The 57,671-nt window shown below is 77.3% G+C and carries 46 protein-coding genes, 1 tRNA gene and 1 riboswitch (2 of these 48 running past the window's edge); of the genes, 24 read left to right on the forward strand and 23 right to left on the reverse strand.

All coding sequences use genetic code 11. The features are described from left to right. Window positions 1-310: the final stretch of an ABC transporter ATP-binding protein gene (locus AC2TDM_RS16245; protein ID WP_090032738.1), read on the forward strand. 1,580 nt of this gene lie to the left of the window's left edge; 310 of the gene's 1,890 nt are visible here — the last part of the coding sequence; its start codon lies beyond the left edge, outside the window; it ends in the stop codon at window positions 308-310. Between the two features lie 3 nt (window positions 311-313). Here AC2TDM_RS16245 and AC2TDM_RS16250 read toward each other — a convergent pair whose 3' ends face one another. From AC2TDM_RS16250 to AC2TDM_RS16260, 3 genes are all read right to left on the reverse strand, one after another. Further along, entirely contained in the window at window positions 314-658 is a 345-nt protein-coding gene (locus AC2TDM_RS16250; protein ID WP_484635314.1) for a hypothetical protein, read from the reverse strand. A gap of 345 nt (window positions 659-1,003) precedes the next feature. Further along, window positions 1,004-1,495 carry a hypothetical protein gene (locus AC2TDM_RS16255; protein WP_484635315.1) on the reverse strand — a complete coding sequence of 164 codons (492 nt, stop codon included), beginning with the start codon at window positions 1,493-1,495 and terminating at the stop codon, window positions 1,004-1,006. Continuing rightward, window positions 1,492-2,082: an NUDIX domain-containing protein gene (locus AC2TDM_RS16260; RefSeq protein ID WP_090032554.1), complete on the reverse strand. Its 591-nt coding sequence runs from the start codon at window positions 2,080-2,082 to the stop codon at window positions 1,492-1,494. The genes AC2TDM_RS16255 and AC2TDM_RS16260 overlap by 4 nt, the downstream gene beginning before the upstream one ends. A 91-nt stretch (window positions 2,083-2,173) precedes the next feature. Next, window positions 2,174-2,237, forward strand: a riboswitch (guanidine-III (ykkC-III) riboswitch). 10 nt (window positions 2,238-2,247) lie between these two features. Here AC2TDM_RS16260 and AC2TDM_RS16265 point away from each other — a divergent pair. Further along, entirely contained in the window at window positions 2,248-2,562 is a 315-nt protein-coding gene (locus tag AC2TDM_RS16265) for a DMT family transporter (RefSeq protein ID WP_090032556.1), read from the forward strand. 55 nt (window positions 2,563-2,617) lie between these two features. On the opposite strand, the gene AC2TDM_RS16270 is transcribed toward AC2TDM_RS16265, so the two are convergent. Continuing rightward, window positions 2,618-3,418 (reverse strand): SDR family NAD(P)-dependent oxidoreductase, encoded by an 801-nt coding sequence (locus AC2TDM_RS16270; RefSeq protein ID WP_090032558.1) that lies wholly within the window; start codon window positions 3,416-3,418, stop codon window positions 2,618-2,620. 78 nt (window positions 3,419-3,496) lie between these two features. Continuing rightward, on the reverse strand, window positions 3,497-4,081 hold the full coding sequence (locus tag AC2TDM_RS16275; protein WP_484635316.1) for a hypothetical protein: 585 nt from the start codon (window positions 4,079-4,081) through the stop codon (window positions 3,497-3,499). A 129-nt stretch (window positions 4,082-4,210) separates the two neighbouring features. Here AC2TDM_RS16275 and AC2TDM_RS16280 point away from each other — a divergent pair, with 129 nt between their 5' ends. Further along, window positions 4,211-7,363: a hypothetical protein gene (locus AC2TDM_RS16280; RefSeq protein ID WP_484635317.1), complete on the forward strand. Its 3,153-nt coding sequence runs from the start codon at window positions 4,211-4,213 to the stop codon at window positions 7,361-7,363. Between the two features lie 48 nt (window positions 7,364-7,411). Here AC2TDM_RS16280 and AC2TDM_RS16285 read toward each other — a convergent pair whose 3' ends face one another. From AC2TDM_RS16285 to dcd, 3 genes are all read right to left on the reverse strand, one after another. Then, on the reverse strand, window positions 7,412-7,807 hold the full coding sequence (locus AC2TDM_RS16285) for a VOC family protein (RefSeq protein ID WP_484635318.1): 396 nt from the start codon (window positions 7,805-7,807) through the stop codon (window positions 7,412-7,414). Between the two features lie 111 nt (window positions 7,808-7,918). After that, on the reverse strand, window positions 7,919-9,076 hold the full coding sequence (locus AC2TDM_RS16290; protein ID WP_484635319.1) for a hypothetical protein: 1,158 nt from the start codon (window positions 9,074-9,076) through the stop codon (window positions 7,919-7,921). A 14-nt stretch (window positions 9,077-9,090) separates the two neighbouring features. Beyond that, on the reverse strand, window positions 9,091-9,666 hold the full coding sequence (gene dcd / locus AC2TDM_RS16295) for a dCTP deaminase (RefSeq protein ID WP_090032564.1): 576 nt from the start codon (window positions 9,664-9,666) through the stop codon (window positions 9,091-9,093). 74 nt (window positions 9,667-9,740) lie between these two features. Here dcd and AC2TDM_RS16300 point away from each other — a divergent pair, with 74 nt between their 5' ends. After that, on the forward strand, window positions 9,741-9,941 hold the full coding sequence (locus tag AC2TDM_RS16300; RefSeq protein WP_484635320.1) for a hypothetical protein: 201 nt from the start codon (window positions 9,741-9,743) through the stop codon (window positions 9,939-9,941). Between the two features lie 72 nt (window positions 9,942-10,013). Here AC2TDM_RS16300 and AC2TDM_RS16305 read toward each other — a convergent pair whose 3' ends face one another. The 3 genes from AC2TDM_RS16305 to AC2TDM_RS16315 are packed head-to-tail and all read right to left on the reverse strand — an operon-like array spanning window position 10,014 to window position 13,152. Further along, window positions 10,014-11,087: an Rv2578c family radical SAM protein gene (locus tag AC2TDM_RS16305; RefSeq protein WP_484635321.1), complete on the reverse strand. Its 1,074-nt coding sequence runs from the start codon at window positions 11,085-11,087 to the stop codon at window positions 10,014-10,016. Between the two features lie 44 nt (window positions 11,088-11,131). Then, window positions 11,132-12,424 carry a D-arabinono-1,4-lactone oxidase gene (locus AC2TDM_RS16310; RefSeq protein WP_484635322.1) on the reverse strand — a complete coding sequence of 431 codons (1,293 nt, stop codon included), beginning with the start codon at window positions 12,422-12,424 and terminating at the stop codon, window positions 11,132-11,134. Next, window positions 12,421-13,152 carry an endo alpha-1,4 polygalactosaminidase gene (locus AC2TDM_RS16315; protein ID WP_484635323.1) on the reverse strand — a complete coding sequence of 244 codons (732 nt, stop codon included), beginning with the start codon at window positions 13,150-13,152 and terminating at the stop codon, window positions 12,421-12,423. The genes AC2TDM_RS16310 and AC2TDM_RS16315 overlap by 4 nt, the downstream gene beginning before the upstream one ends. A 123-nt stretch (window positions 13,153-13,275) precedes the next feature. Here AC2TDM_RS16315 and AC2TDM_RS16320 point away from each other — a divergent pair. Beyond that, window positions 13,276-13,346: transfer RNA gene (locus AC2TDM_RS16320), tRNA-Gly, on the forward strand. Window positions 13,347-13,414: 68 nt separating this feature from the next. Here AC2TDM_RS16320 and AC2TDM_RS16325 read toward each other — a convergent pair. Then, window positions 13,415-14,902 (reverse strand): excalibur calcium-binding domain-containing protein, encoded by a 1,488-nt coding sequence (locus AC2TDM_RS16325; RefSeq protein WP_484635324.1) that lies wholly within the window; start codon window positions 14,900-14,902, stop codon window positions 13,415-13,417. A gap of 556 nt (window positions 14,903-15,458) precedes the next feature. Between AC2TDM_RS16325 and AC2TDM_RS16330 the strand changes: the two genes are divergently transcribed. The 5 genes from AC2TDM_RS16330 to AC2TDM_RS16350 all read left to right on the forward strand — a co-directional run bounded on the left by AC2TDM_RS16330 (window position 15,459) and on the right by AC2TDM_RS16350 (window position 22,680). Further along, window positions 15,459-16,121, forward strand: a complete 663-nt coding sequence (locus AC2TDM_RS16330; protein WP_484635325.1) for an SPFH domain-containing protein — start codon at window positions 15,459-15,461, stop codon at window positions 16,119-16,121. A gap of 99 nt (window positions 16,122-16,220) precedes the next feature. Further along, on the forward strand, window positions 16,221-19,025 hold the full coding sequence (locus tag AC2TDM_RS16335) for a diguanylate cyclase domain-containing protein (RefSeq protein WP_484635326.1): 2,805 nt from the start codon (window positions 16,221-16,223) through the stop codon (window positions 19,023-19,025). A 12-nt stretch (window positions 19,026-19,037) separates the two neighbouring features. Further along, window positions 19,038-19,574 carry a GNAT family N-acetyltransferase gene (locus tag AC2TDM_RS16340; RefSeq protein WP_484635327.1) on the forward strand — a complete coding sequence of 179 codons (537 nt, stop codon included), beginning with the start codon at window positions 19,038-19,040 and terminating at the stop codon, window positions 19,572-19,574. A 683-nt stretch (window positions 19,575-20,257) separates the two neighbouring features. Then, window positions 20,258-21,799, forward strand: coding sequence for an HNH endonuclease signature motif containing protein (locus tag AC2TDM_RS16345; protein WP_484635328.1), 1,542 nt, complete (start codon window positions 20,258-20,260; stop codon window positions 21,797-21,799). A gap of 188 nt (window positions 21,800-21,987) precedes the next feature. Beyond that, window positions 21,988-22,680, forward strand: a complete 693-nt coding sequence (locus AC2TDM_RS16350; protein ID WP_484635329.1) for a biliverdin-producing heme oxygenase — start codon at window positions 21,988-21,990, stop codon at window positions 22,678-22,680. An 88-nt stretch (window positions 22,681-22,768) separates the two neighbouring features. Here AC2TDM_RS16350 and AC2TDM_RS16355 read toward each other — a convergent pair whose 3' ends face one another. Further along, the gene (locus AC2TDM_RS16355) at window positions 22,769-25,006 is read right to left on the reverse strand and encodes a SpoIIE family protein phosphatase (protein WP_484635330.1); all 2,238 of its coding nucleotides are present in this window, start codon (window positions 25,004-25,006) and stop codon (window positions 22,769-22,771) included. 197 nt (window positions 25,007-25,203) lie between these two features. Here AC2TDM_RS16355 and AC2TDM_RS16360 point away from each other — a divergent pair, with 197 nt between their 5' ends. The 3 genes from AC2TDM_RS16360 to AC2TDM_RS16370 all read left to right on the forward strand — a co-directional run bounded on the left by AC2TDM_RS16360 (window position 25,204) and on the right by AC2TDM_RS16370 (window position 29,695). Then, window positions 25,204-27,942, forward strand: coding sequence for a diguanylate cyclase domain-containing protein (locus tag AC2TDM_RS16360; RefSeq protein WP_484635331.1), 2,739 nt, complete (start codon window positions 25,204-25,206; stop codon window positions 27,940-27,942). Between the two features lie 119 nt (window positions 27,943-28,061). Next, window positions 28,062-28,775 carry a fasciclin domain-containing protein gene (locus AC2TDM_RS16365; protein WP_090032587.1) on the forward strand — a complete coding sequence of 238 codons (714 nt, stop codon included), beginning with the start codon at window positions 28,062-28,064 and terminating at the stop codon, window positions 28,773-28,775. Between the two features lie 263 nt (window positions 28,776-29,038). Further along, window positions 29,039-29,695 carry a flavodoxin family protein gene (locus tag AC2TDM_RS16370; protein ID WP_484635332.1) on the forward strand — a complete coding sequence of 219 codons (657 nt, stop codon included), beginning with the start codon at window positions 29,039-29,041 and terminating at the stop codon, window positions 29,693-29,695. 84 nt (window positions 29,696-29,779) lie between these two features. Here the strand turns inward: AC2TDM_RS16370 and AC2TDM_RS16375 are convergent, their stop codons facing one another. After that, on the reverse strand, window positions 29,780-30,712 hold the full coding sequence (locus AC2TDM_RS16375) for an anti-sigma factor (RefSeq protein WP_139224396.1): 933 nt from the start codon (window positions 30,710-30,712) through the stop codon (window positions 29,780-29,782). Then, window positions 30,709-31,284 (reverse strand): ECF RNA polymerase sigma factor SigK, encoded by a 576-nt coding sequence (gene sigK / locus AC2TDM_RS16380; protein WP_484635333.1) that lies wholly within the window; start codon window positions 31,282-31,284, stop codon window positions 30,709-30,711. The genes AC2TDM_RS16375 and sigK overlap by 4 nt, the downstream gene beginning before the upstream one ends. A 360-nt stretch (window positions 31,285-31,644) precedes the next feature. Here sigK and AC2TDM_RS16385 point away from each other — a divergent pair, with 360 nt between their 5' ends. From AC2TDM_RS16385 to AC2TDM_RS16410, 6 genes are all read left to right on the forward strand, one after another. Beyond that, the gene (locus AC2TDM_RS16385; RefSeq protein ID WP_484635334.1) at window positions 31,645-34,482 is read left to right on the forward strand and encodes a circularly permuted type 2 ATP-grasp protein; all 2,838 of its coding nucleotides are present in this window, start codon (window positions 31,645-31,647) and stop codon (window positions 34,480-34,482) included. Beyond that, complete coding sequence (locus AC2TDM_RS16390) at window positions 34,479-35,384, forward strand: transglutaminase family protein (protein WP_090032590.1); 906 nt, start codon at window positions 34,479-34,481, stop codon at window positions 35,382-35,384. The genes AC2TDM_RS16385 and AC2TDM_RS16390 overlap by 4 nt, the downstream gene beginning before the upstream one ends. 139 nt (window positions 35,385-35,523) lie before the next feature. After that, the gene (locus tag AC2TDM_RS16395; RefSeq protein ID WP_484635335.1) at window positions 35,524-37,116 is read left to right on the forward strand and encodes a diguanylate cyclase domain-containing protein; all 1,593 of its coding nucleotides are present in this window, start codon (window positions 35,524-35,526) and stop codon (window positions 37,114-37,116) included. Window positions 37,117-37,197: 81 nt separating this feature from the next. After that, window positions 37,198-39,039, forward strand: coding sequence for a putative bifunctional diguanylate cyclase/phosphodiesterase (locus AC2TDM_RS16400; RefSeq protein ID WP_484635336.1), 1,842 nt, complete (start codon window positions 37,198-37,200; stop codon window positions 39,037-39,039). Beyond that, window positions 39,036-40,979: a putative bifunctional diguanylate cyclase/phosphodiesterase gene (locus AC2TDM_RS16405; protein WP_139224398.1), complete on the forward strand. Its 1,944-nt coding sequence runs from the start codon at window positions 39,036-39,038 to the stop codon at window positions 40,977-40,979. The genes AC2TDM_RS16400 and AC2TDM_RS16405 overlap by 4 nt, the downstream gene beginning before the upstream one ends. Before the next feature lie 114 nt (window positions 40,980-41,093). Beyond that, window positions 41,094-42,221 (forward strand): GGDEF domain-containing protein, encoded by a 1,128-nt coding sequence (locus tag AC2TDM_RS16410; protein WP_484635337.1) that lies wholly within the window; start codon window positions 41,094-41,096, stop codon window positions 42,219-42,221. Window positions 42,222-42,224: 3 nt separating this feature from the next. Here the strand turns inward: AC2TDM_RS16410 and AC2TDM_RS16415 are convergent, their stop codons facing one another. From AC2TDM_RS16415 to AC2TDM_RS16435, 5 genes are all read right to left on the reverse strand, one after another. Further along, window positions 42,225-42,764, reverse strand: a complete 540-nt coding sequence (locus AC2TDM_RS16415) for a DinB family protein (RefSeq protein WP_090032599.1) — start codon at window positions 42,762-42,764, stop codon at window positions 42,225-42,227. A gap of 43 nt (window positions 42,765-42,807) precedes the next feature. Beyond that, the gene (locus tag AC2TDM_RS16420) at window positions 42,808-43,917 is read right to left on the reverse strand and encodes a poly(ethylene terephthalate) hydrolase family protein (protein ID WP_484635338.1); all 1,110 of its coding nucleotides are present in this window, start codon (window positions 43,915-43,917) and stop codon (window positions 42,808-42,810) included. 180 nt (window positions 43,918-44,097) lie between these two features. Further along, on the reverse strand, window positions 44,098-44,505 hold the full coding sequence (locus tag AC2TDM_RS16425; protein ID WP_484635339.1) for a DUF779 domain-containing protein: 408 nt from the start codon (window positions 44,503-44,505) through the stop codon (window positions 44,098-44,100). Window positions 44,506-44,588: 83 nt separating this feature from the next. Further along, entirely contained in the window at window positions 44,589-46,112 is a 1,524-nt protein-coding gene (gene exaC / locus AC2TDM_RS16430; protein ID WP_484635340.1) for an acetaldehyde dehydrogenase ExaC, read from the reverse strand. Window positions 46,113-46,210: 98 nt separating this feature from the next. Then, window positions 46,211-47,704, reverse strand: coding sequence for a GAF domain-containing protein (locus tag AC2TDM_RS16435; RefSeq protein ID WP_484635341.1), 1,494 nt, complete (start codon window positions 47,702-47,704; stop codon window positions 46,211-46,213). 126 nt (window positions 47,705-47,830) lie between these two features. Between AC2TDM_RS16435 and AC2TDM_RS16440 the strand changes: the two genes are divergently transcribed. Both AC2TDM_RS16440 and AC2TDM_RS16445 read left to right on the forward strand, forming a co-directional pair. Further along, window positions 47,831-48,442: a TetR/AcrR family transcriptional regulator gene (locus AC2TDM_RS16440; protein WP_484635342.1), complete on the forward strand. Its 612-nt coding sequence runs from the start codon at window positions 47,831-47,833 to the stop codon at window positions 48,440-48,442. An 83-nt stretch (window positions 48,443-48,525) separates the two neighbouring features. Next, window positions 48,526-49,734 (forward strand): class I SAM-dependent methyltransferase, encoded by a 1,209-nt coding sequence (locus AC2TDM_RS16445; protein ID WP_484635343.1) that lies wholly within the window; start codon window positions 48,526-48,528, stop codon window positions 49,732-49,734. Here the strand turns inward: AC2TDM_RS16445 and AC2TDM_RS16450 are convergent. Further along, window positions 49,719-50,903: a DUF4214 domain-containing protein gene (locus AC2TDM_RS16450; protein ID WP_484635344.1), complete on the reverse strand. Its 1,185-nt coding sequence runs from the start codon at window positions 50,901-50,903 to the stop codon at window positions 49,719-49,721. The genes AC2TDM_RS16445 and AC2TDM_RS16450 overlap by 16 nt on opposite strands. A gap of 153 nt (window positions 50,904-51,056) precedes the next feature. Here AC2TDM_RS16450 and AC2TDM_RS16455 point away from each other — a divergent pair, with 153 nt between their 5' ends. Both AC2TDM_RS16455 and AC2TDM_RS16460 read left to right on the forward strand, forming a co-directional pair. Further along, on the forward strand, window positions 51,057-52,124 hold the full coding sequence (locus AC2TDM_RS16455; RefSeq protein WP_484635345.1) for a hypothetical protein: 1,068 nt from the start codon (window positions 51,057-51,059) through the stop codon (window positions 52,122-52,124). A gap of 104 nt (window positions 52,125-52,228) precedes the next feature. Continuing rightward, a complete protein-coding gene (locus AC2TDM_RS16460) occupies window positions 52,229-53,149 on the forward strand; it encodes a glycosyltransferase family 2 protein (protein WP_090032609.1) in 921 nt (306 codons plus the stop codon). 18 nt (window positions 53,150-53,167) lie between these two features. Here AC2TDM_RS16460 and AC2TDM_RS16465 read toward each other — a convergent pair whose 3' ends face one another. Further along, the gene (locus AC2TDM_RS16465) at window positions 53,168-54,097 is read right to left on the reverse strand and encodes a glycosyltransferase family 2 protein (protein WP_090032611.1); all 930 of its coding nucleotides are present in this window, start codon (window positions 54,095-54,097) and stop codon (window positions 53,168-53,170) included. An 88-nt stretch (window positions 54,098-54,185) separates the two neighbouring features. On the opposite strand from AC2TDM_RS16465, the gene AC2TDM_RS16470 reads away from it, so the two are divergent. Next, window positions 54,186-56,189 (forward strand): NHL domain-containing thioredoxin family protein, encoded by a 2,004-nt coding sequence (locus AC2TDM_RS16470; protein ID WP_484635346.1) that lies wholly within the window; start codon window positions 54,186-54,188, stop codon window positions 56,187-56,189. Between the two features lie 17 nt (window positions 56,190-56,206). Here AC2TDM_RS16470 and AC2TDM_RS16475 read toward each other — a convergent pair whose 3' ends face one another. Continuing rightward, window positions 56,207-57,671, reverse strand: partial view of a GGDEF domain-containing protein gene (locus AC2TDM_RS16475; protein ID WP_484635347.1) — the 3' portion only. 11 nt of this gene lie beyond the right edge of the window; the window shows 1,465 of its 1,476 coding nt (coding positions 12-1,476); its start codon lies beyond the right edge, outside the window; its stop codon occupies window positions 56,207-56,209.

The following is a 57,671-nucleotide window of genomic DNA, read 5'->3' on the forward strand; positions in this document are numbered from 1 at the left end:
CGAGCGCCAGCGGCTGGCCATCGCGCGGCTGCTGCTCAAGGCGCCGGACGTCGTCGTGCTCGACGAGGCGACGGCGCACCTCGACTCCGAGTCGGAGGCCGCCGTGCAGGCCGCGCTCGACCAGGCCCTCGCCGGCCGGACCAGCGTCGTCATCGCCCACCGGCTCTCGACCATCCGCCAGGCGGACCTCATCGTCGTCGTCGACCGCGGGCGCGTCGTGCAGCAGGGCACGCACGCCGAGCTGCTGGCCGCGGGCGGCCTCTACGCCGAGCTCTACCGCACCCAGTTCGCCCCCGCCGCGGCCGCCTGACGGCTACCCGTCACCGTCCGGACGCCAGCCGCGGCCCGGGTCGCGGTCGTCGCGCCGCCACGTGCGTGGCGCGCCCTGCTCGACGAGGGCCGCCCGCAGCCACAGCGTCGCGTCGGGGTCCCACCCGCCGAGGAAGGTCCGCGTGCCGGGCCGGCCGGGCACGGGCAGCGCACGGCCGGAGGTCTCGAGCCAGGCGAGCACGGTCAGGTGCACGCCGTCGGCGCCGTCCGCGAGCGCGTCGACGTCCGGGACGACCCAGCGGTCGTCGGCGCGGGATCGACCCGCCCCGGCCTCGCCGGGCAGCCCGCCGGTCGCCATCGACCAGAGGTACCCGCGCGACGAGGTCACCTCGAGCGGGTGCGCAGCCGTCAGCGCCGCCCAGCCGGCGGCCGACCGGACCTCGACGACGCGCGCCTCCGGGTCGACGACGGCCGCACCGACGTGCAGCGCCTCGTCGCCCGGGTGGTCCTCGACGAGGTCCAGCGCCCAAGGGACGCCGTCGGGCCCGTCGCCGGCGGTCGCCAGCGCCCCGTCCGCCGCCGTCGGGCGGCACCACCACGCCCCCGAGACCGGGGCCGGCGGCCGCCCCGCCGCCGCGCTCTCGGCGGCCCGCAGGTCCGCGCACCACCGGGCGACGACCTCGCGCGGGTCGGCGCGGTCGCGCAGGGAAGGCTGCGGCGGCGGCTCGTCGGCCTATCCGTGCTGCACCAGCCGCTGCGCACCGCGCTGCACCGGCGCATCCCAGGACGCGGCGGCGGGGTGGGCCAGCACCGCCGCGAGCGCCGGGGCCAGCGCATCGCGGACCGCGGGCTGCGCGAGCAGGCGGTCGAGCCCTTCAGGAGGCTGCCAGGAGCGGGCCGTGTCGACGACGGCGGCGAGCGTGGGCCGGGGGTCCGGCCCGCTGGCGAGCGCCTCGACCTCGACGCGGGCCAGTGCCGCGACGACGCCCGCCGGCCCCGGCGGCAGGCCCGCGGGGCGCAGGTCGTCGAGCGAGGGCACGCCGCCGCCGGACGCGCCGCGAACGGCGACCAGGGTCACGGTCGACCCGTCGTCGAGCGCCGTCGCCGGTGCGAGGGCCGCGAGCCGGAGGTCCTCGCCGCCGGGCGCGGTGGCGGCCGCCTCGAACGCCAACCGCCGCCCCCGCGGCCCGGCGAGCAGCCGGGCGACGAGGTCCTCGCCGCTCACCGGAACCGCCCGAGGTGGATCCCGGCGATCGCGAGCGCCGCGATGGTCTCGCCGTCGCGAATCGTCCCGTCGGCGACCAGGGCCAGCACCTGCGCGAACGGCACGCGTCGGACGGTGCTGATCCCCTCGGAGGCCTGCTCGGCGGCCGTCCCGGCGGCGCCGGCGGCCGGCAGCGGCTCGACGCCCTGCGCCAGCACGACGTGCTCCGGCGCGCGGGCGACGCCGTTGAGCGCCTCCATCCCGCCGAGCCGCGTCCACTCCCGCGCCGTCAGCCCGGTCTCCTCCGCGAGCTCGCGCCGCGCGGCGACGAGCGGGTCCTCGCCGTCGGTGCCGCCGCCGGGCAGCTCCACCGACCCCGGGCCGGTGGTGTACCGGTCCACGGTGACCAGCACGACGCGGTCCTCGTCGTCGAGCGCCACGACGAACACCGACGGCCGCCGCACCTCCACGACCCCGTACAGGCCGGCGCCGCCGTCCGGGCGGCGCACGCGATCCTCGCGGACGACGAGCCACGGGTTCTCGTAGGCGACACGGCTGTCGAGGGTCCCCCAGCCACCCGTGGACCCGCGCTCCTCGTCGTCCGCCATGGCCCGACCGTAGCGAGGGCCTCCGACAGGGGTGGAGAGGCACCTCACCACCTCCCGGCTGGACCCCCCGCACCGGCGTTGCGACCATGGCAGAGGCCCCGACGGTGGGGCGCCGGACGAGGGAGCCGTACCCGGAGCGCGACAAGACGGCCGGCGGAGGTCGTCATGTCGTGGGTCGTGCTCGTGCTGTCCGGGGTGCTCGAGGCCGTGTGGGCCACCGCCCTGGGCCGGTCGGAGGGGTTCAGCCGCCTCGGGCCGTCGGTGGTGTTCGGCGTTGCGCTCGTGCTGAGCATGGGCGGGCTCGCGTACGCGTTGCGGGAGATCCCGGTCGGCACGGGCTACGCGGTGTGGGTCGGCATCGGCGCGGTGCTCACCGTCGCGTGGGCGATGGCGACCGGCGCCGAGCCCGTGTCCGTGGTGCGCGTGCTCCTGCTGGCGGGGATCGTCGGCTGCGTCGTCGGCCTCAAGCTCGTGCACTGAGCCGGACGAGCGGGCCGGACGAGCGGGCCGGCGAGCGGGCCGGCGCACCCGCGCGTCAGATGGTCTGCACCGACCCGGCGTCGACGCGGTAGTTCGAGCCGTTGACGAACGACGCACGCTCGCTGACGAGGAAGCCGATGACGGCGGCGACCTCCTCGGGTCGGCCGCGGCGGCCGAGCTCCATGCCCGGCCGCTCCTCGGCGAGGAACGAGCGAATCGCCTCGTCGACCGAGGTGCCGTTCTCGTCCGCGCGCTCGTCCATCATCGCGTCCGTCATCGGCGTCTCGATGAACGCCGGCGAGACGGCGTTGACCAGCACGCCCTCCGACGCGTACGTCTTCGACAGGCCCTTGACCAGCGCGAGGACGCCCGCCTTCGCGACGCAGTACGGCAGCTCGTCGGGGTAGGGCTGCACCGCGTCCTCGGAGGCGACGAGCACGACCCGTCCCCAGCCCCGCGCACGCATCCCGTCGATGACGGCCCGCACCGCCCGCACGGCGGCGAACAGGTCCGTCTCGAGCGTCTGCCGCCAGCCGTCCTCGTCGATCTCGTGGAAGAGGCCCTGCGCGCCGGTGATCCCGGCGGCGTGGACCAGCACGTCGACCGCGCCGAACCGCTCGGTCGCCGCGGCGACGACCCGCTCGGCGCTGCCCGCCTCCGTGAGGTCGGCGGCGACGGTGAGCACGCGGTCCGCCGGGGCGTCCAGCGTCGCCGCGGCCTTCTCCAGGCGCTCGGCGTCGACGTCGGTGAGCACCACGCGGGCGCCCTCGTCGAGCAGCAGCGCCGCGGTGTGCAGGCCGATCCCGGAGTCGGCGCCGGTCACCAGCGCCACGCGTCCGTCGATGCCCAGGTCCATGCGAGGTCCTCTCTCCAGCGGGGGTTGCGGAGGGTGGTGTGGGTCGTGCACACCCGGACGATGCCGGGCGAGGTGCGCTCAGGGCCGGCGGTACGCCAGCTCGACGACGGGCGTGCGGCCGGCCGGCCGGCGTGCGGGGGCGGAGCCGGTGAGCGGTGCCGTGGGGCGCGGGGCGTACCGGTCGTCGTGCGCGGCGTTCCGGGGCGAGGACACGACGAGCGTCTTGGCGGTGTCGAGGACGACGAGGTCCTCGACCAGCGCGGCCCGCACGTCGGGCTGGAGCCACTCGCAGGAGGAGTCGGCGGCCCACTGCCGCCACGTGGCACCGGCGACGGAGCCGACGTACCCGCCCACCGCACCGCCCAGGAGGGCGACGAGGTGCGCGCCGCCACGGCGGTGCTCGAGGACCGACAGCGCCACGGCGCCGCCGGCGCCCGCGGCCACCCGCGCCGGCAGCATCGGCCACGCGAGCCGGCTGGGCGTCGTGGGCAGCTTGTCCGCCACCGCCTCCCCCACGAGCGCGGCACCCGCGGCGAGGCGCACGAGGGCCGCCCCCCGCCCGCGGCGGCCCTTGACGGCCACCAGTGCGGGGACCGCGAACCCCGTGGACGAACGACCACCGGCCGCGAGGCCCAGCGTCACCGATCGCGTCAGCACACCCATGGGGCGTGTCTACCGGGCACGGGGGGTGGCGGCATCTCGGCGGCGGCTCTCGCCCGGGGTCTCGGCCTCAGGTGGCGCCGGGAGGTGCGGCCCTCGTCGCCCCGGGTCCCGCGGCGGTACCGTCCACCCGTGGGACCAGGGGGCCAGGACCTCCCCGGGTGGCGGCGCGGCCCCCGGTGGGACGCGGTGCGCACCGGCGCGCTGGCCCGGCTGCGCGCGGGCGCGATCGCGGGCGGTGCCCGTCCGGCGCGCGTGCTGGCGGCCGTGCTCGTCGGCGCCACCGCCGTGGCGGCGCTCGTCGCCGACCCCGTCGTGACCCGCGCCGTCACCGAGCGGGCGCCCGCGACGAGCGGGGCCTACGACCTGCTGGTCACGGCGCCGGGGACGGAGGCCGTGCTCGACGGCTACGTCCCGCCGGCCCTGCTGGCCAACCTCCCGGAGCGCCTCGGGCTCGACGACGTCGCCCGCGTCCGGGCCGTCGACGGGGTGGGGGTCGCGGCGCCGCTGGGCGAGGTGTTGCTCGACGTGGCCGACGCGGACCAGGTGTCGTTCGTCGTGCCGGTCGACCGGTCCAACACGACGACCCCGAACCCGCAGGCGTACCGCCTCGAGCTGACGTGGACGACCGACGACGGGCTGGGCGAGCGCGTCGTGGACCACCGGCGGCCGGTGGCCGTGATCGACGACGCGGACCTCCCGCCCGTGGTGGACGACGACGTCGCCGCGCTGCCCGACGGGTGGTCCTGCACGGTCGACCGGCAGGTCTACTCCGCCGACGACCCGGAGTCCGCGCCGTGCCGCACGTACCCGCGCACGGCCGTGCAGGTCTCGGCGCTGGGCACGAGCTCGAGCTTCACGCAGGCGACCGCCGAGGAGGGCCTCATCTCCTTCGCGCTGGGCTTCACGCCGCGCGAGCGGTCGCGCGTGACCCTGGTCGACCCCGCCGCGGAGCGGGCCCTGCTGGGCGAGGCCGGCGCGTTCCTCGACCCGCTGGTCTCGGTGGCCGCCGCGGGGGCGGACGACGTGCCGTCGCTCGCCGCCTGGGCGGCCGAGCAGCCCGCGACCCCCTTCGTCGACGCCCTGCGGGCGATGTGGGAGCGGCAGGAGGCGGCCCGGACCGAGGGGCCGTGGGTGTCCTACGACTCCGAGGAGGAGCCGCCGTGGCCGGAGCCGCCGGTCGCGCCCGTCCTGGTCGCCGCCGGACGGTCCCCGCAGCTGCGGCTCACGGCGGAGGTCACGGCCGGCTTCGGCGAGGTGGGCGTCATCGGCGGACCCGGGATGGAGACGTTCCTGCCGCCGGCCGGGGTGCAGGACGGCGTCGGTGAGCCCGTCGGCACCGCCGTCGTGGACGTCTCCCAGGCCGCCGACCCGCTGCTGTCCCGGGCGCAGCGCGTCGTGTGGCCGGGTGAGCAGGTGCCGAGCACCGACCGGCTGGCTTCTGCGCAGGACACCTGGGGGCTGCCCGCGGTGCTGGCGGCGACGACGACCAGCCCGGTGCCGGCCCTGCGCGAGAGCGACGGCGACCGCGTCCTGCGGCCCGAGGGGTTCGTCGCGCCGGACCGCGACGACTTCTGGGACGGCGGCGTCGGGATCACGACGGCGTCGGACGGCACCCCGGTGGGGCGCGAGGCCGCGTTCCAGGGCGCGGTGGGCACGGGCTTCGCCGCGGCCGACGAGGACGGGTTCTTCGCGGGGACGTTCCTCGCGCCCGTCGCGCGCTACGACCCGGCGGACCTGCCCGGGCTGCTCGACGACGGCACCGGCGGCGCGGCGCCCCTGGGGCTGACGGTGCCGGCACCGGCCCACGTCGCCGACGCCGCGGGGCGGCCGCTGCGGGGAGCGGCGCTGCGCCCGACGCTGTCCGGGGTCGGGCTGGCCGACGCGGGGGCGACCGCGATCGCGGACGTGGCGTGGGGTGAGGCGTGGGGGGCCGACGCGGCGGTCAGCAGCGTGCGGGTGCGGGTGGCACCGGCCGCGGACGTCGACGCGGTGGCCGCCGCGCTGCGCGCGGAGGGCTTCGTGGTGACGGCGGTCGCGGGGTCGGCGACCCGCACGGTGGACGTCGTCGTCGAGCGGTACGCGCGCGGGACGGACGACCCGTCGGGCGCGCAGGCCGTCGGTGCCCTCGGCACCGTCCGGCAGGAGTGGGTGCGCGTCGGGCCGACGCACGTGGTCGCGGCGCCCGTGGTCGGGGCGACGGCGACGCTGCAGCTCGTGGCGGTCGCGGCCCTGCTCCTGCTGCTCGCACCGGCCGCGGCCGGACTCCTGGCGCGACGCCGTGCCGCCGCCGTCGCGGTCGGCGGGGACAGCCTTCCCGCTCCCGCCGACGAGCCCCTCGGCGAGGAGCTCGCGCCGGCAGGCCGTCCTGGTCGGGGCGCGGCCCTCGTGCGGGTGCGCGACGCGTGGCGGGACCGCGTGCGGGAGCGGCGCGCGCGGGCCGAGAGCGGCGTCGTCGACCTGACGGCCTGGGACGGCGACGGGTGGGACGACGACCGCTGGGACGACGACCGCTGGGCCGGCGACGGCTGGGGGCCGGGCGGTCCGGGAGCGGCGGGCTGGGCGACGTCCGACGCCTCGTCGTGGGAGGGGGAGCCGGTCCGCGGGCGTGCCGGCGCCGCAGCCGGGACCGCCCGGACCCGCAGCGGCTGGGCCGCGGTGGAGGACGAGGACGAGGGCGAGGGCGACGGCGACGGGCTGGCCGACGGTGGCGAGCCTTCCCGGGACGCCGGCGTGCCGCCCGTGGTCGCCGCCACCTGGGCCGCCCTGCGTCGGCGGGGCGCGACGTCGCAGGTGCTCGCGCCGCTGCTGGCCGCGCTCGCGGGCGGGGCAGCGACGGTGGTGGCGGCGCGGGCCGTCGTCGCGGCGGACGGGTCACTCGTCGCCGGAGCCGTGCTCGCCGGCGCGCTGCTGCCGCAGCTGGTGCTGGTCGCGGTGGTGCTCGTCGCCGCGGTGGCAGTCCTGCGCCGGGCGGCACGGCGGGTGCCCGTGGTCGCCGGGGCCGTCCTGGGCGCGGCGCTGGTCGGGGTGGGTGCCGCCGCCTGGACGCCCGTGGTCCTCGCCCTGGTGGCCGGGGTGCTGGTCGGCGTGCTCGCCGGGACGACGGTGCGGGCCGCCGCGTCGGACGGGGACGGGCACGAGGTCGGGCACGAGCCCGGTGACCTGTCCGACGACGTCGGGAACGACGGTGGCGCGGGGCAGGCCGACGGCGACGCCGCGGACGCGCCGGGTGACGGGGACCCCCACGACCCCCGCACCGCCGAGCCCGCACCCGCGCGCGGCTGAGCAGCACGACCGCCTGGCAGACCTCCCCCGGGCGCCGCGGCCGGTCCCCTACGCGCCGGCGGAGACCACCCAGATGTGGTTCCCGTCCGGGTCGCGCAGGGAGAACGTGAGCGGCGACCCGGGCACCTGCTGCGGCGCGGGGTCCAGGTCGAGGCCGCCCACGGCGGTCAGCCGGGCGTGCTCGGCGAGGACGTCCGCCACCTCGATGCCGATGGAGGACCCGCCGGGTGCGCCGCCCATGGGCGGGTTCAGCGCCAGGCGCGCGACGGAGCCGGCGGGGGCCACCTCGACCCACCGGCCCTCGCCGTCGGCGCCGAAGCGGGTGTCGCCCCGGAGCTCCCACCCCAGGCGCCGGGTGTAGAAGGCGAGCGCGGCGTCCTGGTCGGCGACGGTGAACATGGCGGTGGTGAGGGAGGCGGTCACGGCCGGTGCGGTGGTGGTCATGGGCGTGCAGACCGGCCCGCCGTCGGGAACTCATCGGGCCGGGCGGCACGTCGTCCGCGTCCGCCGTCCGTCGCGTCGGCCGGGCCGGCACGGGCCCGCGGGCGCGGCCCCTCAGGGCACGGCGACGACGTCCGCGGGGTCGACGACGAAGTCCGCCTCGTCGACGATCTCCCCGCCGACGACGTCGAGCACGGCCAGCGCCAGCGCGCCGACCGCGCCGGTCGCCCGACTGCGCGAGCCGCGGTGCTCGCGGGAGGTCCGCTCGAGGCCCAGCTCGGCGACGTCCGGCGGCTCCCACCGGACCCGGTACGCGACGACCTCGCCCTGCGCCCACGGCAGGTCGCGCACGAGCAGCGGGGGGTCCTCCCGCACGGACACCTCCACCGCGACGACGCCGTCCACGTCGAGGTCCACGACCACGCCGTGACCGGTGGGCGGCGGCGGGTCGGCGAGCACCGCCGCGTCGAGGTCGCGCGCGTCCGCCAGGAGCCGGTGCCGCCGCTCGGCGTCCGTGACGCCGTGCTCCTCCAGCGCGGCCCGCAGCGCGGCGAGGTCGGGCACGGCGGATGCCGCGACGCGCCGCCCGCGGCGGCCCGCCCGCTCGGCGACCGGGGAGGGCGGCGGCGGGCCGGTCGGCGGCTCGACGAGCGGGGCCGTGACCGTCGCGTCGACGAGGCGGCGCAGGTCGTCGGGCTCCACCCAGACGGACGTCAGCACGGTCAGGTCGACGGCGGCGTCCGGGTCGGGGACCAGCACGACTCCGCCGGCGTCCTCCTCCTCCGCGGTCCGGACAGCGCCGGTCAGGCGGCGGGCGGCGTCGACGAGCCAGCGCAGCACGCGCTCCTCCTCGCGTACCGGCGCGGCCGTGGGGAACGCGCGCCGCAGGCCCTCGCGATCCCCGCCGGGGCCCGGCGGCCCGCCGCGCTCGCGCGGGGCGTGCACCACCCACGCCACCGTCATGTCCTCCGGCAGGCCGAGGATGACGCCGGCGGCCGGCTCCAGCCGGTACGGCCCGACGAGACGCGACGACCGCCCCAGCCGCAGCGCCCGCACGGGCAGCGTGCGCGGCCCGACGACGCGCAGCGCCGTGGTCAGCGGCCGCCGCCCCCGCGCGGGCTCCGGCTCGGCGGACCACCCGCTGCCGACGAAGCGGCTGGCCGCGAGCGTCTCGACCTCGTCGATGCCGACGCCGTCCGGAACCGCCAGCAGGTGCCGGGAGCGCACCTCGGGGTCGTCGGCGGGCAGGCGGGGCAGCAGCGACTCGGGCACGGGCAGGACCTGGCTCACACGTCGGTGCGGTGGAAGCCCTGCCAGGAGCGGGACGCCGTGGGCCCGCGCTGGCCCTGGTACCGGGACCCGTACGCGGCGGACCCGTACGGGTTCTCCGCCGCCGACGAGAGCCGGAAGAAGCAGAGCTGACCGATCTTCATGCCCGGCCACAGGAGGATCGGCAGGGTCGCCACGTTGGACAGCTCCAGCGTCACGTGCCCCGTGAAGCCCGGGTCGATGAAGCCGGCCGTGGAGTGCGTGAGCAGGCCGAGCCGGCCGAGCGAGGACTTGCCCTCGAGGCGGGCCGCGATGTCGTCGGGCAGCGTCACCTGCTCGAACGTCGAGCCCAGCACGAACTCGCCGGGGTGCAGCACGAAGGGTTCGCCGCCGTCGACCTCGACGAGCCGGGTCAGCTCCGGCTGCTCCGCCGCCGGGTCGATGACCGGGTACTTGTGGTTGTCGAAGAGCCGGAAGAACCGGTCGAGGCGCACGTCGATGCTCGACGGCTGCAGCATCGCCGGGTCGAGGGGCTCGAGGGCGATGCGCCCGGCGTCGAGCTCGGCCCGGATGTCGCGGTCGGAGAGCAGCACGGGGTCACGGTAGCCGGGCCGGGACCGACGCCGCGGACGCGCGGACCGGGCCGTCCGGGCGCAGGATGGCGGGCATGAACGAGACCACACCTCTCCCCGGCCAGGACCCCGAGCTCGAGCAGCTCTCCGCCGAGCTCGACGCGCAGCCCGGCCCCGGCGACGACGACCCCACGCCCGACGCCGACGGCCAGGTCGGCGCGCTCGACCTCGTCGACGAGGAGGGCTCGACGTTCGAGCCGGAGGAGGACACCGACGCCGTCGAGCCGCCGGACTGACCCTGCCGACCCGACCTGCTGGACCCGACCTGCCGGCACCCCCGCCCGGCGCCGCCGCGCAGGACGGCGCCGTCAGAACAGCGTCGGCTGCGCCGCACCGGCAGGCGCACCCACCGCGGCCTCGAGGGCGTGCGCGTCGACCGCGCCCTCGGCGCCGGTGGTGGGCGTGCGCGCCGGGTTCCACGGCCGGTCGTCGTCGAAGCCGTGCCTCCGGCGGAGCGGCGCGACCCGCTCGCGGAGCCAGGTCCGGTACCCCTCGGGCACGTACGCGCCCCGCCCGTAGAGCTCCTCGTACCGCCCGACGAGGACCGGGTGCTCACGGCCGAGCCACTGCAGGAACCATGGCCGCACGGACCCGCGCAGGTGCAGCGGCATGATCGAGACGCTCGTGGCGCCGGCGTCGGCGAGCGCGCCGAGCAGGGCGTCGAGGTGCTCCTGCGAGTCGGTGAGCCATGGCAGGACGGGCGCCACGAGGACGCTGCAGTCCAGGCCTGCGTCGCGCACGGCCCGGACGAGGCGGAGGCGGGCCCGCGCGTCCGGCGTGCCGGGCTCGACCGACTGCTGCAGCACCGGGTCGAGGACCGCGAGCGACACCGAGACCCCCACGGGGACGTCCTGCGCGGCGGCCCGCAGGAGGGGCAGGTCCCGCGCGAGCAGGGGGCCCTTGGTGAGCACCGACAGCGGCGTGCCGGACCGGGCCAGCGCCGCGAGGATCCCGGGCATGAGCCGGTACCGGCCCTCGGCGCGCTGGTAGGGGTCGGTGTTGGTGCCGAGGGCCACGTGCTCGCGCCGCCAGGAGGGCCGCGCCAGCTCGGCCTGCAGCACCTCGACGACGTTGGTCTTCACGACGATCTGCGTCTCGAAGTCGCGGCCCGCGTCGAGCTCGAGGTACTCGTGCGTGGGCCGGGCGAAGCAGTACGTGCACGCGTGCAGGCACCCGCGCATGGGGTTCACCGTCCAGCGGAACGGCATGCGGGAGGCCGCCGGCACCTTGTTCAGCGCGCTGCGGGCCGCCACCTCGTGGAACGTGACGCCGGCGAACTCCGGCGTGCGCACGCTGCGGACCAGCCCCTGCAGGGCCAGCCCGGGCAGGGCGTCGCCGTCGGTCCCTCCGTCACCGCCGACCCGCTGCCCGTCCCACCGCATGCCGTCATTCGAACACGCGTACGAGTCCCGCCGCAAGCCCTCGCTCAGACGAGGCCGTGCCGCTCCAACCACGCGTTGTGGAACCGGCCCTGCGGGTCGTACCGGGCGAAGAGGGCGCGCGCGTCGTCGAACCGGGGGTAGACCGCCGCGAGCGCGGCGGGCGAGCCGGCGACCTCCGCCGTGAAGACCTTGCCCCAGTGCGGCCGCGCCCCCAGGGGCACGAGCGCCTCCTCGACGGCGGGCAGCACCGCCTCGACCTCCTCCTGGCGCCGCTGCCACGTGAAGTGCAGGGCGACGGAGTCCTGGCGGTAGGCCGTGCTGAGCCACAGGTCGTCGGCGGCCACGGTGCGCACCTCGCTGACGTGCAGCAGCGGCGTGATCCGCGACGACAGGTCCCGCAGCCGCTGCATCGCCTCGGCGGCGTGCGCGCGCGGGAGCAGGTACTCCGACTGGATCTCCTCCCCCGCGCTGGGCGTGAACTCCATGCGGAAGTGGGGCAGCCGCTCGTGCCACGGCCCGGCGACACCGAGCTGCTCGGTCGGGCTCTGCGGGTCCCCGCCCGGGACGGGGTGCAGGGCGACGGTCGACGGGACGGCACCGGCCGGCGCCCGCCGCGGGTCCTCCGTGCCGTCCGCCCGCACGCGGCGCTTGCGCCAGAGCTGCCCGACGGCGTCGCCCGACCAGTCGGTGAAGAGGCTGACGGAGTCGGCGGTGGCGGTGACCGCGTCGTAGTCGGCGAGGACGAGGTCCCAGGGCAGACCGGTGGCGACCTCCTGGGCGACGTCGTAGGTCGGCTCGACGTCGAGCGTCAGCGCCGTGACGACGCCGATGGCCCCCAGGTGCACGACCGCCCCCGCGAGGTCGGCGTCGGCGCGGGTCAGCGTCCGGCGCTCGCCCGTCCCGTCGACGAGCTCGAGCCCGGCCACGGCCGCCGACAGGTTCTGCACGCCGTCGCCGGACCCGTGCGTGGCCGTGGCGGTCGAGCCCGCGACGGTGATGTGCGGCAGGGACGCCATCGTCGCCAGCGCCCAGCCCTGCGCGTGCAGCGCCGCGGCCACCTCGCCGTAGCGCAGGGGCCCGACGACGCGCACCTGCCGCGCGGCGGTGTCGACCTCGACGGACGTGGGCAGCGCGTCGAGCACGACGAGCTCGTCGGAGTCCGCGATGGCGTTGAAGCAGTGCCGGCTGCCGAGCGCCCGCAGCCGCGGCGTGCGCGCCACGAGGTGGGCCAGCTCCTCGACGCTGCGCGGCCGGTGCACGGCGCGGGCGGAGTAGGTGAGGTTGCCCGCCCAGTTGGTGAGGGTCGGTCCGTCCACGGCGGCGTCAGCGAGGGTCACCGGCTCAGACTAGGTCGGGCGCCGTAGACGGCCGCGTAGGCGGCGCACTCGTCGTACGCCACGCACTCCTCCGCGACCACGAGGTCGAACCCGGCCTCGTCCCGGCCGCGGGCGCCGAGGTCGGCTGCGTTCTTCTGGGCGACGGCCAGGCCCAGGCCGTGGGAGCGGGCGACGAGGAGCCGGGCGAGCGCGAGCGCGTCGTCGGCCGTCAGTCGCCCGCCGGACCGCGTCCAGGAGTCGAGGTTGTCGAGCTCCACGGCGTCGAAGCCGGCGTCGGCGCAGCGCCGGAGGACGGGGTCGAGCCTGTCGGCGACGGCCGCGCGCCGAGTGGCGGTGGAGGTGTCGAGGAGCAGCTCGTCGGGCCAGCCGGGGTCGGCGACGGGGTTGCCGTGGTCGTCGTGCAGGACGAGGTCGGGGTGGTCGGCCAGCCAGGTGTCGCTCTCCTGCTGCTGGGTCTGGAAGGCGTTGACGTAGCACGCGGACCAGAGCCCGGGGGCGGGGACGTCGGTGGCGTCGCGGACCACCCCGTCGATCCCGGGGGCCGGCGGGTAGGCGCCGCCGAGCTGGTAGTCGACGACGGCGTCGACGGGCGGCAGACGCCGTGCGGACGCGGCCTCGTCGCCGGCCGGGGTGCAGCCCACGAGCGGGACGAGCGCCACCAGCCCGAGCAGCACGCCCACGAGCCGTCGTGCACCGCCCCGGGCGCGCGCACGGGCACGGTCGACCATCGGCGGTCCTCCCACGGTCGGCGCGGCCGTCCTGCACCACCCGCCGGGCGACCCCAGGAACCGGCGCAGCCGTACCGGCGGAGCAGGTAGGATCGTCGGCGCACAGCCCCCCGGGGCCGTCGCGCGGGTGTAGTTCAATGGTAGAACTTCAGCTTCCCAAGCTGAGAGCGCGGGTTCGATTCCCGTCACCCGCTCCCTCGGACTCACGACCGCGCCCCCGCTCCACCGGAGCGGGGGCGCTGTCGTCGTCCCGGCCCTCAGATCACGGCAGGCTCTCGCACGCGACGCCGTCGTTGTTCCCGTCGAGGCGCGCGACGTCGCCGTAGTAGGGGTAGTACGTGTCGAACCACTGCTGCGCCTGCGCCTGGGTGCGGAAGTCCGAGCAGTTCTTGGAGTCGCCCGGGTTGCCCGGGACCGACGGCGGCGTCGGCGGCTGCGGGGCCGGCGGCTGGGGCGCCGGGGGCTGCGGGGCCGGCGGACGGAGGCCGCCCGTCTGCCACACCGGCACGTCGCCAGCGGTGTACAGGACGAGGTTGCCGTCGGGCTGCATCGCCAGGTGGTGACCGCCGCGGTCGGCCGTCCCGGACTGCCACAGGGCACGGCCGGAGCCGTACACGACGAGGTTGCCGTCCCGCTGCAGGACGAGGTAGGCACCGGGGTGGCCGGCGGACCCGCTGCTCCAGAGGGCCCCGGAAGGGCCGTAGACGACGGTGTTGCCGTCACCCTGGACCACGAGCCGGTGGTCGCCGGCGGAGAGCTGCCCGCCCGACCGGAGCACCTGCTCGACCGTCATGGTGCCGCCGGACGCCTCGACGGGGTCCGGTGCCGCCGGTGGCGTCGACGGGGCGGCGGTGCCCGACTGCCACACCGGCCGCGACCCCACGTACTCGACGAGGTTGCCGTCGTCCTGCATGACCAGCCGGGCACCCTCGCCGCGCTGGCCGGACAGCCACAGCGGCCACCCCGCGGTCGAGTAGAGGACGACGTTGCCGTCGGTCTGCACGGCCAGGTGCGACGCGTCCCGGTCCGCGGTCCCCGACTGCCACAGCGCCCGCGTGGTCGAGTAGACGACCGCGTTCCCGTCACCCTGCAGGACGAACCGGTACTGCCCGTTGGCGGAGGTCAGCGACTCGCCGACGGCCAGCTGCGCGCCTGCCGCGACGGATGCGCCGCCCGTCGTCGGGGGAACAGGGGTGGTCACGACGGACGCCTTCTCGACCTCCAGGACCTCGTCGGGGCACGAGGACAGCACCGCGGTGACCTGCTGCCTCTCCGCCGGGTCCATGCCGAGGCCCCAGCGCCACTTCACCGCCACCCAGTCCCCCAGGTACCGGCAGACGGCCTCACCGGCCGGCGGCAGCCAGGACGCGGGGTCGCGGTCGCTCTTCGAGGAGTTGAGCTCGTCCGTGAGGGCGACGAGCGCCCCGGCGTAGCCCAGGTCGTTCGCGAAGGCGCGCCGGGTCCCGCGGTCCCAGCGGTCCGCGCCGGAGCGCCAGGCCTCCGCGAGCGCGACCGTGTGGTCGACGTCGACGTCCGAAGCCTGCGCCCAGGTGACGAGGTCGTAGGGGGACAGCCACTCCCCCGTGGCCACCGTGCAGCCCGACGAGAACGTCACCGGCGCCAGGCTCTCCTCCTGCAGCACCTCCGCCCGGGTGTCGCAGCCGTCGCGGTCGGCGTCGACCCAGTCGCCGAACAGGTCGCGGTCGTAACCCGTCCCGACCTCCGCGGCGACGGGCACGTCGGCGAGCACCGCCTGGACGGTCCTGGGAGCTGCGGAGGCGGGTGCCGCCCCGATGAAGGTCGCTGCTGCGAGGGCGACGACAGCCGCGCCCGCTCCGATGCGTCGTCGCACGACGTCCCTTTCGTCCGATCGGGTGAGGTGCTCACGCTACGGAGGGACGGCGCGGCTGTAGCCCCCCGAGCGGGTGAAAGGGGGCTCGAGGGACGAGGCGCGAATATCGCGTGACCGGTGGCGGCTCCCCGTCCTACCGTCCTCCCGCTCCGGGTGCAGCAGCCGGACGGCGTCGCCGTCGCAGGTCCTGCGCACACCCGCGAGCGCCTGCCAGAGGAGCAGCGCCTGTCACGCGCCCGGGTTCGACTCCCGACAGCCGGGCGGCGCGCGGCCACCACGGCCGGGTGAGGTCTGCGACGCCGGTCCGCCGGGACGTCCCCCGCACCCGTCCGGCCGCGCGCCGTCCGGTTTGCGCGCGCCGCTCGTGTTCGGGCGAGGCAGGGCTGAGCGGGGCAGGGCGGGAACGGTGACGACCGACGGACGGTGCACCGGATGACGGAAGGAGGGCAGAGCGATGCGGGTCGTCGTGCAGGAGTGGGAGCGGGTGCTGGTGTACCGCGACGGGCGGTTCGAGGCCGAGCTCGGCCCCGGCCGTCACCGGCTGCGGCCGTGGGTCGCGTGGAGCCGGCGGCGGACCGTGCGCGTGGCGGTCCGGCCGCGGCTCCTCGTCGTGCCCGCGCAGGAGGTCCTCACCGCCGACGGGCTGGGGGTGAAGGTCGGCCTGGCCGCCACGACGCGGGTCGTCGACGCGCGCGCGTGGCACGAGGCGGTGGAGGCCCCGGACGCGTTCGTGCGCACGGCGCTGCAGCTCGCGCTGCGGGAGGTCGTGGCGGCGCGCACCCTCGAGGGGCTGCTGGCCGACCGGTCCGCCGGCGCCCAGGTCCCGGCGGAACTGCTCGCCGTCGCGACGCCGGCCGTCGCGGGTCTCGGGCTCGTCGTCGAGCGCCTCGCCGTGCGGGACGTCGTCGTGCCGGTCGAGCTCCGGCGGGCCGCGGCCGACCTCGCGACGGCCCGCGCGCAGGGTGCCGCCGCGCTCGAGCGGGCACGGTCGGAGGTGGCCGCCGTCCGGGCGCTGGCGAACGCCGCACGGCTGGTCGAGTCCCAGCCGGGCCTGCTGCGGCTGCGGACGCTGCAGGCCGTCGAGACCGGCGGCGCGACGGTCGTCCTGGCGCCCTGACCGGCGCGGACGCCCTGCTGGTCACCCGATCGGGTGGACAGCAGGGCGTCGCGGTCGGAACGCGTACGGGTGCGGCCCGGACCGGCCGATGAGGGCGGCATGGCGGCGACACTCTCGGCAGCGGCGTGGGGCCGCGCCCTGCGTGGCGCGTCGCGGTGGGGCGTCCGGCACCCCGTCGTCGCCCACGTCCTGTTAGCGCTCACGTACGCGCTCGCCGTCGTCGCCGGCCGGGCGACGCGGCTGCCCGGGTCGGGCCTCGCGCTCGTCTGGCCCGCGGCGGCGGTCGGCTTCGTCTGGCTCGCCTGGGCCTGGTCGCGACGGGTGGACCGCGCGGTCGCGGTGGTCGCGCTCGCGGTGATCGCCGGGGCGACGAACGCGCTGACCGGCACGGGCGGCGCGCTGGGGACGGCCTTCGCCGCGGCGAACGCGGCACAGGCCGTCGTGGCGTGCGCGGTGACGCGCGGCCTCCAGCGCCGGCACGGGCGCGAGGCGTGGCGGCTGCGGGACCTCGCCGACCTGGCCGCGCTCGTCGCCGGGGCGGTCGCGGGGTCGGTGGCGGCGGCCGGGATCGGACCGGTGGCGCTGCACCTGCTGCGGGACGAGCCCCTGCTGCCCGCCGCCGGTGCGTGGGTCCTGCGGAACGCGGCGAGCACCTTCGTGCTCACCGCGGTGCTGCTGCGCGTGGCCGACCGCGCGGGCGACCGCTCGCGCTTGGCCGGGCCGCTGCGCGCGCGGCCGGCCGAGCTGCTCGCGGCCTGCGGCGTCGTCGTCGTCGGGTACGGCGTCGTCTTCGCCCAGCCCGTGCAGCTGCCGGTCGCCTTCCTGGTGCTGCCGCTGAGCATGTGGCTCGCGCTGCGGTTCGACACGACCGTGGCGGCGCTGCACCTCGTGCCGGTCGGGGTGCTCGTCGTCGTGGCCACCACGGCCGGGCTCGGCCCGTTCGCCGTGCACGGCCCCGCCGCGCGGGTGCTGCTCGCGCAGGCGTTCGTCGCGGTGGGCGCCCTGGTCACGCTCGTGCTGGCGCTGCAGCGCGACGAGCGGCACGCCGCGACGGAGCACCTCGTCGCCAGCGAGCGGCGGGCCGACCGCCACGCCGCCCTCATGGAGACGGTGTTCGCGACGACGGCCGACGCGCTGTCCGTGTACGACGAGCGCGGCGTCGCGGTGCTGCGCAACCCCGCGGCGCAGGAGATGTTCCCCGACCTGCCCGACGGCGTGGACCGGGAGGGGTGGGGCTCGTACTTCGGGCTGTCGCACGTCGACGGGGCGCCCGTGGACCCCGAGGAGCTCCCGGTCGTGCGCGCCCTGCGCGGCCAGGTCGTCGACGACGTGGACCTGCTCGTGCGCACGCCCGGCGAGCCCGACGGACGCGTCCTCAACCTGCGCGCGCACCCGATGCCGGGGTCGTCGCGCGCGGGGTGGAGCGGCGGCGCGGTGCTCGCGGCGCGCGACGTGACGGCGGTGCGGCGCGCGACGGAGCAGATCACGCACGCGCGGGACCGCTACGCCGCGCTGCTCGCCGCGGCGACGGAGCAGGCCATCGTCGCGTGCGACACCGACGGCGCCATCACCGTCTTCAACGCCGGCGCCGAGCGCATGCTCGGGTACCGCGCGGAGGAGGTCGTCGGGCGGCCGATCGCGCTGCTGCACGACCCGCGGGAGCTCGTCGAGCGGGGCGCGGAGCTCGGCGTGCCCGCCACCGCGGTCGTCGCCACGATGGCCGCCCGGCGTGACTCGACCGCCCGGCGCTGGACGTACCGCCGCCGGGACGGCGCGACGCTGCCCGTCTCGCTGACGATCAGCCCGACGAGCGACGAGTACGGGGACCGCGACGGGGCCATCTGCGTCGCCTCCGACATCACGGCGCAGGTCGCCACCGAGGCGCGCCTGCACGACTCCGAGCGGCTGTTCCGGCTGGCCTTCGACGAGGCACCGATCGCCATGATGATCGTCGGCCTGCAGGGCGACGACGCCGGGCTCGTCCTGCGGACCAACGCCACCACCAGCGTCTTCACGGGGCTGACGGAGGCCGAGCTGCGGCGACGGGACGTCCACTCGCTCACGCACCCGGACGACCGCGACGCGTGCCGCGCCTCGTTCCGGCCGTTCCTCGACGGCGGGTGCGGGGAGGCGTGCGTCGAGAAGCGGTACCAGCACGCCGACGGCACCGTGCGCCGGGGGATGCTGACGGCGACGGTGGTGGCGCCGGCCGACGGGGGCGGCACGACGACCGCGGAGCCGTACCTGCTGTGCCTCGTCGAGGACGTCACCGCGCGCCGGCAGGCGGAGGAGGCGCTGCGCCACCAGGCGCTGCACGACGCCCTGACGGGTCTGCCCAACCGCACCCTGCTCGTCGAGCGGCTGGCCGCCGCGCTCGCGGACGGGCGAGCGGCGGACGGGCGGGCGCCGGCGGCGGGGCTGCTGTTCTGCGACCTCGACGGGTTCAAGGCGGTCAACGACTCCGCCGGGCACGCCGCGGGCGACGGGGTGCTGCGGGAGGTCGCGTCGCGCTTCGCCGCCTGCGTGGGGCCGGCGGCCACGCTCGCCCGGCTCGGCGGTGACGATTTCGCCGTCGTGCTGCCCGGTGCCGTCGACGAGGCGGCCCTGCGGCGCGCGGCCGAGCGTCTCGTCGCCGCGCTGCGCACGCCGGTGCGCGCCGGCAGCGCGGAGCACGTCCTGGGGGTGAGCGTGGGGACCGCCCTGGGGCTGCCCGACGAGAGCGCCGACGCCGTGATCGCCCGGGCCGACGCGGCGATGTACGCCGCGAAGCGGGCCGGCAAGAACCGCGTGCACGCGGCCGGGCTCCTGCCGCGGCCGCGTCCGGGCCCCGACGCCGAGCGGCTGGCGGGCGTCGCCGGCCGAGGGGCGGCCGAGGGGGTCGTCGCGCCGCCCGCCCGCGCATAGCACCATGCGGGCGTGAGCAGCAGCCCCGCCCCCGCCCGCGCAGGTGACCCGGTCCGGATCACCGCCATGACCGGTGCCCACGCCGAGGGCGTCCTGGACGTGTACGCCACCGGCATCGTCTCGGGGCACGCGACCTTCACCGCGTCGCCGCCCTCGTGGCCGGAGTTCGACGCCGGCCACCGGTCCGACCTGCGGCTGGTGGCGCTCGGCGACGACGACGAGGTGCTCGGGTGGGTGGCCGTCGCGGCGGTGTCGAGCCGGCCCGTGTACGCCGGGGTCGTCGAGGAGTCGGTCTACGTGGCGCCGCGGGCCGCGCGGCGGGGCGTCGGGGCGGCGCTGCTCGGGGCGCTGGTCGCGGCCGCGCCCGCCGCGGGCGTCTGGACGCTGCAGGCCGGCGTGTTCCCCGAGAACGCGGGCAGCCTCGCGCTGCACGCGGCGTGCGGGTTCCGGGTCGTCGGGCGGCGCGAGCGGCTGGGGCTCATGACGCACGGGCCGCTGGCGGGGACCCGGCGGGACGTGCTGCTGCTCGAGCGCCGCCTGGGCGGCTGACGAGCACCGCGGCCGGTCTACCGGGCGCGGCTCCGACGCCGGCCCGCCGGGACCGGCGCTCCCCCCAACGACGACGGAGGCCGGGGGAGCAGCTGCTCCCCCGGCCTCCGTGGTGCGCGGCCCCGAGGGGCACGCGAGAGGTCAGATGCGCACCCGGATGGGGTTGCTCACGCTCGTCCACCGCTCGGACTCGAGCTCGGTCGTGACGTCGGTGCTCTGCTCGGACGTGGGCTTCATGGCCGGCCTCCCTGCGGTTGGTGGACGAGGTGTCGTACGCCGTGCTGGAACGCGAGTCTGCCGGTGATTCGTCCCATGTGCACCCCTTTCCACCCGAACAGTGGGTGACGTCACAACCAACGGGTGACGACCGCCAGGGACCTCGGTCCCGGGTCTTCGAGGCCGCCGCGAGGTGGGCGACGTGGCGGTCGAACGGTCGGTGGTCGTCGGTCGAGGGGTCGCCCGCTGGAGGCGGTCGGCCTCAGGACGAACGGTCCGGAGCCGGCATGTCAGTGGTCCGGTGCATGCTGGTCGTGTCACCTCTGCGCAAGGTGGCGACGCAGCAGTTTCTGACGCGTGACCTGCAAGAACACCCGATCGTGGCATGGTGTCCTGGGAGTCCTCCTCCTAGACTTTGGCACAGACGTTCTACTGCTGCTGCCGCCGCCAGAGGAGGTGCCCGCGCCGTGTACCAGGACCTGCTGTCGTCCTTCGAGTCCGTGCGCGCTGCCCTGGGAGCGGTGGGTGCGCAGGCCGGGCAGGCCGGGATGTTGAGCGGGCCGCAGCGGGCGCACGTGCTCTCGTTGTTCCAAGCGGCGTCAGGGGCGGTGGCGGGGGCGCGGTCGGCATGGATCGCCGCGGACAGCAGGCTGCGCATCCCGCGTGACGGGGACAAGGGTCCGGCGGAGGGCATCGCCGGGCGTGACGGGATCGGGCTGCCCGAGGCACGCCGGCAGGTGCGGCAGGCCGAGGCCGTCGAGGTGGTGCCCTCCTTCGCCGAGGCGGTGGCGGCGGGGTCACGGTCCGAGGCACACCTCGACGCGCTGGCCGGTGTGCTGGCCGAGGCCTCGCAGAAGGTGCGGAGCGAGTTCGGGTCGCCTCTGGTGCAGGCGGAGCTGACGGACCTGGCGGGCCGGGTCGACCCGGGCACGTTCCGGACCACGCTGCGGCAGAAGGCCGCCGAGATCGATCCACCGGCCCTGGAGTCCCGGTTCGAGGCCCAGCGCCGGGGCCGGCACCTGCACCTGACCGACACCGAGATGGGCACGCGGATCCAGGGGTGCCTGGACCCCTCGGCGGGGGTGGCGCTGCGGCGGGCATTGGAGCTGACCCGGCAGATCCCGGGCGAGGACCGCACGCCCGGCCAGGCGCAGGCCGACGCGTTGGAAGCCCTCGCGCGGGGCGCGCTGGCGGAGAAGAAGGGCGGGGTGACCGGCGCGTCGGTGCGCCCGCACCTGACCCTGGTGACGGACCTGAGCACCTACACCTCCATCGCCGAGGCCCTGCGCGAGCACGAGACGGCGCGCCACGGCGCCGAGGCTGGTGGCGACGACCACGACCAGACCTCGCACGTGGCGTGCACCGAGGACCTGCCCGACGTGGACGTCCTCGGCGCCGCGCTGACCGGGCGCACACCGGTCGTCGACGAGGACGGCAACGTGCTCGCGGTGACCGCGGTGGCACGGACGCTGTGCGACGTGGACACCGCCGCACTCGTGCTCGGGCCGGACGGGCAGCCCACCGACCTGGGGCGCGAGGAGCGGCTGTTCACCGGGCACCAGCGCCGCGCGGTCATCCTGCGCGACCAGGGGTGCGCGTTCCCGGGGTGCGAGACACCGGCCCGCTGGTCCGAGGTCCACCACATCCGCTGGTGGGCCAGGGACGACGGGGAGACCAGCATCGACAACGGCGTGGTCCTGTGCGGACGGCACCACCACGAGGTGCACCGCGCCGACCTGACCATCCGACGACTCGTCGACCCGGGACGACCACCACGGTCAGGACGGGTCAAGGCAACCGAGCTGCATCCGGCCCGGTACGAGTTCCGCGCACCCGACGGCAGGATCGTCGGCCACCGGAGGAACGAGGTCGGGAGGGTCGCGCCGGCAGTGTCCTCCCTCGCGCTGGGCGTGGGACAGCGCGATCACGGCGTCGTGTCGTCGACGCACCATGACGTCCGCGCGTCCCTGGAGGGCGCGCTGGTGCCGCTCGCCTCCGGACATCGGTGAGCTCGATCGCCTCGTACCCGTTCCAGCCTCGTATCGAGGCGTGGGTGCGGTGCCGGTGGGTGCGGTGCCGGTGGGTGCGGTGCCGGTGGGTGCGGTGCCAGTGAGTGCGATGGCCGGGGGGTGGCGGCGAGGTCGGTGGCGGGAGGAGTTGCTGTCGGCGCGGGTCGTGGCGGCGGCAGACTGGTGGGGTGGAGCAGAGCGCCGAGGAGTCCTTGTCCGCGCGGCTGCGACGGGCGACGCGCGTCGCGCACGAGCGCGCGGAGGGGACGGCGTTCGTCGACGACCTGCTGGGCGGGCGGTTGGGGATCGACGCGCACACGGCGCTGATGCGGCAGCTGGTCCCGGTGTACGAGTCGCTGGAGGCGGCGTCGGGTGCGGGGAGCGCAGTCGTGGGCGACCTGCTGCCGGCCGTGGCGCGCGCAGCGGCGCTGCGGGCGGACCTGGAGGCAGCCGTCGGACCCGCGTGGCCGGAGCTGCCGCTCGTGCCGGGCGCGCACGACTACGCCGCCCGGGTGGGCGAAGTGGCCGGCTCAACAGGTGGTTGGGTGGCGCACGCCTACACGCGGTACCTCGGGGACCTCGCCGGGGGGCAGGTCGTGGCGACCGCCGTGCGACGGCACCACGGCGTCCCGGCCGACGCGCTGTCCTTATACCGCTTCGACGCGGCGCCGGCGCCGGTCCTGCGGGCGCGCTTCCGGGAGCGGGTCGACGCGCTCGACCTGGCCGACGACGAGGTGGAGCAGGTGCTGGCGGAGGCGGTGACCGCCTTCGTGCTGAACGCCCGGGTGCTCGAGGACCTCGCCGCGGCGGGGCACGTGCCGGGAGCGGCGGCGCCCGACGCCCAGGTCGTCGGGGAGACCGAGGCAGCACCGGCACGGTGAGGGCACGCCGCGCAGGGCCGGGGACCCGCTGCACCAGGAGGGCGGATCCCGGCAGAGCGCGGTGCCGCTGGCGCCGACGTGCTCCGGCTCAGGGGACGCGCTGGAGCACCAGGACGGTGAGGTCGTCGCCGGTGCCGGGGGCGGAGCGCGGCAGGCCGGCGACGAGGGCGTCGCGGTCGGGGCCGATGCCGGCCGCGCGGCGGCGCATGTCCTCCAGGCCGTCGGCGAGGAGCGAGCCCCGCGCCTCGACCAGCCCGTCCGTGAAGAGCACCAGGCAGTCGCCCGGCGCCAGGGTCGCGGTGGCCTGGACGTAGCCCCGGCCCTCGCGGTCCGGCACGCCGAGCGGCGCACCCCGCGCGCCCTCGACGAACGCCGCACCGTCGGCGCGCACGTGCAGCGGGGGCAGGTGGCCGGCGCGGGTGACGACGACGCCGCCGGTGACGGGGTCGAGCTCGGCGGCGACGACCGTCGCGAGCTCCCCCGGCACGAGGTCGGCGATGACCTCGTTGAGACGCGTGAGGGCTCGGTCCGCGGCCCCCTCGTCGACGAGGTAGGCACGCAGGGCGTGCCGGACCTGGGCCGTGATGGCCGCCACCGACATGCCGTGCCCGGCGACGTCGCCGACGAGGAAGGCCGTCCGGCCGTCGGGCAGCGTCGTGATGTCGTACCAATCACCGCCGAGCACGCTGGCGCCGCTGGGCTGGTAATGCTGCGCGAGCGCGTACCCGTCCGGCAGCGGCGGCCGCTCGGTGAGCACGATGCGCTGCAGGGTCGCGGCGACGCGCTCGTCCTCGGCCCGCTGCCGGGCAACCGCCTCGTCGAGGTCCCGGACGAGCGCCTCCGCCGCCGCGACCTGGGCGGGCGTCCAGGGCTCCGACGTGCCGCGCACCTGCTCGACCCACGCCGCGAAGGACGCGCGCGGGGTCAGGCGCAGGCCGGCAGGCGTCGCCTCCAGCCCCTTGGCGTAGGGGTCGCCGGCCCAGTGCACCTCCTTGAGGACCTCGGGCCGGAACCACAGCACGACGTCCCGCGAGCCGCTCGCGGACGGCCGCACGCCGAGCACGCCGCTGGCCACGTCCGTCAGACGCCCGACGAGGTCGCTGCCCGGGAACTCGCGCAGCAGCGCGGAGACGGCCACCGTGCCGGTCCGACGCGTCCACAGCAGGTCCACCAGGGCGTCGACGTCGGCCGGTCCGGGCGTCCGGCCCAGGAGCCGCAGCTGCCCGTCGACCCGCACCGCGCAGCCCGTGGCCCCCTCGACGAGCTCGAGCAGGGCGTCGTCGGCGGTGAGGGCCCCGAGGGGGTCGCGCGGCGAGGCCGACAGCGCGCGCGTGAGCTCCGCGGACGACACCGCGAGCGCCATGCTGTCGACGTACCGCGCCTCGTCCTCCTTGCCCTGCAGGAGCAGGGAGCCCGTCCGCGCGAGGAACTCCGCCGCGGACCGCTGCGTGGGCGTGGGGTAGTGCGGCCCGGCGTAGTGGTGGCACGCGACGAGGCCCCACAGCCGCCCGTGCACCAGCAGCGAGACCGACATGGACGCCCGGACGCCCATGTTGGCGAGGTACTCCAGGTGCACCGGCGAGACGCTGCGCAGGGCGGCGTTCGACAGGTCCAGCGGCCGACCCGTCGACGGGACGACCGGGGGCACGAGCGGGCTGGCCGTGTACCGCGCGTCGGGGATGGACCGCAGCCACTGCGCCGCGTACAGGGCGCGGGCCTGCGCGGGGATGTCCGACGCGGGGTAGTGCAGGCCCAGGAAGGGCTCGAGCCCCGGTGCCGCCTCCTCGGCGACGACCTCGCCGTTCCAGTCCGCGTCGAAGCGGTAGACCATGACGCGGTCGAACCCCGTGATGGCCCGGACCTCGGCCGCCAGGATGCCGACGACCTGCTCCGGCGTGCCGGCGCGCTGCATCTGGCGCAGCGCGGGGCGGGCGCCGCGCAGGCTGCCGTCGCCCGTGGCGGGCATGCGCGGCTCGAGCTCGACGACGAGCAGGTCGTCGCTGCGGTGCACGAGCGCCTCGAAGGACCGCAGCCGGCCGGCCACCGCCACCTCCAAGGGCTGCGGGTCGACGGCCTCCTCGTCGAGCCGCAGCTCCCCGAGGGCGTCACCCAGCGCGTCGCCGAGGGGGCGGCCGAGGACGGCCTCCGTCGGCAGGCCGAGGTGCTCGGCCGTCGTGCCGGAGGCGACGACGACGCGCAGCGACCCCGGGTCGACGGCGAGCAGGACGCCGTGCGGCTGCACCGAGCCCGGCACGCGGATGGGCTCGTCGGCGCAGTCGACGACGGGGGTGCCCTCGGGCACGAGGGGCACGGTCAGGTCCGTCACGGCTCCATCATCCCCGACGCCCCGGCTCCGCTGCCTTGACCGCACGTCGGAGCGGCCGATGGGAGGGAGGGGCGGCCCGCCCCGCCGCGCCCCGCGACCGCCGCCGGGTGCCCGGTGCGAGACGATGGAGGTGCGCGCATGGGCTCGCCGTCGCCCGTGGTGCCGGGCGCACCGGGCTGCGACCGAGGGGCGTACCGGTGAGCGCCTCGACCTCGGCCGGGTCCCTGCCGTTGCTGAGGCACGCGGTCTCGGCCCTCGTGCTGGCGGCGGCGGTGCTCCTGGGCCGGTCGACCGTCGTCGAGGGCGGGACCTTCGCGCTCGTGTGGCCCGCGGCGGCCGTGGGATCCGCGTGGGTCGTCGTCGACCGGGCCCGCGGGGCGCGCGGCGTGACGGCGCTGGTGGGCGTCACGCTCATCACCGGCGTACTCAACGCGCTGACGGGCGCACCGCCCGCGCTCGCGGCCGTGATGGCCGTCGCCAACGGGCTCCAGTCGCTGGTCACGGCGCTGCTGCTCGACGCCCTGCCGCTCCCCCGGGGCGCGTCCCGCCGGCGGTTGCGCACGCCGGCCGACCTGCGCGTGCTCGTGCTCGCGGCGCTGCTCGGGGCGGCGACCGGTGCCGCGGTGTCGGCCGTCGGCGTCGCCGCGCTCGGCACGGGCGACCCCCTGGCGGTCCTGGGCGCGTGGACCCTGCGCAGCGGGTCGGCGACCCTCGTGCTGGGGGCGGCGGCGCTGCGGCTCGCGGACCCCGCGCGCTGGCCCTGGAGGGGCCTGCCGCGCCGCACCTTCGTCGTCCGGAGCGCGGAGGTCGCGGCCGTCGCGGGGGCCGTCGGTGCCGCCTACGCCGTGGTGTTCGGCTACCCGCAGGAGCTGCCCCTGCCGTTCCTGCTCGTCCCCTTCAGCGTCTGGGTCGCGCTGCGCCTGGACACCACCGCCGTCGCGCTGCACGGCGTCGCGGTGGGCGTGGTCGTCGTGGTGACCACCCTCGCCGGGCACGGGCCCCTCGTCGTCGTCGACCCGGACCTGCAGCCCGTCCTGGCCCAGGCGTTCGTCACGGTGGTGAGCGTCGTCGCGCTGCCGCTGGCCCTGGCCCGCGACGAGCGCGCCACCCTCATCTCCGAGCTCAGCGAGGCGCAGGCCACCGCGTCCGAGCAGGCCCTCCTCCTGCGGACGGTCTTCGAGGCGTCGACCGAGGCGCTCAGCGTCCACGCCGCCGACGGCACCCGCGTGCTGCGCAACGCGGCCGCGACCCGCCTGCTCGCGGACCTCCCGGCGGACGACCTCCCCCTGGGCCGCGCGCTGGGCGGCGAGACGGTCGAGGGCGTCGACGTCGTCGTCGACGCGCCGGACGCACCCGGGCGCGTGCTGGACGTCAGCGCGCGCCGGGTGCCGGGCGAGGGCGGGCCCTGGGAGGGCGCGGTCGTGCTCGCCGCCCGCGACGTGACCGACGAGCGCCGGGCGAGCGCGCGCGTCGCCGCCGCCCGGGACCTGTACTCCGGCATCCTCGACGCGGCGACCGAGCAGGCGATCATCCGCTGCGACCCCGACGGCACCATCACCGTGTTCAGCACGGGCGCGCAGCGGATGACGGGATGGGGCGCGGAGGAGGTCGCGGGTCTGCCGCTGACGATCCTGCACGACCCCGCGGAGCTGTCCGCCGTGGCGGCCGCCCGCGGCCTGTCGCCGACGGACGTCCTGCTGCACGACGCCCGCAGCGGCTACCCCGTCACGCTGCGGTGGACGTGGCTGCGCGCCGACGCCTCGCGCCTGCACGCCATGGTCACGGTGAGCCCGCTCGTCGACGCGGCCGGCCGGTGCACCGGCGTCATCGCTCTCGCCACGGACGTCACCGAGCAGGTCGTCGTGGAGCAGCGCCTGGCGGGGTCGGAGAGCCGGTTCCGCCGCGCCTTCGACACCGCCCCGGTCGCGATGGCGATCGTCGGCCTCGGCGGGCCGCAGGGGTCCGCGGTGCTGCAGGTCAACGCGACGATGTCCGAGCTGACCGGCCTGGCCGCGGAGGAGCTCCTGGCCCGCGACCTGCCGTCGCTGCTGCACCCCGACGACCGCCCCGCCTTCCTCGCGGCCCTGGGGCCGCTGGTGCACGGTGCCCTCGACGAGGTGCGCGTCGAGCAGCGCTTCCTGCACGCGGACGGCTCGGTGCGCCGCGGCCTCGTGCACGCGACGCTGTTCACGCCGGACGGCGAGGGGGGTGGAGGCGCCGGCGGGGGCGTCGGCGGCGGCGGCGTCGGCGGGGGCGGGCAGGCGGGCGGGGGCGAGCGGCACCTGCTGTGCCTCGTCGAGGACGTGACCGCCCGCCGGGAGGCCGAGGAGGAGCTCGTCCGGCTCGCGCTGCACGACCCGCTGACCGGCCTGCCGAACCGGGCGCTGCTGCGCGAGCGCCTCGGCGAGGCGCTGCGGGAGGCGGAGCACGAGGGCGCCCCCGGCTCGGGGGTCGGCGTGCTGTTCTGCGACCTCGACGGGTTCAAGGCGGTCAACGACGCCGCCGGGCACGCGGCCGGCGACGACGTCCTGCGCGCCGTGGCCGAGCGCTTCTGGCGGCTGCTGCGACCCGTGGACACGCTGGCACGGCTCGGGGGCGACGAGTTCGCGGTGGTGCTCCCGGGGGTGCCGTCGCCCGACGAGCTCGCCGCCGTCGCCGACGCGCTGCTCGCCGCGGTGGCCGCGCCCGTCGTGCTGCCAGCCGGCGCCTTCCGCATCGGGGTGAGCATCGGCACGGCCTGGGTGGGCGCCGACGAGCGGCATCGTGACGGGCTCGAGGACGCGCTCGAGGACGGGCTCGAGGACGGGCTCGAGGACGGGCTCGAGGACCGGCTCGACGCCCTCGTCGACGCCGCCGACGCCGCCATGTACGAGGCCAAGCGCGCCGGCAAGAACCGCGTGCGCCGGTACCGACCGGCACCCTCCTCGGTCGCCTGACAAGGGCACGTCCGCGGGTTTCACCCGGACGGGTGACCAACCGGCTCCCCCGCCGCCCCGAACCACGGGCATCGGAGGGCCGCACCGGTCCTCCCGCAGCACCACCGAGGGAGATCACGATGCGCACCACGACCCGCACCCGTCTGGCGGCCGCGTTCCTGCTGGCCTCCGGCCTCACGCTGACCGCCTGCAGCAGCTCCGACACCGCCGAGGCCGGCGCCGCCGCCTCCTCCGCCGCGGAGGACGTCACGGGCTCGGAGGGCACGGGCGACGACATGGCGAGCGAGTCCGCCGCCCCGAGCCCGTCCGAGGAGGAGGACATGACGACGGCCGACCCGGCCGCGATGCTCGTCGGCCCCGGCTGCGCCGACTACGCCGCGATGGTGCCCGAGGGCGCCGGCTCGGTCGAGGGCATGAGCGCCGACCCCGTCGCCACGGCCGCCTCGAACAACCCGCTGCTGAAGACCCTCGTCCAGGCCGTCTCCGGGCAGCTCAATTCCGAGGTGAACCTCGTCGACACGCTGAACGGCGGCGAGTTCACGGTGTTCGCGCCCGTCGACGACGCCTTCGCCAAGATCGACCCGGCGACGATCGAGTCCCTCAAGACCGACGCCGCGACGCTGTCGAGCATCCTCACCTACCACGTGGTCGAGGGCCAGGTGGCCCCGGACGAGATCGTCGGCGACCACGCGACCGTCCAGGGCGGCACGGTCACCGTCAGCGGCGAGGGCGACGCCCTCAAGGTGAACGACGCCAACGTCATCTGCGGTGGCGTGCAGACCGCCAACGCGACGGTCTACCTCATCGACTCGGTGCTCATGCCCACCATGTGACGCACCTGCCCGGACCCGCACGCGCCCCGGCGCACGCGGGTCCGCGGCGGTCCGGCCCCCTCCCTGCAGCAGCGCGGGGAGGGGGCCGCGCTGCGTCACGCCCGGGACGGCCGCCCGCCGCCGCGGGTCCGCCGTCCGGCGTCCCCCCTCCGTGTCCGCCGTCCGGGGTCCCCCGTCCGTGTCCCCCGCTCGTGTCCCCCGCTCGTGTCCCCCGTCCGTGTCCAGCGCTCGCGGCGCCTCCGCCCGCGGGGCAGCATCGCGGCATGTCGCAGACGACCTCGACCGCCTCCCCCGACGACGTCGGCGAGCGCCCCGCCGACCTCACCGCCCTCGTGCTCGTGGGCACGCTGACCCCCTCGCCGGCGCCGTCCAGCAGCGAGCTCCTGGGCCGCCAGCTCCTCGAGGCGCTGCGCCCGCACGGCGTCACCGGCACGGTCGTGCGCCTCGTCGACCACGACGTGAAGCCCGGCGTGCAGGTGGACATGGGCGAGGGCGACGCCTGGCCGGCGATCCGGCAGCAGGTGCTCGCCGCGGACGTCCTCGTCCTCGCGACGCCCATCTGGATGGGGCAGCCGTCGAGCGTCATCAAGCGTGCGCTCGAGCGCCTGGACGCGGAGCTGTCGGAGACCGACGACGAGGGACGGCTGCTCACCTACGGCAAGGTCGCCGCGGTGGCCGTGGTCGGCAACGAGGACGGCGCGCACCACGTGAGCGCGGAGCTGTTCCAGGCGCTCGACGACGTCGGCTTCACGATCCCTGCGCAGGCCGTCACCTACTGGGTCGGCGAGGCGATGGGCGGCGTCGACTACCAGGACCTCGACCCGACGCCCGAGACCGTCACCAGCACGACGGCCACGGTCGCCGCGCACACCGCGCACCTGGCGCGGCTGCTCAAGGGCTCGCCCTACCCGCCCTCCTGAGACGACGAGGGCCGGCGCCGAGCTCGCGCGGCCGCCCGGACGGCGTGCGCGACGGGCGGGTCCGGCACGGACCCGCCCGTCGGCTCAGGCCTGGGTGAGGAGGACGACGGGAGTCGTCGTCGGCTGCTGCGACCCGCCCTCGGGCTCGACGGAGACGGCCAGCGAGCCGACCCCGCCCGTGTCGACGAGCCGCACGAGCGACCCGCCCTCGTCGGTGAGCACCCCGGCGGACGTGATGACGCCCTCGTCGACCAGCCAGAGCTGGTAGACGCTGCCCGCCTCGGGCTCGGGGACGCCGGTCGCGCTGAAGAGCGAGCGGTCGTCGGTGAAGACGGCGGTCGCCGTTCCGCCACCGGTGACGGAGCCGCGCACGAGCACGGCCGACGGGTCGGTGAGCAGGTCGGCGATCTGCTGCGCCGTGCGCCGCTGCACCTCCTCGACCTGCGCCTGCGCGAGCTCCGCCCGCTCGGCGCGCTGCGCCTGCTGCAGGGCCAGGGCCCCGGGCACCCCGGCGGCGACGACGAGCGCCGCCGCGACGCCGGCCCAGCGCACCGCCCGCGGCCGCCGCAACGGCACCACGGGGGCGAGCGGGCGCTCGTCGGGCGCGGGGTGGCTGTCAGCAGGGGCCGGCGGGGGCACGACGACCGGTGCGATCGGGACGTCGGCCGGGACGTCGGCCGGGACGTCGGCCCGGACGTCGGCCCGGGTATCGGCCTGGACGTCGACCCGCGCGCCACCCGGCGCGCGACCCCCCGGTCGCTCCTGCGCCTGACCGGCCACGGCGGCGAGCACGGCGGCACGCAGGGCGGCGGGCGGCTCGCCGGCGACGGCACCCCCCAGCTCGGCCGCGACGGCCCGCAGGTCCGCCAGCTCCGCGGCGGCCCCGGCGTCGGCGGCGACGAGCCGCTCGACGGCCCGGCGCTCGACGTCGTCCACCGCGTCGAGGGCGTAGGCGCCCAGCAGCGTGCGGACGTCGTCCGTGCCGTCCACGCCGGTCGTCCCCGTCACACCGCTCACCGGTCCACCTCCAGGCAGTCGCGCAGGCGCAGCAGGCCGTCGCGGATCCGGGTCTTCACCGTGGGCAGCGGCACCTCCAGCTCGTCGGCGACCTCCCGGTAGGAGCGGCCGCCGTAGTAGGCCAGCACGATCGCGCCGCGCTGGCGCGGGGTCAGGGCGTCGAGGCAGCGACGCACGCCCTCCACCTCCAGGCCCTGCTCCACCTCCTCGACGACGACGTCGACCTCCACCTCGGCGCTGGCGTCGAGCACGCGCTGGTCGCGGTCGCGCTGGGCCTGCGTGGCGCGGACGCGGTCGACGGCGCGACGGTGGGCGAGCGTGACGGTCCAGGTGCGGGCGGACCCGAGCGCCGGGTCGAAGCGCGCCGCGGTCCGCCACACCTCGAGCCAGACCTCCTGCGTCACCTCCGCCGCGTGGTCAGGGTCGCGGAGGACGCCCAGGCAGGTGCCGTAGACGGACCGCCCGATCTCGTCGTAGAGCCGGGCGAAGGCGTCCTGGTCCCCGTCGGCGCACGCCAGCAGGAGGGCGTCGGCCGCCCGAGGCCCCGCCGTGCGCTGGGAGGTGGCGTCCACGCGCGACAGTGTGGCCGACGCACCCCTGCCCCGCCCGGCGGTGCACCCGGCGCGGCGCGGACCTGCACCCGGGTGCGTCCCGGCGGGCGTGACGAGGCCCGTGGTCCCCCGGGGTGCGCCCCCTGACGCGCCCCGGGGGGCCGGCCGGGGGTGCACCGGGCCGTGCGGACCGGCGGACCGGCCGACGAGGGCGCGCGCCCGGTGGCGGGTGCGTGCACGTCTCACGCCCATGGCGGCCCTCCCCGTCCGGCCGCGTCGCGGCACGTCGTGCAGCGCCCGGTCCGTGCGCCGGGCTGCCCTGCACCCGGTGTTCGGAGCCCGCCGCTGCCCGGACGGGTCCTGTGCGGCAGACTTCCCGGCGTGACCGACCTGCTGTCCTCCGTCCCCCTCGCGGGCGCCGACGGGCCGGACGGCCGGCGGGGTGGCCGGCGGGGTGGGGGCGTCGCGCACCGGCCGGACTGGGGCTGGCTCGAGGACCCGGCGGACGCCCCGACGCCCGAGGTGCTGGCGCGCGCCCGGGAGGCGGCGGACCGGCTCCTCGCCGACCACGGCGTCACCTACGGCGGCGACCGCAGGGACGGCGACGACGCCTGGCGCCTCGACCCCGAGCCCGTCATCGTCGACGAGGGCGAGTGGCAGCGCCTCGACCGCGGCCTCGCCCAGCGCGCGCTCCTGCTCGACGCCGTGCTCCAGGACCTGTACGGGCCCCGTCGCCTGCTCTCGGACCGGCTGCTGCCGCCGCACGTGGTGCTGGCCCACCCCGGCTTCCTGCGGGAGGTCGACGGGGTGCGGCTGCCGGGCCGCCGCGAGCTCGTGCTGACGGCCACGGACCTCGTGCGCGACGCGTCGGGCGGCTGGTGCGCGGTGGCGGACCGGACGCAGGCGCCGTCGGGCGCGGGCTACGCCATGGAGGACCGGCGGGTCGTCTCGCAGGTGATGGCCGGGGTGTACCGGCAGGCGTCGATCGCGCGCCTCGGCCCCTTCTTCCGCGCCCTGCGCACGGCCCTGCACGCCGTGCGGCCGGCCTCCTCCGACGGCGCGGGCGCGATCGTCCTGCTCACGAGCGGCGAGGCCAGCGAGACCGCCTTCGACCAGGCCTACCTGGCGTCCATGCTCGGCCTGCCGCTGGTGGAGGGCTCCGACCTCGTCGTGCGCGGCGGGCGGGTGTGGCTGCACGGGCTCGACGGGCTCGAGCGGGTGGACGTCGTCCTGCGCCGCCTCGACGCCGACTGGTGCGACCCGCTGGACCTGCGGGCGGGCTCCCGCCTCGGCGTCCCCGGCCTCGTGCGGGCGGTGCGCGGCGGCGCCGTCAGCGTCGTCAACCCGCTGGGCTCGTCCGTGCTGGAGAGCCCCGCCCTGCTGCGCTACCTGCCGCGGCTGGCCCGTGTCGTGCTCGACGAGGACCTGCTGCTGCCGTCCGCGCCGACCTGGTGGTGCGGGGAGGAGGCCGCGCGAACCCACGTGCTCACGCGGCTGGACCGCCTCACCCTCCTGCCGACGACGCACGGCCCGGGCTCGGGCGCCGTCCTCGGCTGGCAGCTCGACGCCGCCGGCCGCGCCGCCCTGCGCGCCCGGATCGAGGCCGAGCCGTGGGCGTGGGTGGCGCAGGAGCCGGTGGGGCCGTCGGGGCCGGTCGTCGACCTGGCGGCGGCGGAGCCCGAGGGGCCGGACGCGCTCGTCCCGCCCCCGACGAGCGACCTCCTCCCGGCACCGGGAGCACCGGGGACCCCGGGGGCGCGCGCGGCCGACGCGGCCGGCGGCCCGGCGGCGGCGGTCCTGCGCACCTTCGCCGTCGCGCACCACGAGGGCTACACCGTCATGGCCGGCGGTCTCGCCCGGGTCTCGGCGGGGCCGGTCGTCTCGTCGGCGCTGGGGGCGGCCGCCAAGGACGTGTGGGTGCTGGCGAACCCGGACGCCGCGCGGCCGCCGACGCAGGAGATGCCGGTCGTCACGGTGACGGGGGTCGCGCGACGCGACGGCACCGGGGACGACCGCGGCGGCACGGTCGAGATGTCGGTCGAGATGTCGGTCGAGATGTTCGACGAGGGCCCGCAGCGCGTCACGGGCCTGTCGCCGCGCACGGCGGAGAACCTGTGGTGGCTCGGCCGGTACGCCGAGCGCGCGGAGGACACCGTGCGCGTGCTGCGGGCCGTCGGCGACCGCTGGGACGACTACCACCGCACGCCGTGGTCGCCGGGGGGCCGGGCGCTCGCCGCCCTGCTGGCCAGCCTCGTGCCGGCGGCGGTACCGGCGGGTGCCTCGGCCGGCACGTCGGACGGCACCTCCGTCGTCCCCGTGGCCGGTCCCCCGCCGGGCACCGTCGACGCGGACGGCCGCCTCGTCGCCCCGCGCCTGCGCGACCTCATGCTCGACGACCGCACGCCCGGGACGGTGGCCGCGTCGGTGCGCCGCAGCGCGCGCGCCGCGGGGGCCGTCCGCGACCAGCTCTCCCCCGACGCCTTCGGGCCGCTGGCCCGCATCGAGCGCGCCCTGCGCGACGAGCGGCTGCGCGTGCGCCCGGGCTCCCCGGGCCAGGGGCCGGCCGTGACCGCCGGCCTGCGCGGGACGCTCGACCGCGTGCTCGAGGGGCTGCTGGCCCTGGCGGGGGTGTCGTCCGAGGGGCTCGTGCGCGACTCGGGGTGGCGGTTCCTCGACGCGGGCCGGCGCATCGAGCGGGCCCAGCACCTCGTGACCACGCTGCTGGGCACCGTCGTGCAGGCCCGGCCGCCGCAGGTGGACGACCTCGTCCTCGAGAGCGTCCTGCTCGTGCACGAGTCGGCCATGACCTACCGCCGGCGGCAGCAGGGCCGCGGCGTCGAGGCGGGCGGGCTGCTCGAGCTGCTCGTCCAGGACCGCACCAACCCCCGGTCGCTGGCCTACCAGCTGCACCGCCTGCGCGACGACCTCACCGCGGTGCCCGGCACCGGCCGGGCGCCGGACCAGCGCGACCACCTGCTGGCGGACGTCGTCGACCTCGTCGAGGAGCTCGAGGCCGTCCCGGTCGCCGCCGCCGTCGAGGACGACGGGCGGCGCGGGCGGCTCGCGGAGCAGCTCGAGTCCATGCGCTGGCGGCTGCTGGCGCTCGCCGACGAGGTCGAGCGCGTGCACATGGCCCGGCCGCTGCCGGTGCGCAGCCTCGAGGACCCGTGGGACGCCGGCGACCTGCGCGGCCCCCTGGACGGGCGGGGCACCCCGTGAGCCGCACCTACGACCTCGTCCACCGCACCCGGTACGTCTACACGGCCCCCGTGACCGGCTCCTACGGCCGCACGACGACGACCCCCCGCGACCTGCCGGACCAGCGATGCCTGACCACGGCGCTCGTCGTCGACCCCGAGCCGGCCGACACCGCCGCCCACACCGACTGGTTCGGCAACCGGACCACCTACTACGCCGTCACCACGCCGCACACCGAGCTCGTCGTCACCGCGCGCTCCCGCGTCGAGGTCACGCGCGTGGCGCCCGATCCGGCGACGCTGCCGGACCACGCCTGGGAGACGGTGGCCGAGCGGGTGGCGACGGGGGCCGTGGGCACGGACCTGCTCGCCGTCCGGGAGGCGGTGCTGCCCTCCGCGCACGTGGCCACGACCGACGCCGTCCGCGCCTGGGCGGCCCCGACGTTCACCGCCGGCCGCCCGCTGGCCGAGGTGCTCGTCGAGCTGGCGCACCGCATCCGCACGGAGCTGGCCTACCGCTCGGGCTCGACGACGGTGCGCACCACCCAGGACGAGCTCCTGGCCCAGGGCGCGGGCGTCTGCCAGGACTTCGCGCACCTCATGATCGCCGCGCTGCGTGCCCACGGGCTGCCCGCGCGGTACGTCAGCGGGTACATCGAGACGCGTCCGCGGCCCGGTCGGGAGAAGCTGCGCGGCGCCGACGCCTCCCACGCCTGGGTGGCCGCCTGGCTGCCCGGGGCCGGCTGGGTGGACGTCGACCCGACGAACGACCGGTTCGTCGACGACCAGTACGTCGTCCTGGGCTGGGGCCGCGACTACGACGACGTGCCGCCGCTGCGCGGGGTCATCTTCACCGAGCGGTCCGGCTCGAGCCTCACCGTCGAGGTCGACCTCGTGCCCGCCGGCAGCGACCCGTTCCTCTAGGCCGCGCCGCGCGCGGGGCCGTGGCGCCCGGGGCCGTGGCGCGCAGGTCCCCGCGTGGACAGGCGCGCGGGCGCCGGGGACGATGGGCCCGACGCGGGCGTCACCAGCACCGGGCCGCCCGCCGGCGACGGGGGCGGGTGTGCGGGCGCAGGGGCGACGGACGGTGCTGCTGGCGGCGCTGCTGGCGGCGCTTCTGGCGGGGGTGCTGGCCGTGCTGTGCGCGACGTCGGCGGTCGCCGTGGCCCGCGACCGGGACCGCGCCGACCGGTCGCAGCGGGTCTCGGCGGCCGCCGACGCGCTGCTCGTCGCGCTCCTCGATGCCGAGACGGGCCAGCGCGGCTACCTGCTGACCGGCGACGACGCGTTCCTGCAGCCCTACGAGGAGGGCCGGCAGCGCGTGCCCGCCGCCCTCGAGCGCCTGCAGGCCGAGGCCGCGGAGGTCCCGGCGGCCCCGGCCCCCGCCCAGCGGCTCGCCGCCGCGGTCGCGGCGAAGGACCGGCTCGTGCAGCGGATCGTCGCGCTGGCCCGCGCCGGGCAGACCGACGCGGCGGTGCGGGTCGTCACGGGCGGCACGGGCAAGGCCGCCATGGACGAGGTGCGCGTGCAGGTGGACGAGGTGCGCGCGGCCGCCGGTGCCGCCGCCGGCCGGGCACGGCCGGCGGCGGACCGGTGGCTCGTCGCCGCGCTGGCCGCCGCGGTCGCCCTCGCCGGTCTGGTGCTGACCCTCGCGCTGCGCCGCGCGGGGGCTGCCGCGCACCGGTGGCGGGTGGCGCACGGGCGGGGCGAGGACCGCTTCCGGCGGCTGTTCGAGGGCTCGGTGGTCGCGATGGCGGTCCTCGCGGTCCCGCCGGCGGGCCCGGCCCGCGTGGTGGCCGTCAACCCCGTGCTCGCCGACCTCGTCCGCGTCCCGCGCGAGGGCCTGGTGGGCGCCGACCCGCTCGCGTTCGTCGGGCCGCAGGACGGCGCCGAGGTGCCCGAGGGCGTGCGGCGCTGCGCCTCCGACGGGGTCGAGGAGTACCTCGGCGAGCGCACGCTGCAGCGCCCGGACGGCACCACCGCGTTCGTCGTCGTCAGCGTCCGGCCGCTGCCCGAGGTCGACGGGGACACCGGCTGCCTGCTGGAGGTGCTGGACGTCACCGAGCGCCGCGTGACCGAGGCCGCGCTCGCGCACCAGGCGCTGCACGACCCGCTGACCGACCTGCCGAACCGCGTGCTGGCGCTGGACCACCTCGAGCTCGCCGTGACGCGGCTGACCCGGGTCGGCGGGCTCGTGGCGGTGGTCTACGTCGACCTCGACGGGTTCAAGGACGTCAACGACCGCCGCGGGCACGCCGTCGGCGACCGCGTCCTCGTCGAGCGGGCCGCGCGGCTGCGGTCCGTCGTGCGGGACGCGGACACGGCGGCGCGCATGGGCGGCGACGAGTTCCTCGTCGTGTCGCCCGACCTCGCGTCCGCCGACGACGCCCTGCGGCTGGCGCGGCGGGTCGTGGACGCGCTGGGCCGACCCCTGTCGCTGGGCGGGCACGCGGGCGGCGGTGAGGAGGTCGTCGTCACCGCGAGCGCCGGCGTGGCCGTGGGCGGGGCCGGCACGCCGCCGCTCGCGCTCGTCCGTGCGGCCGACAGCGCGCTGTACGACGCCAAGCGCCGCGGCCGGGCCCGGGCGGTACTGGCCGGCGACCCGACGGACCCGCGCCCGCCGGTCCCGGGCCAGCAGGCTTCACCCGCGCGCTGACGTGCGACGACGCCCCTGCGGGCGCATCCTGGTCCGCGCCCCGCGGGACGTGCGGCGGCGGGTCGGGCGTACCGTGCGGAGGTGGTGGTCGGCAGAGGGCGTCGGGACGCGTTGCTGACGGTCCTCGACGCCTTCACCACCGCGGCCGGTCCCCCGGGCGACGACGTCGACGCCGACGACGTGCTCGCGCGCCTCGCCGCGCGGGCCCCCGAGGTCCTCGGCCTGCCGCCCGGCACGGCCACCGCCCGGGTCCTCCTCCCCGGCGATCCCGCGGGACCCCGGGTCGAGGGGCCCGCCGACGCCCCTGCCGACGAGCTCGTGGCCCGCCTGCCCCTCGAGGCACGCGGACGCACGTGGGCCGTGCTCGAGGTGCGCGCCGCTCCGGGGACGCCCCCGCCCGACGACGACGGCCGCCGCGCGCTGGACCGCCTCGTCGGGCTGGCGACCGCCCTGCTCGTCGTCGACGCCGACCGCGGTGCGGCGCGCGCGGCGCGGGACGACCTCGCGCGGCGGGCCGGCCACGACCCGCTGACCGGGCTGCCCGTGCGGCGGGTCCTCCTCGAGCACGTCGACCGGGCGCTCGCCCGCCGTGCGCGCGGCGGGGAGGAGGTGGCGCTGCTGTTCCTCGACGTCGACGGCCTCAAGTACGTCAACGACACCTGGGGGCACGCCGCGGGCGACCGGCTGCTGCAGGCGTGCGCCGCGCGCCTGCGGGCCGGGCTGCGGGCCACGGACGTGGCGGCCCGCATGGGCGGCGACGAGCTGGCCGTGCTGCTCGCGGACGCCGGCGGGCCCGAGGCCGCCGTCGAGGTGGCCCGGCGGCTGACCGCGGCGGTCGGCGCACCGCTCGTCCTCGACCTGCCCTGGGGCGGCACGGTCACGCTGCACCCCTCGACGAGCACCGGCGTGGCCCTGGCCGACGAGCCGGGCGCCACCGCGGACGCCCTCGTCGCGCACGCCGACGCCGCCATGTACCGGGCCAAGCGGACCGGCCGCGGCTGCGTGGAGCTGTTCGAGCCGGCCCGCTACGCCGCGGACCGCGAGGCGACGGGCGAGGCCCGGCTGCTGGGGCAGCTGCGCGAGGCGCTCGACGAGGGCCGCCTCGAGCTGCACTACCAGCCCATCCACGCGCTGCCGGTGCCCGGGACGACGAAGGGGCCGACGAACGGGCCGGCGGACGCGCCGGTGACAGAGCAGGACGGGCCCGGGGGCGACGGGCCGGCGGTGCCCTGGGCCGTCGAGGCCCTGCTGCGGTGGCGCCATCCCGAGCGCGGCCTGCTGACGGCGGGCGCGTTCGTCGACGTCGCGGAGGCCGGCGGCCTGCTCGTCGACATCGGCGCGTGGGCCCTGCGGGAGGCGGTCACCCAGCTCGCGCGGTGGGACGCCGCCCTCGGCGCGCGCAGCCCGCAGCGGGTGTTCGTCAACGTCTCGGCGGCCGAGCTCGCGCAGCCCGACCTGCCGCGGCGGGTCGCGCAGGTCCTCGCGGACGTCGGGGTGCCGCCGCGCCGGCTCACGCTCGAGCTCACGGAGACAGGCCTGCTCAGCGAGCACGGCACGGCGGCGGTGCGCGCGCTGGAGGAGCTGGAGTGCGGCGTGGCGATCGACGACCTGGGCGTCGGGTACTCCTCGCTGTCGCGCGTGGTGGACATCCCCGACGCCGCGCTGAAGATCGACGGGTCGCTCACCCGCGAGCTGACGACGCGCCCGGAGGCGTCGGCGCTGGTCAAGGCCGTGCTGCTGATGGGTCGCACGCTCGGGCGGACCGTCGTGCTCGAGGGCGTGGAGGACGCCGCCACCCTCGACCTGGCCGCGGCCCTGGGCTGCACGCACGCGCAGGGCTACCACCTGGGCCGGCCGCAGCCCGCCGACGCGATCACCGCCGCGCTGCGGCCGCCGGCGCCGTGCGGGGGGCGGCCGGCATGACCGACCTCGACGCGCTCGAGCGCGTGCTCGCCACCTTCACCGGCGCCGTCCTCGGCGAGGTCGACGCCCACGAGGTGCTCCGGCTGCTCGCCGAGGGCGTGGCCGAGGTGCTCGCCCTGCCGGCGGCCGGCGTCCTCGTCGCCGACGAGGGGGGACGGCTGTCGGTGGTGCACACCACGGACCCCGCCAGCGCGGACGTGGAGGCCGTCCAGGCCGAGCAGCAGAGCGGGCCGGGCGTCGAGGCCCGCGCGTCGGGCGAGGTCCTCGACGTCGGTGACCTGGCCGCGGAGGGCCGGTGGCCCGCGTTCATGGCACGGGCCGCCGAGCGCGGGCTGGCCGCCGTGACGACCGTCCCGCTCGTCGCGCGCGGGCGGACGTGGGGCACGCTCGACGTCTTCCGCGCCGAGCCGGGTCGGCTGCCGGGCGAGGACCTAGCCGTCCTGGAAGGGCTGGCGCGGCTCGCCACGCTCTGGGTGGTGCTCGCCTCCGACCGCGACGAGGCGCGCACGGCCCGTGCCGAGCTGGCCGACCACGCCATGCACGACGCGCTGACGGGCCTGCCCCTGCGCTGGGTGCTGCTCGAGCTGCTGGAGCGGGCGCTGGCCCGGGCGGCGCGGGCCGGTGCGCGCGCGGGCAGCGGGGCGGGCGGCGGGACGAGCAGCGCGACGGGCGGCGGCACGGGCGGCGGGACGGGCAGCGGGACAGGCAGCGGGACGGGCACGGTGGCGCTGCTGTTCCTCGACGTCGACGGCCTCAAGTACGTCAACGACGTCGACGGGCACGCGGCGGGCGACGCGCTGCTGCGGGCGTGCGCCCGGCGCGCGCGGGCCCGGCTGCGGCCGCCGGACGTGCTGGCGCGGATCGGCGGCGACGAGCTCGTCGTCCTGCTCGAGGACGTGCGCTCCCCGGCCGAGGCGGTCGCGGTCGCCCAGCGGGTGGTCTCCGCCGTGGCCGAGCCGCTCGTGCTGCCCGGTCGGACGGTGACGCCGTCCGTCAGCGTGGGCGTCGCGGTGGCCGACGACCCCGCGGTCCGGCCCGAGACGCTCCTCGCGCGCGCCGACGCGGCGATGTACCGCGCCAAGCGCGCCGGGCGGGGCGGCGTCGCCGTCGAGGACCCGGAGGGCTACGCCCGCGACCTGGCCGCGCACGCCACGCCGTCCCTCGTCGCGGACCTGCGCGCCGCGCTGGACGCCGACGCGCTGGAGGTGCACTACCAGCCGGTGCAGGACGTCGGCCCGGACCCGTCGCGCGCGCCGACGGGCGCGGCCTGGGGCGTGGAGGCCCTCGTGCGGTGGCGGCACCCGGTGCGCGGGCTGCTCTCCGGCGGCCAGGTGCTCGACGTCGCCGGCGCGGGCGGCCTGGAGCGCCGGCTGGGGCGGTTCGTCGTCGCCCGCGCGGTCGCGCAGCTCGCGGACTGGGACCGGGGCCTGGGCGCCCGGTCGCCGCAGCGGCTCTTCGTCAACCTGTCGGCCGCGGAGCTCGCGGACCCGGCCCTGCCCGCGACCGTGCGGGCGCTGCTCGACGCCGGTGGCGTGGCGCCCGAGCGGCTGCTGCTCGACGTGACCGAGGGGAGCCTCCTGGGCGAGGAGGCCGAGCGGGGCGCGCGGGCCCTGGTCGCGGAAGGGTGCGGGCTGTCCCTCGACGACCTCGGCGGGGGGTGGTCGTCGCTGCGCCGCGTGCTCGACGTGCCGGCGCGGGTGCTCAAGGTCGACCGGTCCCTCACCCGGCGGCTGCGCCGGCGCGAGGCGGCCGCGGTCGTCGGCGCGCTGCTCGAGATGGGACGGGCGCTGGGCCGCGACGTCGTGCTCGAGGGCGTGGAGGACGAGGCGACCCTGGCCGTCGCGCGCGAGCTGGGCTGCGCCCACGTGCAGGGCTTCCACCTCGGCGCGCCGCAGACCGCCGACGAGCTGTCGGCCCGCCTGGGCGCCGCCGCGCGCTGAACCGCCGCACCCCGGTCGCCGCGCGCCGGCCGTCGCACGCTCGTCCGGGTGAATCCGCTGGTCCGGGCCCCGAGGTCCCGACGGGCGCCCCTCCTCGTCGCCCATGATCGGCGCATGCGTGCGGTGCTGACGGCCCTCGAGCCACGTGACCGGCTCTCCGCCGCCCGCGCCTGGTGGGTGGTCGTGCTGTTCGGCGGCGCCGCGACGCTCGCGTGGGAGCTGCTGGCCCAGCTCCAGGACCGGCCGGGCGCGACGGCCGCCAGCGCGCTGTCGGCCGTCGCCGTCGTCGCCGTCTACGTGCTGGTCGCGGTCGCGCAGCGCTGGTGGACCGACCGGGTGCCGGTGCTCGTGTGGCCGGCGGTCGCGGTGCTGGCGCCCGTGGTGACCGTGCTCGTGGCGGTGTCCGTCGACGACCCGTCGGCGGCCGGGCAGCTGGGCCTCGTCTACGCCGTGGTGTACGGCGCCTCGCAGTTCCGCCGCGGCTTCGCCTGGGGTATCACGGTCTTCGCGGTGCTGTGCGACGCGGTGATCGTGCTGACGCTGCTGCCGGTCGGCGACGCGCTGCGCGACCTGCTGCTGGCGGCCACGACGCTGCCCGTCATCACGGCCGTGCTCATGACCGCCGGCCGCGAGCGCGAGCGTCTCATCGACGAGCAGCGCCGGCTCATCGCCAGCCTCGACGAGCTGGCCTCCACCGACGACCTCACCGGCCTGCTGACCCGGCGGAGCCTCTCCGCCGCCGCGGAGGCCGCGCTCGTCACGGGCCGGCCGGGCGACGTCCGGCCGCACGTCGGCCTCGTGCTCCTCGACGTCGACGGGTTCAAGCAGGTCAACGACGTGCACGGGCACCCCGCCGGGGACGCCGCGCTCGTCGAGCTGGCGGCCGCGCTCCGGGCGGTCGCCGGTCCGTCCGACGTCCTGGCCCGGATCGGCGGCGACGAGCTGGCCGTGCTCGTCCGCGGCACGGGGCCGACGGTCGACGAGCGGGCCCGCGCGCTGCACACCGCCGCGCGCTCGTCCGGAGCGGGCACGGCCGGGGCGGGCACGGCCGGCAGCCCGCTGCGGCTGACGGTGTCCGTCGGCTACGCCGTCGCGCGTCCCGGCTGGTCGTTCGACGACCTGTACGCCGCCGCCGACCGCGCCCTCTACGCGGCCAAGGGCTCCGGTCGGGACCGCGTGGCCGCCGCCCGGCCCGAGCCGGACCCCGACCCCCAGCCGGACCCCGAGCTGGACCTGGTGTAGCGGTCAGCCCCGCACGTCGTGCAGGTGGTGGCGCACGTCGTGCAGGAAGTACGCGCCGAGGGTCGCCAGGGTGAAGACCGAGCCGTTCGACCGCCGCCCGGGGCGCTCCCACGCGTCGTCGGGCACGGCATCGAACAGCGCGGCGGTCGTCGCCGCCCGCCGGGCGAGCGCGCGGGCCACGTCGTCCGGGTGCTGCAGGTCGTAGCGCTCCGCCAGGGCGGTGGCGTCCTGGTCCCAGTTCGGGAACAGCGGGTCGTCCTCGTCGAGCACCAGCCGGACGCGCCCGGAGAAGACGTCCAGCACGTCGCGCACGTGCGCGGCGTACTCCGTCGGCGACCAGACGCCCGGGGCCGGCCGGCGCCGGGCGTCGGGCCGGGCCAGCACCGCCTGCCAGCGCGGCACGTCCGCGCGCACGGCGGCGCCGATCCCGCGGACGTCCACCGTGCGGGCGTCGAACCCGCAGTCGGGGCACGGGCGCTCGAGCACCCACGTCCAGTCCTTCGTGTCGGGCGCGGGTGCCTGCGGCTCGTCGGTGGCGGTCATGGCCGCACCGTAGCGGCAGCCGGCCCGGTCAGGGATGCCGGCCTCACATCGGGCAGCTCGTGCGCCAGTCGGACAGCGCACCGCCGGTCCCGGGCCCCGGGCAGAGGAAGGCCGTGTAGCGGGTGTCGTCGTCCACGAACCGCTTGAGCCACGCGATGCTGGTGGCGGCGATCGACGTGTTCGGGGAGTTCGGCGCGAAGTGGCTGGCCCCGTCGAGCTCGAGGTAGGCCCGCTCGCGCGCGTTGCCGAGGCTCTCGTAGAACGGGATCGCGTGCGACGCGACGGACGCCGTGGAGTCGTTCTCCGCCCCGATGATCAGCGTCGGGCTCGTCACCTCGGGCCGCGTCTTGTCGGTGTTCCACGGCGTCAGGGGGATGACGGCGCGGATCGAGGGCCGGTCCTTGGCGGCCTCGAGCGAGCCGCCGCCGCCCATGGAGTGGCCCATGACGGCCAGGCGGGTGGCGTCCACGCGGGTGCGCACGCTGCTCGCCGTCGTCAGGTGGTCCAGGGCGGCCAGGAGCTGGTCACCGCGCGAGGCGGGCTGGTCCGAGGTCGTCAAGGTGTCGATGGTGAAGACGACGAACCCCTGCGACGCCAGGCGCGGGCCCAGCCACGAGATGCTCGACTGCCGCGCGGTGTACCCGGGCGCGATCGCGACGGCTCCGAAGGTGCCGGCGGTCGTCGTCGGGTAGTAGATCGTGCCGCCCCCGAAGCCGCGGACCGACGTCGACGACACCGTGGTGGTGGACACCGCGAACGGGCCCGTCGTCGCCTGGATCGAGGCCGTGGCGGCGGGCAGCTGCGTGCCGTAGGACGACGCGGTCCGCACGCCGACGACCTTGTCGGTCACCGTGGCGCCCTGGGAGTACCCGCCGAGGACGAACCGCGTGCCCGGGCAGGCGGCGGCGACGGCCTCGACGTGCGCGACCATGTCGGCCGAGCCGGGGACCGCGCTGGTCTGCGAGCTGTTCGCCTCGTAGTCCACCGCGTACGACGAGACGCTCGAGCCCGCCAGCTCCGCGGTGACGGCCCGGACGAACGACGTGCCGACGACGCCGAGCCCCGGCGTCTCGCCCGTGCCGCGCGCGAACGCCACGTCGACGTCGGCACAGGTGGCCGACTGGGCGCCGCCGGCGGTGGCCGTGACGACCACCCCCGCGAGCAGCGTGCTGAGCAGAGCGGTGACGGCGGTGGCCCGGGCGGGCCGGAGCGGACACTCCCGTGAACGCGCTCCCACGCGGTCAAGGGTCGGTGTGGAAAACGTTCGACACCAGCAGCGGCGTCGGCGCCGCGACCCGCTCAGCGGCACCACGGCCCGGCCGTCCGGCGCCCGTCAGACCAGGTGCGCGTCCTGCAGGGCCAGCCACTCCTCGTCGGAGAAGATCCGCGAGCGGATGAGGAACCGCCGGCCCTCCGGCGCCTCCAGCGAGAAGCCCGCGCCGCGCCCGTCGACGACGTCGATGGTCAGGTGCGTGTGCTTCCAGTACGCGTACTGCGCCCGCGTCATCCAGACCGGCACGACGCCGCCCCCACCGATGTCGAGGTCGCCCAGGTGGACGTCCACGTCGCCCGTGAGGAACTCGCCGGCGGGGTAGCACATGGGCGACGAGCCGTCGCAGCACCCCCCCGACTGGTGGAACATCAGCTCGCCGTGCTGCCCCCGCAGGTCGCGCAGCAGTGCCGCGGCCTCCTCCGTGACGTCGACCCGCGACGGCACGGGTGCCGCTCCTGCCTCGGTCATGACCGCTCCCTCGCCGTGCGTGCACCTGCGGACCGGGGGCCGCCGCCGGGCCCGGGTCTGGACCCGACGGCGACCCGGCCCGGTCAGAAGAAGCCGAGCTTCTGGCCGGAGTAGCTGACCAGCAGGTTCTTCGTCTGCTGGTAGTGGTCGAGCATCATCTTGTGGTTCTCGCGGCCGACGCCCGAGCCCTTGTAGCCGCCGAACGCCGCGGCCGCGGGGTACGCGTGGTAGCAGTTCGTCCACACGCGGCCGGCCTCGATGTCCCGGCCCGCGCGGTAGGCGATGGACCCCTCGCGGGTCCAGACGCCGGCACCCAGGCCGTACAGCGTGTCGTTGGCGACGCCGATGGCGTCGGAGTAGTCGGAGAACGACGTCACAGCGACGACCGGGCCGAAGATCTCCTCCTGGAAGATCCGCATGGAGTTCTTGCCCTCGAAGATCGTCGGGCTGACGTAGTAGCCGCCGGCCAGGTCCCCGTCGAGGTGGGCCCGGCCCCCACCGGTGCGGACCTTCGCGCCCTCGCCCTTGCCGATCTCGATGTAGGACAGGATCTTCTCGAGCTGGTCGTTGGACGCCTGCGCGCCGATCATCGTCGCGGTGTCCAGCGGGTTGCCCTGGACGATGGCCTCCGTGCGCTTCACCGCGTCGGCGAGGAAGGAGTCGTAGATCGACTCCTGGATGAGCGCCCGCGACGGGCAGGTGCAGACCTCGCCCTGGTTGAGCGCGAACATCGCGAAGCCCTCGAGTGCCTTGTCGTAGAACGCGTCGTCGGCGCGCGCGACGTCCTCGAAGAAGATGTTCGGGCTCTTGCCGCCGAGCTCGAGGGTCACCGGGATGATGTTCTGCGCGGCGTACTGCATGATCAGCCGCCCGGTCGTCGTCTCCCCCGTGAAGGCGATCTTGCGGATGCGCGGGGAGGACGCCAGCGGCTTGCCCGCCTCGACGCCGAAGCCGTTGACGACGTTGACGACGCCCGGCGGCAGCAGGTCCGCGATGAGCTCCATGAGCACGAGGATCGACACCGGCGTCTGCTCGGCCGGCTTGATGACGACGGCGTTGCCCGCCGCCAGCGCCGGCGCCAGCTTCCACACCGCCATGAGGATGGGGAAGTTCCACGGGATGATCTGCCCGACGACACCCAGCGGCTCGTGGAAGTGGTACGCGATCGTGTCCTCGTCGATCTCGGAGATCGACCCCTCCTGCGCGCGCACCGCCCCCGCGAAGTAGCGGAAGTGGTCGATGGCCAGCGGCATGTCCGCCGCCAGCGTCTCGCGCACCGGCTTGCCGTTCTCCCACGTCTCGGCGACCGCGAGGAGCTCGAGGTTCTGCTCCATCCGGTCGGCGATCCTGTTGAGGATGGTCGCGCGCTCCGTGGCGGACGTCTTGCGCCACGTGCGGGCCGCGCCGTGCGCCGCGTCGAGGGCGCGCTCGATGTCGTCCGCGTCGCCGCGGGCCACCTGGCAGAACACCTGGCCGGTGACGGGCGTGCGGTTCTCGAAGTAGCGACCGTTGGCCGGGGCGACGTACTCGCCGCCGATCCAGTGGTCGTAGCGCTCGCGGAAGGTGGCCTTGCTGTCGGACTGGCCGGGTGCTGCGTAGACGGTCATGCCTGCTCCACCGATCTGCACGGTCGGGGGCTGCGGCCCGCCCTCGGCGGAGGGCCGCGCCCGGGTCGCGGCCTCCTCGCCGCGCTCCGGGGCCGACGTTAGGAGCGGGGGCGTTGCAGCGACGTTGCAGCTGCGGCGCGCGGGTGAGGGGCACCGCCCGTCCGGGTCCCGACGAGGGCCGACCCGACGAGGGCCGGTCCGACGAGGGCCGGTCCGACGAGGGCGGGCCCGACGAGGGCCGGTCCGGCGACGGCCAGCTCGTCGGACAGGCGGGCCAGCCGGGCGTGCGCCCGCAGGTGCACGGCCGAGCCGGGGGCCGTGAGGGCGGCCAGCCGGCACCAGGCGTCCCAGTCGTCGAGACCCTCGTCGGACGCCGTCCACCGCTGCAGCGCGCCGACGTCCCGGCCCGCGAGCACCGCGGCGCGCACGCACGCGGACAGGTCCTCCCGGACCCGCACGACCCCCGGCGCCACCGAGCGCGGCAGCACCGGCCCGGGGTACGCCGCGAGCGCCACGGCCAGGTCCTCGACGCCCAGCGCCGCCCGCACCGCGGCGAGGTCCGTCGTCACGGGCAGCGCCAGCCGGTAGGGCGACGAGGACGCCAGCAGGTCCCCCACCGCCCGCCGCAGCCGCGACACCTCCGCGCGGACCGTCACCGCCGACAGCTCGTCCTCGCACAGCAGGACCGCGAGCTCCTCCCCCGTGAGCCCGGCGGGGTGCTCCGCCAGCAGCAGGAGGATCTCCGCGTGCCGCCGCGACAGCCGGACGTCACCGCCCCGCCCCTGCAGCGTCGGGGCCCCGGCACCCAGCACGGCCAGCCGGGGCACGTCGGTCGACGCATCGGCACCCGCACCGGCACCCGCATCGGCACCGGCACCCGCACCCGCACCGGCACGGGCGCCCACCCCCGCCACCGCGGCCTCGAGCGCCGCGGCCGTCGCGCGCACGAGCGAGCGCGCCATCGGGCTGGCCACCTCGCGCCCGCCCGTCACGTCGAGCACCCCGAGGACGGACCCGTCCGGCCCGTGCACCGGCGCGGCCACGCAGTTGTACGCCTGCACGGGCCGCGCCCAGTGCTCCGCGCCCAGCACCTGCACCACCTGGCCGGTGGCCAGGGCCGTGCCGGGGGCGTTGGTGCCGGCGCAGTCCTCGCGCCACACGGCGCCCTCGACGAACCCGACGGCACCCACCCGCCGGCGCACGGCGGCGTCGCCCTCGACCCACAGCAGCCGGCCCTCGGTGTCCGTCAGCGCGGCCACCCAGCCCAGCCCCGGCTCGACGAGGAGCCCCCGCCAGGCCGGCAGCGCTGCAGCGAGCGGGTGCCGCGCGCGGGCGGCCCGGAGGTCGGCGTCGGTGAGGTCCACCAGGGGCTCGGCGCGGTCGGGGTCGACGCCGCTGCGCACGCTGCGGGTCCAGGAGTCGGCCACGACCGGGCGGACGGCCTGCCGCGGCACCTCGCCCGTCGCCGCCGCGCGCTCGTGCGCCGCGCGCAGGGCCGGCCCGCGTCGGGCCGCCGGCGCGGGAGCAGCCGCGCGCGCCGTCGCGGCCTGGGACGCGGCGCGGGGTGCTCGCGCGGCGGGGGGAGCGGTCACCGTCGTCCTCTCGGTCCCGGTGCACGCCCACGGGCCCCGGTGCCGAGGAGTCTACGAGCGGCCCCGGACGGGTGGCATCGTCCGACCGGTTGGAGTTTTCCTGACACTCCGTGCGACGATGTCACCATGCCGAAGATCATCGGGGGCTCCCTGCACGAGCACCGCGAGCAGACCCGCCTGCGCCTCTTCGGCGCCCTGGCCCGCCTCATGGCCGAGCGCGGGTTCGACGCGGTGACGCTCGCCGAGATCGCGGCCGAGGCCGGGGTCGGGCGCACCGCCGTCTACAACCACTTCACGGACAAGGAGTCGCTGCTCGTCGGGTTCATCACCCACGAGACGGAGCTCTTCGTCGCGGACCTGCGCGCCGCGCTCGCGGGGCTCGAGGACCCCACCGAGCGGTTGCGCGTGTACGTGCGGCAGCAGGTGCAGCTCACGCGCGAGTACCACCTCGCGCCCGGGCCGGAGCTGCGCTCGGTGCTCTCCCGCGAGACGCAGGCCCGCGTGCGCGAGCACGTCGTCATGGTGGAGCGCATCCTGCGGGACGTCCTGGCCGAGGGGATCGCGAGCGGCGCCTTCCCGGACCAGGACCTCGACGTCACCGTCCCCCTGGTCAACGCCTGCCTGTCGGGCCGCGGCGTGCCGGCGCAGGACGGGCCGGAGCGGCGCCGGGCGGTCGCGGAGACCGAGGCCTTCGTCCTGCGCGCCGTCGGCGCCGCGCCCGCCCTGGTCCCCGCCTGAGCGCCCGACGACCGGCCGGGCGGGCTCGGCCCGCACCCCGCCGGGACGCGCCCGCCCGAGGGCGCCGCTCGGAGGCCCCGCGCGTGCCCACCACGCGGCTGGAGCTGACGTTCCTGCCCGGGCTCGGCGGCGTGGTGCACGACGAGGTCGTCGAGCGGCTCGCGCCGGCGCGTCCGCCGCGGCCGGTGCCAGGGCGGGAGGACGCGCTCGTCGTCGACGTCACCGGTCCGCTGCGGCCGGCGCTGGCGCTGCGCACGCCCGTCGCGGCCTGGGTCGCGCTGCACCTGGACGTGCCGCGGCCGCGCAGCCTCGTCAGCGGCGACCACCTGGCGCGCGTCGTGGGGGCCGTCCGGTCCGCGCAGCTCGCCGCCGCCGCGTCGAGCCTCCGCCTCGAGGCGGCGGGCAAGGACTCGCCCGTGCTGCAGCGGCTGGCGGCCGAGCTGTCGGCGGCGACGGGCCTGCCGCACGACCCGCGCGACGGCGAGCTCGTCGTGCGGCTGCGGCGGGGTGTGCCACCGGAGGGTGGCGCCGCACGCACCGAGGACCCCGGCTGGGACGTGCTCGTGCGGATCGGGCGGCGGCCGCTGTCCGCGCGGCCGTGGCGGGTCGTCGACTACCCGGGTGCCGCCAACGCGACCATCGCCGCGGCGCTCGTGCGGCTGGCCGGGGTGCGGCCGCAGGACCGCGTGCTGAACCTCATGGGCGGGTCGGGGACGCTGCTGGTGGAGCGCCTGCTGGCGGGGCCGGCGGCGGCCGCCGCGCTCGTCGACACGGCCGCCGGTGCCCGCGACGCCGCGCGCGCCAACCTCGCGGCGGCGGGGCTCGTCGTCGCCGGGGCGCCCGCACCGCCGCGCCGCATCGCGGGGGCGCCCGTCGTCGCCGTCGTGGACGCCGACGCCACGGACTCTGTTGCGCTGGCGGCCGCACTGGCGGCCGCACTGACGGGCGCACTGACGGGCGCACCGACGGGGACCCCCGCGGGCGCCCCGCCGGGCGGCGCCGCCGCCTGGGACCTCGTGCTCGCGGACCCGCCCTGGGGGACGCTGCACGGCACCCACGCGACGGCGGCCGACGTGCACGCCGGCCTCCTGCGCGGCGCCGCCGCCCTCACCGTGCCCGGCGGTCGGCTCGCGGTTCTCACGCACGAGGTCCGCGTCATGGAACGCTGCGTCGCGGCCGCCGCCGCCGACTGGCGCCCGGCCGCCGAACCCCTGCGCGTCTTCGCCAAGGGCCACCACCCCCGGATCTGGGTCCTGGAGCGGCGCGGCGGCACCGGTCAGCCGCGCCGGTAGTACTCCTCCGACCCGGCCAGGAACGCGGCGAGCTGCAGGTCGCCCTGGTCCCGGACGACCGGCGTCCACACCGCCATCGCCCCCGGCTCCGCCGACCGGCCGAGCAGCCGCTGGTAGAGCGCCTCGACGCGCACCTGGAGCGTCTCCTGGGACTGGTAGAAGCCGTACGCCAGCGTGGTGCGCGACATGCCGGCGCCCAGCGCGCGCACCCAGCCGTCGAGACCCGCGGCGTCGGGCTCGCGCAGGAGCAGGACGCGGTAGAGGTCGGTGACCCAGGCGGCGTCGTCGCCGCCGGCGACGGTCCGGTAGTACTCCTCCGAGGCGTAGAACGAGGCGGCGATCTCCGCGACCGGCAGCCCCGCGCGCGCCGCGGCCGTCCAGCCGGCGAGCCCGCCGGCGTCGGGGGCGCGGTGCAGCGTGTCCTCGTAGAAGCCCGTGACGACGACCGAGATCCACTCGTCGGAGCGCGACAGCTCGGCGGCGAGGTCGAAGCGGTTGGCCGTGCCGGCCTCGAGGCGCGCCACCTGGCCGGCGAGCTCGGCCGGCGCCGGGTCCCGGTCGAGGAAGTCCTGGTACAGCCGCACGACGACGGCCTGGTCCGCGCTGTCCGCCGGCGGTGCGGCGGGCTCGCACTCCACGGTCACCGACGTCGTCACCGACCGCTCGGCGTGCGCCACCGTGAGCGCGACGACCTGCCCCGTCACGAGGGCCAGGGGCGCCGCGCCGGGCGCACCGCCCGACGTGAGCACCTCCGTGGTCGCGGTGGCCACCGCGGCGTGGGCGTCGGGCCGGCTCAGGACGGTCGCGCCGTCCACCGTCACCGTGACGTCGCCGAGCCGCGCCTGCTCCACGCCGTCGACCGTGCGGGTCGGCCACCCGGCGTTGACCGCCGGCTGGAGGGTGACGACCGCGGTGCCGACAGGTCCGGCGCACTGCACGTCGACGCCCGCCGTGCTCGGCAGCCGGAACGCGTCCGACGGCTCGGCCAGCACGCGGTCGACCGGCAGGTCCTCCGCGGCCGACGCCCCCGCCAGCAGCGCGGGCAGCGTCACCGGCACCACGCCCAGCACCACCGCGGCGGGCAGCGCCACCCCGAGGGCGCGCCGTCCGCGCCTCCTGGCCTCGACCACGCGCACCGCCCCGTTCGTCCCGGTCGGTGCCGTTCGCACCGCCCGGGCACTGTACGCACGGCGCGCCACGGACCGGCACCCCCCGGAGGGAGGACGCGCGGCGCGGGCGGTCCCGAGGAGCGGGGGACGTGGTGAAGGCCACGTCCCCCGCCCCGGCGTGCACGCTCCGCCGGGCCGGGGCAGCGTGAGGGCATGCAGACGCCCGTCCACCCCTACCGGCTCGGCTTCGCGGTGAAGATCGTCGGCGACGGCGGCATCCCGACCTCCGACGGGCGGCGCTGGCAGAGCGGGCCGCACCTCTCCCGCTCGCTGGAGCTCCTCGGGCCGGCCATCGACTACCTGGAGAAGATCGACGTCCGGGTGTTCCGGCTCTCGTCGAGCACCATCCCCTACGGCACGCACCCCGACCTGCCCGAGCTGGACTACCGCCGGCAGATCGACCAGTGCGCCGACCAGCTCGCGGAGCTCGGCGCGCGCATCCGCGCGGCCGGCATCCGCCTGTCGACGCACCCGGGCCAGTACACGGTCGTCAACGGCCCCGAGCCGGAGCTGTCCCGCAAGTCCTCGCTCGACCTCGAGCAGGACGCCGCGCTGCTCGACGCCCTGGGCCAGGGGCCGGAGGGGACGGTCGTCGTGCACGTCGGCGGGCTGTACAACGACCGGCCCTCGGCGCTGGACCGCTGGGCCGCCGCGTACGAGCGGCTGTCGGACCGGGCGCAGGCCCGCCTCGGCCTCGAGAACGACGACGGCCCCTTCGGCGTCGACGACGTCCTCGAGCTGAGCCGCCGCACCGGCGTCCGGGTCGTCTACGACCAGCACCACCACCGCACGCACGTGACGTCCGTCGGCATCCCGCCGGAGGAGGCGCTGGCCGCCGCGTACGCGACGTGGGCGCCGGGGGTCCGCCCGAAGGTGCACCTGTCCTCCGCGCGGCTCGACGTCGAGACCGTGGCGAAGAAGGTGCCCGGGACACGGAGGACCCAGCAGGTGCCCGTGCTCCCGCGGCTGACCCCGCACGCCGACCTCGTCTCGCCGTGGGACCTCGTCGAGCTGCTGCGGATCGCGCCCGGGCCGCTCGACGTCGTCTTGGAGGCCAAGGCCAAGGACCTCGCCCTGCTGCACGCGCGGGCCGCGCTGGAGAAGCTGTTCCCCGACGTGGCGGCGCGCGAGGAGCGGCGGCGGCCGGGCGACGACGCCGCCGCCGCGGAGGTGGTCGACACGGACGACCTGCTGGCGCCGGAGCGGGCCGTCGTGCCCTGAGGAGCCGGTGGGTCGTCGCGTCGCGGCCCTGGCCGGGCGTCGACGCGAGCAGGGTCACGTCCGGGGCCGCCGGACGACGCCCGCGGGCGCGCTAGCGTCGAGGGATGACCGCCGCCACCCCCGCCGGGCCGCCGCCCGGGCCCTCGACGCCCGACACGCCCGCCCCCCTCGCGTCCGTGGTCATCCCCGTCCGCAACGGGGCGGCGACGCTCCCGGCGCAGCTCGAGTCCCTGGCCCGCCAGCGCACCGCGCGGTCCTTCGAGGTGGTCGTGGCCGACAACGGGTCCACGGACGGCACGGCGGACGTCGTGCGGTCCTTCGAGGGCCGGGTCCCGGGGCTGCGCCTCGTCGACGCGAGCGGGCGCGCCGGCGCCAACCACGCCCGCAACGTCGGCACCGCGGCCGCGCGCGGCACGCAGGTGCTCATGTGCGACGCGGACGACGAGACGGACGAGGACTGGGTGGAGGTCATGTCGGCCGCGCTCGACACGGCGGACGCCGTCGCCGGCCGGGTCGACCGCACGCGGCTCAACGCCGACGTCGCCGCGCTCGGCCTGCGGGTCGACGGCATGAGCGGACTGTCGACGCAGCACGACTTCCTGCCCTGGCCCATCGGCGCCAACGCCGGCTACCGGCGGGCGGCGTGGGAGCAGGTCGGCGGCTTCGACGAGGACTACGTGCGCGGCGGCACGGAGACCGAGTTCTTCTGGCGGCTGCAGCTCGCGGGGTTCACGCTCGTCGACGTGCCGGGCTCGCTCGTCCACTACCGGATGCGGCCGGACGTGCAGAAGTCGGTCAAGCAGATGTACATCTGGGGCCGTCAGGCACCCATGCTGTACCGCGACTTCCGCCGCCACGGGATGCCGTGGAAGCCCGTCCGCAGCCTGCGCTACTGGCTGTGGGTGCTGAGCCTGGCGCCGCGGTCGGTCCGGGACCGCACCCGGCGGATCGAGCTGCGCCGCCACGCGGCCTACCTCGCCGGCCGGGTCGTCGGCAGCATCAAGTACCGCGTGCTCTACCTCTGACCCCGCCCGGCGGCGGGTCTACCGGCCGTGCACCGTCCGGTAGTCGTCGTACGTCGCGCCGACGAGGCCGAGGACCAGGCCCGCGCCCAGCGCCACCTCCTGCAGGCCTTTCGTCCGGCCGATCCGACCGCGTCCGACGACGACGAGCACGAGCCCCCGCAGGACGGTGAGCAACCCGTTGACGACCCGGCGCGCGTAGCGCAGGGGCGTGCCGCCGAGCAGGCGCAGCGACGCGCTGCGCGTCAGCCCGTAGCGGTAGGACCGTGCGACGAGCCACCGGACGCTGATGCGCGAGGCCGGCACGGTCTCGCGCACCACCGCCTCGTCGGCCCAGACGATCCGGCGCCCGCGGGCCACGGCCTGCGCGAAGAAGTGCGTGTCCTCCCCGCCCTGGCTGCCCGTGTGCTCGAACCGCAGCCCGTCCTGGGTGAACAGCCGCGTGTCGATGAGCACGTTGCTCGTGCGCGCGTACCCGATCTCCGTGCCCGTGGCGAAGCGCGGCCGCTCGTAGAACCCGCCCTGCACCGCCCAGGCGGGGGCGCCCGGCTCGAACTCCGGCTCGACCGTCGCGGTGACGACCTCGGCGCCCGTCGTGCGCCGGACCTCCAGCATCGTGCGCAGCCAGGCGGGGTCGGCGCGCTCGTCGTCGTCGAGGAAGAGCAGGACGTCGCACGGCTGCGAGAGCGCCGCGGCGACCGCCGCGTTGCGCGCGGCCGGGATGCCGGGCACCGGCTCGTGCACGTAGACGACCGGCCAGCGGTCCCCCGTGCGCGCCTCGACGCCCGCGCGGGCCGACGGCTCGGCGTCGTTGTCCACGACGACCACGCGCACGTCGACCGGCTCGTGGTCCGGGCCGACCGGGTCCTCCTGACGGGACAGGGAGTCCAGGAGCGCCGCCAGCCCCTGCGGCCTCAGCTTGGTGCACACGCAGACGGCGACGGAGAGCATGGGCGGGACACTACCGACCCAGGTCACCCGCCCGGGGGGCCGCCGCCCGTGACGCTCGACTCCTGCGGCCCCGGGCGATGATGGGGTCGTGCCGCCGACCGTGCCTCCCGCCGCCCGCCCCGCTCGCCCCGCCCGCCTGCCGCGCGTCCGTGCGTCGGAGCTCGTCGGGCGCGGGTGGCTCAACACCGGCGGGCGCGACCTGCGGCTGGCGGACCTGCGCGGCAAGGTCGTCGTGCTCGACTTCTGGACGTTCTGCTGCATCAACTGCCTGCACGTGCTCGACGAGCTGCGCGAGCTCGAGGAGAGCCACCGCGACGTGCTGGTCATCGTCGGGGTGCACTCCCCGAAGTTCGTGCACGAGGCGGACCCGGCGGCGCTGGCGGCGGCCGTCGAGCGGTACGACGTGCGCCACCCCGTGCTCGACGACCCGTCGCTGGTGACGTGGGGCGCCTACACGGCCCGGGCGTGGCCGACGCTCGTCGTCGTCGACCCCGAGGGGTACGTCGTGGCCCAGATGGCCGGGGAGGGGCACGGCCACAACCTCGCCGTGCTGGTCGACGAGCTCGTCGCCGAGCACGAGGCGAAGGGGACGCTGCACCGCGGCGACGGCCCCTACGTGCCGCCCGCGCCGACCGCGGGCACGCTGCGGTTCCCGGCGAAGGCCGTCGCGCTGCCGGACGGGCACCTGCTCGTGGCGGACGCCGGCCACCACTCCCTGGCCGAGCTCGCCGCCGACGGGGAGACGCTCGTGCGGCGGATCGGGTCCGGCGAGCGCGGGCTCGTCGACGGCGGGCCGGGCGCGGCGCGGTTCAGCGAGCCGAACGGCCTGTGCCTCGTGCCCGACGAGCTGCGGTCGTGGCTCGGCTACGACGTGCTGGTGGCGGACACGGTCAACCACGCGCTGCGCGGCGTGCGGCTGGCCGACGGGCACGTGACCACCGTGGCCGGGACCGGCGAGCAGTACATGGTGGGCGGCCCGGACAACCTCGTCGTGCGCGACGGGGTCCGCGTCGAGGAGGTGCGCGGGCTGCTGGACGACGCCCCCGGCTCCTACGCACCGCTCGACATCCGACTGTCCTCGCCCTGGGACGTCGTGTGGTCCCCGGACCTGGCCGCGTTCGTCGTCGCGATGGCCGGCAACCACACCCTGTGGGTGTTCGACGGCGAGCAGGGGTCGATCGGGCTGCTCGCGGGGACCATGAACGAGGGGCTCGTCGACGGCGACCCACTCGGGGCCTGGTTCGCACAGCCGTCGGGGCTGGCGCTCGGGCCGGACCGGCGGGTGTGGGTGGCGGACTCGGAGACCTCCGCGCTGCGCTGGCTCGACCCTCGGGCCGGCGGCACGTCGGCGGCCGTGCACACCGCCGTCGGCGAGGGCCTGTTCGACTTCGGGCACCGGGACGGCCCCGCCGACGAGGCGCGCCTGCAGCACCCGCTCGGCGTCGCCGTGCTGCCCGACGGGTCCGTCCTCGTCGCCGACACCTACAACGGCGCGCTGCGGCGCCTCGTCCCGCCTGCCGAGGGGACGCCGGACGGCACGCCGGGGACGGTCACCACCCTCGCCACCGGCCTGGCCGAGCCCAGCGGCGTCGTCGTCCTGCCCGGCGACGAGGGCGCCGCCCCGACGGTCCTCGTCGTGGAGTCGGCCGCCCACCGGCTGACCCGTGTGGCGCTGCCGGCGGACGTGGCCGGCGGACTCGTCGGGGACGTGCTCGACCACGGCGCCCACCGCACCCGCCGCCCCCCGACGGACGTCCCGCCCGGCGAGGTCCTGCTCGACGTGGTGTTCACGCCGGCCGCCGGGCAGAAGCTCGACGACCGCTGGGGGCCGTCGACGCGGCTGAGCGTGTCGGCCACGCCGCCCGGCCTGCTCCGGGCCGGGGCCGGCGACGGCACCGACCTCGTCCGCACCCTCGAGCTCGACCCCGCGGTGGCCGAGGGGGTCCTGCACGTGACCGCGCAGGCGGCCTCGTGCGATGCCGCCGACGAGGTCGAGTTCCCCGCCTGCCACCTGCACCAGCAGGACTGGGGGTTCCCGGTGCGGGTCGTGCCGGGCACCGACGCGCGACTGGTGCTCCCGCTGCACGGCTGAGCCCTGCGGCGCGGTGCTCAGCCCTGCCGCGCGCCGACGGGCCGCTCGACGACGACGACGCTCCCGCCGACCGTCCCCTCCCGCGCGGCGAGCACGAGCACCGCCTCCACCGCGGTGAGCACGGCGGGCCCCGTGGAGGCGGTGCGCGAGGCCCCGATCTCGACCGCCCAGTCCCCGCGCTCGGCGACGACCGTGCGGGTGCCGGCGCTGCGGTCGGCGGCCACCCCGCCGCGGGCGACGACGACGAGGTCCGCCGGCGCGTTGGCAGCCTCCGCGCCCCCGTCGTCGGTCGTGCCCCCGACCCGCGCCAGCACCGCCCACTCCGCGCCGCCCAGCACCTCCGTGGCGGACGCCGCGAGCGCGCACAGCCGCGGCAGCGCCCCCTGCCGGGAGGCGGCGAGCGCCGTGCTGGCCGCGACCAGGACGCGCTCGGCGGTGACCGTCGGGTCGGCCAGCGGCACCGCCGCCGACCGGCGGGCCCGGGCCCGGGCCCGTTTGGCGCGGTACTGGGCCGCGTCGGCGCGCCGGAACAGGTGGCGGGCGGAGACCGCACCCGACACGGCGGTCGAGGCCACGCCGTAGGAGATGGACGCGCCGTGGGCGAGCGGGAAGGCGGCCACCGTCCGCTCCATCGCCTCCGCGACCGCGACGCGCGGCTGCCCGACGACGACGAGGCAGAACTCGTCGCCGCCGATGCGGGCGGGCGTGCAGCCGGGCAGCGCGTCGGCGACCCGGCGCAGCACGTCGGCGACCGAGCGCAGCAGGTCGTCGCCCACGTCGTGGCCCAGCTCGTCGTTGACGCGCTTGAGCCCGTCGACGTCGCACATGACGATGACCGTCTCCTCGCCGGAGGCGAGCGCGGAGGCCGCGGCCGTGTCCGCCACGCGGCGGTTGCCGAGCCCGGTCAGCGGGTCGTCGGCGACGAGGTGCGCGACCTGCTCCTCGAGGTCGACGCGGGCCACCGCACCGGTGAGCATCGCGGCGACGACCTCCGCCCGCGCGAGGTCCTCGGCCGTGAAGGGGCCGGAGCCGGCGCGCCGCCCGGCGATGACGTGCCCCCAGGTCGAGCCGTTCACCAGCAGCGGGACGTCGACGGCGCTGGCCATGCCGAAGTCGCGCAGGACCCCGACGTCCCCGCTGCCCCCCGGTGCGGCGGGGTGCACCGCCGGGTCGTGCCAGAAGTGCCCGGTCTGCTCGGCGATGAGCCGCGCGAGGTACGGGCGGTCCTCCGTGCGCACCTGCCGCGTCGCGAGCCACGTGTCGCGCGCGCCCGTCGGCACGGGGTCCACGGCGATCAAGGTGCTCGTGTGCTGCTCGATCCGCCGGACGCCGACGAGGTCCGCCCGCAGCACCTGCCGCGCGCCGGCGGCCCCGATGCGGGCCACCTCCTCCAGCGTGCCCCCGGCCTGCAGGCGGCGGGCGACGAGCGCGAGCCGGGACGCGTCGCCGAGCGGCGGCTCCGGCGTCGCGCCGGGCAGCCTC

The organism is Cellulomonas sp. plas2, from assembly GCF_057221735.1.

Coding starts and splice junctions, on each gene's coding strand:
- AC2TDM_RS16260 (WP_090032554.1), bottom strand. CDS start 2,082: ATGGCGGACGACGAGGAGCGCGGGTCCACGGGTGGCTGGGGGACCCTC.
- AC2TDM_RS16265 (WP_090032556.1), top strand. CDS start 2,248: ATGTCGTGGGTCGTGCTCGTGCTGTCCGGGGTGCTCGAGGCCGTGTGG.
- AC2TDM_RS16270 (WP_090032558.1), bottom strand. CDS start 3,418: ATGGACCTGGGCATCGACGGACGCGTGGCGCTGGTGACCGGCGCCGAC.
- AC2TDM_RS16275 (WP_484635316.1), bottom strand. CDS start 4,081: ATGGGTGTGCTGACGCGATCGGTGACGCTGGGCCTCGCGGCCGGTGGT.
- AC2TDM_RS16285 (WP_484635318.1), bottom strand. CDS start 7,807: ATGACCACCACCGCACCGGCCGTGACCGCCTCCCTCACCACCGCCATG.
- AC2TDM_RS16300 (WP_484635320.1), top strand. CDS start 9,741: ATGAACGAGACCACACCTCTCCCCGGCCAGGACCCCGAGCTCGAGCAG.
- AC2TDM_RS16305 (WP_484635321.1), bottom strand. CDS start 11,087: ATGCGGTGGGACGGGCAGCGGGTCGGCGGTGACGGAGGGACCGACGGC.
- AC2TDM_RS16315 (WP_484635323.1), bottom strand. CDS start 13,152: ATGGTCGACCGTGCCCGTGCGCGCGCCCGGGGCGGTGCACGACGGCTC.
- AC2TDM_RS16330 (WP_484635325.1), top strand. CDS start 15,459: ATGCGGGTCGTCGTGCAGGAGTGGGAGCGGGTGCTGGTGTACCGCGAC.
- AC2TDM_RS16335 (WP_484635326.1), top strand. CDS start 16,221: ATGGCGGCGACACTCTCGGCAGCGGCGTGGGGCCGCGCCCTGCGTGGC.
- AC2TDM_RS16365 (WP_090032587.1), top strand. CDS start 28,062: ATGCGCACCACGACCCGCACCCGTCTGGCGGCCGCGTTCCTGCTGGCC.
- AC2TDM_RS16370 (WP_484635332.1), top strand. CDS start 29,039: ATGTCGCAGACGACCTCGACCGCCTCCCCCGACGACGTCGGCGAGCGC.
- AC2TDM_RS16405 (WP_139224398.1), top strand. CDS start 39,036: ATGACCGACCTCGACGCGCTCGAGCGCGTGCTCGCCACCTTCACCGGC.
- AC2TDM_RS16410 (WP_484635337.1), top strand. CDS start 41,094: ATGCGTGCGGTGCTGACGGCCCTCGAGCCACGTGACCGGCTCTCCGCC.
- AC2TDM_RS16415 (WP_090032599.1), bottom strand. CDS start 42,764: ATGACCGCCACCGACGAGCCGCAGGCACCCGCGCCCGACACGAAGGAC.
- AC2TDM_RS16425 (WP_484635339.1), bottom strand. CDS start 44,505: ATGACCGAGGCAGGAGCGGCACCCGTGCCGTCGCGGGTCGACGTCACG.
- exaC (WP_484635340.1), bottom strand. CDS start 46,112: ATGACCGTCTACGCAGCACCCGGCCAGTCCGACAGCAAGGCCACCTTC.
- AC2TDM_RS16440 (WP_484635342.1), top strand. CDS start 47,831: ATGCCGAAGATCATCGGGGGCTCCCTGCACGAGCACCGCGAGCAGACC.
- AC2TDM_RS16455 (WP_484635345.1), top strand. CDS start 51,057: ATGCAGACGCCCGTCCACCCCTACCGGCTCGGCTTCGCGGTGAAGATC.
- AC2TDM_RS16460 (WP_090032609.1), top strand. CDS start 52,229: ATGACCGCCGCCACCCCCGCCGGGCCGCCGCCCGGGCCCTCGACGCCC.
- AC2TDM_RS16465 (WP_090032611.1), bottom strand. CDS start 54,097: ATGCTCTCCGTCGCCGTCTGCGTGTGCACCAAGCTGAGGCCGCAGGGG.